General features: G+C 31.8%; 47 protein-coding genes and 1 tRNA gene (1 of these 48 only partly in view). 21 read left to right on the forward strand and 27 right to left on the reverse strand.

Annotation, left to right across the window (positions count from 1 at the left end; genetic code table 11):
• The 12 genes from murQ to Ollyesu_RS10140 all read right to left on the reverse strand — a co-directional run.
• Positions 1 to 220 carry the beginning of an N-acetylmuramic acid 6-phosphate etherase gene (murQ, locus tag Ollyesu_RS10085; protein WP_279301093.1) on the reverse strand. 599 nt of this gene lie to the left of the window's left edge, so only the first 220 of its 819 coding nucleotides appear in the window; the start codon lies at positions 218 to 220; the stop codon falls past the left edge of the window.
• Between the two features lie 109 nt (positions 221 to 329).
• Positions 330 to 1,166, reverse strand: coding sequence for a DUF4249 family protein (locus tag Ollyesu_RS10090; protein WP_279301094.1), 837 nt, complete (start codon positions 1,164 to 1,166; stop codon positions 330 to 332).
• Positions 1,167 to 1,170: 4 nt separating this feature from the next.
• A complete protein-coding gene (locus Ollyesu_RS10095) occupies positions 1,171 to 3,546 on the reverse strand; it encodes a TonB-dependent receptor (protein ID WP_279301095.1) in 2,376 nt (791 codons plus the stop codon).
• 76 nt (positions 3,547 to 3,622) lie between these two features.
• Positions 3,623 to 5,848, reverse strand: coding sequence for an NADP-dependent isocitrate dehydrogenase (locus tag Ollyesu_RS10100; RefSeq protein ID WP_279301096.1), 2,226 nt, complete (start codon positions 5,846 to 5,848; stop codon positions 3,623 to 3,625).
• Positions 5,849 to 6,783: 935 nt separating this feature from the next.
• Positions 6,784 to 7,137 (reverse strand): 50S ribosomal protein L19, encoded by a 354-nt coding sequence (gene rplS, locus Ollyesu_RS10105; protein WP_279301097.1) that lies wholly within the window; start codon positions 7,135 to 7,137, stop codon positions 6,784 to 6,786.
• Positions 7,138 to 7,262: 125 nt separating this feature from the next.
• Positions 7,263 to 7,940, reverse strand: coding sequence for a tRNA (guanosine(37)-N1)-methyltransferase TrmD (trmD, locus tag Ollyesu_RS10110; RefSeq protein WP_279301098.1), 678 nt, complete (start codon positions 7,938 to 7,940; stop codon positions 7,263 to 7,265).
• A 208-nt stretch (positions 7,941 to 8,148) separates the two neighbouring features.
• A complete protein-coding gene (locus tag Ollyesu_RS10115; protein ID WP_279301099.1) occupies positions 8,149 to 9,399 on the reverse strand; it encodes a PIN domain-containing protein in 1,251 nt (416 codons plus the stop codon).
• 142 nt (positions 9,400 to 9,541) lie between these two features.
• Complete coding sequence (locus Ollyesu_RS10120) at positions 9,542 to 10,072, reverse strand: hypothetical protein (RefSeq protein WP_279301100.1); 531 nt, start codon at positions 10,070 to 10,072, stop codon at positions 9,542 to 9,544.
• A gap of 25 nt (positions 10,073 to 10,097) precedes the next feature.
• Positions 10,098 to 11,105, reverse strand: coding sequence for a hypothetical protein (locus tag Ollyesu_RS10125; protein ID WP_279301101.1), 1,008 nt, complete (start codon positions 11,103 to 11,105; stop codon positions 10,098 to 10,100).
• Between the two features lie 113 nt (positions 11,106 to 11,218).
• A complete protein-coding gene (locus Ollyesu_RS10130; protein WP_279301102.1) occupies positions 11,219 to 11,629 on the reverse strand; it encodes a DUF4174 domain-containing protein in 411 nt (136 codons plus the stop codon).
• 48 nt (positions 11,630 to 11,677) lie between these two features.
• A complete protein-coding gene (locus tag Ollyesu_RS10135) occupies positions 11,678 to 12,604 on the reverse strand; it encodes a DUF4421 family protein (protein WP_279301103.1) in 927 nt (308 codons plus the stop codon).
• A gap of 2 nt (positions 12,605 to 12,606) precedes the next feature.
• Complete coding sequence (locus Ollyesu_RS10140) at positions 12,607 to 13,278, reverse strand: NAD-dependent deacylase (RefSeq protein WP_279301104.1); 672 nt, start codon at positions 13,276 to 13,278, stop codon at positions 12,607 to 12,609.
• 103 nt (positions 13,279 to 13,381) lie between these two features.
• Here Ollyesu_RS10140 and Ollyesu_RS10145 point away from each other — a divergent pair, with 103 nt between their 5' ends.
• The 3 genes from Ollyesu_RS10145 to Ollyesu_RS10155 all read left to right on the forward strand — a co-directional run bounded on the left by Ollyesu_RS10145 (position 13,382) and on the right by Ollyesu_RS10155 (position 15,332).
• Complete coding sequence (locus tag Ollyesu_RS10145) at positions 13,382 to 14,203, forward strand: hypothetical protein (RefSeq protein ID WP_279301105.1); 822 nt, start codon at positions 13,382 to 13,384, stop codon at positions 14,201 to 14,203.
• A gap of 70 nt (positions 14,204 to 14,273) precedes the next feature.
• Complete coding sequence (locus Ollyesu_RS10150; RefSeq protein WP_279301106.1) at positions 14,274 to 14,933, forward strand: RNA methyltransferase; 660 nt, start codon at positions 14,274 to 14,276, stop codon at positions 14,931 to 14,933.
• A 21-nt stretch (positions 14,934 to 14,954) separates the two neighbouring features.
• Entirely contained in the window at positions 14,955 to 15,332 is a 378-nt protein-coding gene (locus Ollyesu_RS10155; protein ID WP_279301107.1) for a VOC family protein, read from the forward strand.
• Between the two features lie 3 nt (positions 15,333 to 15,335).
• Here the strand turns inward: Ollyesu_RS10155 and Ollyesu_RS10160 are convergent, their stop codons facing one another.
• The 4 genes from Ollyesu_RS10160 to Ollyesu_RS10175 all read right to left on the reverse strand — a co-directional run bounded on the left by Ollyesu_RS10160 (position 15,336) and on the right by Ollyesu_RS10175 (position 19,661).
• Entirely contained in the window at positions 15,336 to 16,181 is an 846-nt protein-coding gene (locus Ollyesu_RS10160) for a carboxypeptidase-like regulatory domain-containing protein (protein ID WP_279301108.1), read from the reverse strand.
• Positions 16,182 to 16,289: 108 nt separating this feature from the next.
• A complete protein-coding gene (locus Ollyesu_RS10165; RefSeq protein WP_279301109.1) occupies positions 16,290 to 18,155 on the reverse strand; it encodes a DEAD/DEAH box helicase in 1,866 nt (621 codons plus the stop codon).
• Between the two features lie 398 nt (positions 18,156 to 18,553).
• Positions 18,554 to 18,955: a hypothetical protein gene (locus Ollyesu_RS10170; protein ID WP_279301110.1), complete on the reverse strand. Its 402-nt coding sequence runs from the start codon at positions 18,953 to 18,955 to the stop codon at positions 18,554 to 18,556.
• Positions 18,956 to 19,085: 130 nt separating this feature from the next.
• Positions 19,086 to 19,661 (reverse strand): non-canonical purine NTP diphosphatase, encoded by a 576-nt coding sequence (locus Ollyesu_RS10175; RefSeq protein WP_279301111.1) that lies wholly within the window; start codon positions 19,659 to 19,661, stop codon positions 19,086 to 19,088.
• Positions 19,662 to 19,797: 136 nt separating this feature from the next.
• Here Ollyesu_RS10175 and Ollyesu_RS10180 point away from each other — a divergent pair, with 136 nt between their 5' ends.
• Genes Ollyesu_RS10180 through Ollyesu_RS10190 form a run of 3 tightly spaced genes read left to right on the forward strand, consistent with a single transcriptional unit; the run spans position 19,798 to position 22,253 of the window.
• Positions 19,798 to 20,172, forward strand: coding sequence for a hypothetical protein (locus Ollyesu_RS10180; RefSeq protein WP_279301112.1), 375 nt, complete (start codon positions 19,798 to 19,800; stop codon positions 20,170 to 20,172).
• 1 nt (position 20,173) lies between these two features.
• Positions 20,174 to 21,517: a hypothetical protein gene (locus Ollyesu_RS10185; protein ID WP_279301113.1), complete on the forward strand. Its 1,344-nt coding sequence runs from the start codon at positions 20,174 to 20,176 to the stop codon at positions 21,515 to 21,517.
• A gap of 25 nt (positions 21,518 to 21,542) precedes the next feature.
• Positions 21,543 to 22,253: a T6SS effector amidase Tae4 family protein gene (locus tag Ollyesu_RS10190; protein ID WP_279301114.1), complete on the forward strand. Its 711-nt coding sequence runs from the start codon at positions 21,543 to 21,545 to the stop codon at positions 22,251 to 22,253.
• Positions 22,254 to 22,309: 56 nt separating this feature from the next.
• Here the strand turns inward: Ollyesu_RS10190 and rlmH are convergent, their stop codons facing one another.
• Positions 22,310 to 22,783: a 23S rRNA (pseudouridine(1915)-N(3))-methyltransferase RlmH gene (rlmH, locus tag Ollyesu_RS10195; RefSeq protein WP_279301115.1), complete on the reverse strand. Its 474-nt coding sequence runs from the start codon at positions 22,781 to 22,783 to the stop codon at positions 22,310 to 22,312.
• 1 nt (position 22,784) lies between these two features.
• Entirely contained in the window at positions 22,785 to 23,705 is a 921-nt protein-coding gene (locus Ollyesu_RS10200) for a hypothetical protein (protein WP_279301116.1), read from the reverse strand.
• A 96-nt stretch (positions 23,706 to 23,801) separates the two neighbouring features.
• Here Ollyesu_RS10200 and nadC point away from each other — a divergent pair, with 96 nt between their 5' ends.
• Genes nadC through priA form a run of 4 tightly spaced genes read left to right on the forward strand, consistent with a single transcriptional unit; the run spans position 23,802 to position 28,545 of the window.
• Positions 23,802 to 24,662 (forward strand): carboxylating nicotinate-nucleotide diphosphorylase, encoded by an 861-nt coding sequence (gene nadC, locus Ollyesu_RS10205; protein WP_279301117.1) that lies wholly within the window; start codon positions 23,802 to 23,804, stop codon positions 24,660 to 24,662.
• 42 nt (positions 24,663 to 24,704) lie between these two features.
• The gene (locus tag Ollyesu_RS10210; protein WP_279301118.1) at positions 24,705 to 25,634 is read left to right on the forward strand and encodes a YihY/virulence factor BrkB family protein; all 930 of its coding nucleotides are present in this window, start codon (positions 24,705 to 24,707) and stop codon (positions 25,632 to 25,634) included.
• 2 nt (positions 25,635 to 25,636) lie between these two features.
• Entirely contained in the window at positions 25,637 to 26,056 is a 420-nt protein-coding gene (locus Ollyesu_RS10215) for a DUF2147 domain-containing protein (RefSeq protein ID WP_279301119.1), read from the forward strand.
• A 32-nt stretch (positions 26,057 to 26,088) separates the two neighbouring features.
• A complete protein-coding gene (priA, locus tag Ollyesu_RS10220; protein ID WP_279301120.1) occupies positions 26,089 to 28,545 on the forward strand; it encodes a primosomal protein N' in 2,457 nt (818 codons plus the stop codon).
• Positions 28,546 to 28,628: 83 nt separating this feature from the next.
• Here the strand turns inward: priA and Ollyesu_RS10225 are convergent, their stop codons facing one another.
• The gene (locus tag Ollyesu_RS10225) at positions 28,629 to 29,324 is read right to left on the reverse strand and encodes a LytTR family DNA-binding domain-containing protein (RefSeq protein WP_111659154.1); all 696 of its coding nucleotides are present in this window, start codon (positions 29,322 to 29,324) and stop codon (positions 28,629 to 28,631) included.
• Positions 29,325 to 29,533: 209 nt separating this feature from the next.
• Here Ollyesu_RS10225 and rpsF point away from each other — a divergent pair, with 209 nt between their 5' ends.
• The 6 genes from rpsF to hisS all read left to right on the forward strand — a co-directional run bounded on the left by rpsF (position 29,534) and on the right by hisS (position 34,021).
• Positions 29,534 to 29,872, forward strand: a complete 339-nt coding sequence (gene rpsF, locus Ollyesu_RS10230; protein WP_279301121.1) for a 30S ribosomal protein S6 — start codon at positions 29,534 to 29,536, stop codon at positions 29,870 to 29,872.
• Positions 29,873 to 29,874: 2 nt separating this feature from the next.
• Positions 29,875 to 30,171: a 30S ribosomal protein S18 gene (gene rpsR / locus Ollyesu_RS10235; RefSeq protein WP_279301122.1), complete on the forward strand. Its 297-nt coding sequence runs from the start codon at positions 29,875 to 29,877 to the stop codon at positions 30,169 to 30,171.
• A 13-nt stretch (positions 30,172 to 30,184) separates the two neighbouring features.
• Positions 30,185 to 30,628 carry a 50S ribosomal protein L9 gene (gene rplI, locus Ollyesu_RS10240; RefSeq protein ID WP_279301123.1) on the forward strand — a complete coding sequence of 148 codons (444 nt, stop codon included), beginning with the start codon at positions 30,185 to 30,187 and terminating at the stop codon, positions 30,626 to 30,628.
• A 98-nt stretch (positions 30,629 to 30,726) separates the two neighbouring features.
• Positions 30,727 to 31,623, forward strand: a complete 897-nt coding sequence (locus tag Ollyesu_RS10245) for a glycerophosphodiester phosphodiesterase family protein (protein WP_279301124.1) — start codon at positions 30,727 to 30,729, stop codon at positions 31,621 to 31,623.
• Between the two features lie 63 nt (positions 31,624 to 31,686).
• Positions 31,687 to 32,154, forward strand: coding sequence for a DUF6495 family protein (locus Ollyesu_RS10250; protein ID WP_279301125.1), 468 nt, complete (start codon positions 31,687 to 31,689; stop codon positions 32,152 to 32,154).
• 187 nt (positions 32,155 to 32,341) lie between these two features.
• Positions 32,342 to 34,021, forward strand: coding sequence for a histidine--tRNA ligase (gene hisS / locus Ollyesu_RS10255; protein ID WP_279301126.1), 1,680 nt, complete (start codon positions 32,342 to 32,344; stop codon positions 34,019 to 34,021).
• A gap of 85 nt (positions 34,022 to 34,106) precedes the next feature.
• Here hisS and Ollyesu_RS10260 read toward each other — a convergent pair whose 3' ends face one another.
• From Ollyesu_RS10260 to Ollyesu_RS10285, 6 genes are all read right to left on the reverse strand, one after another.
• A complete protein-coding gene (locus Ollyesu_RS10260; protein ID WP_279301127.1) occupies positions 34,107 to 39,473 on the reverse strand; it encodes a LamG-like jellyroll fold domain-containing protein in 5,367 nt (1,788 codons plus the stop codon).
• Positions 39,474 to 39,713: 240 nt separating this feature from the next.
• Positions 39,714 to 44,999: a LamG-like jellyroll fold domain-containing protein gene (locus Ollyesu_RS10265; RefSeq protein WP_279301128.1), complete on the reverse strand. Its 5,286-nt coding sequence runs from the start codon at positions 44,997 to 44,999 to the stop codon at positions 39,714 to 39,716.
• A 179-nt stretch (positions 45,000 to 45,178) separates the two neighbouring features.
• The gene (locus tag Ollyesu_RS10270; RefSeq protein ID WP_279301129.1) at positions 45,179 to 48,553 is read right to left on the reverse strand and encodes a M14 family zinc carboxypeptidase; all 3,375 of its coding nucleotides are present in this window, start codon (positions 48,551 to 48,553) and stop codon (positions 45,179 to 45,181) included.
• A 277-nt stretch (positions 48,554 to 48,830) separates the two neighbouring features.
• A complete protein-coding gene (locus Ollyesu_RS10275) occupies positions 48,831 to 49,316 on the reverse strand; it encodes a hypothetical protein (protein ID WP_279301130.1) in 486 nt (161 codons plus the stop codon).
• 29 nt (positions 49,317 to 49,345) lie between these two features.
• The gene (locus Ollyesu_RS10280) at positions 49,346 to 51,127 is read right to left on the reverse strand and encodes a hypothetical protein (protein ID WP_279301131.1); all 1,782 of its coding nucleotides are present in this window, start codon (positions 51,125 to 51,127) and stop codon (positions 49,346 to 49,348) included.
• 71 nt (positions 51,128 to 51,198) lie between these two features.
• On the reverse strand, positions 51,199 to 51,390 hold the full coding sequence (locus Ollyesu_RS10285) for a hypothetical protein (protein ID WP_279301132.1): 192 nt from the start codon (positions 51,388 to 51,390) through the stop codon (positions 51,199 to 51,201).
• Between the two features lie 100 nt (positions 51,391 to 51,490).
• Here Ollyesu_RS10285 and Ollyesu_RS10290 point away from each other — a divergent pair, with 100 nt between their 5' ends.
• From Ollyesu_RS10290 to Ollyesu_RS10300, 3 genes are read left to right on the forward strand one after another with little or no spacing between them, the layout of a single operon-like run.
• Positions 51,491 to 52,015 (forward strand): sigma-70 family RNA polymerase sigma factor, encoded by a 525-nt coding sequence (locus Ollyesu_RS10290; RefSeq protein ID WP_279301133.1) that lies wholly within the window; start codon positions 51,491 to 51,493, stop codon positions 52,013 to 52,015.
• 46 nt (positions 52,016 to 52,061) lie between these two features.
• On the forward strand, positions 52,062 to 52,973 hold the full coding sequence (locus Ollyesu_RS10295) for a FecR family protein (RefSeq protein WP_279301134.1): 912 nt from the start codon (positions 52,062 to 52,064) through the stop codon (positions 52,971 to 52,973).
• Positions 52,957 to 55,470 (forward strand): TonB-dependent receptor plug domain-containing protein, encoded by a 2,514-nt coding sequence (locus Ollyesu_RS10300; RefSeq protein ID WP_279301135.1) that lies wholly within the window; start codon positions 52,957 to 52,959, stop codon positions 55,468 to 55,470. The genes Ollyesu_RS10295 and Ollyesu_RS10300 overlap by 17 nt, the downstream gene beginning before the upstream one ends.
• A gap of 61 nt (positions 55,471 to 55,531) precedes the next feature.
• On the opposite strand, the gene Ollyesu_RS10305 is transcribed toward Ollyesu_RS10300, so the two are convergent.
• Positions 55,532 to 55,605: transfer RNA gene (locus tag Ollyesu_RS10305), tRNA-Met, on the reverse strand.
• Between the two features lie 141 nt (positions 55,606 to 55,746).
• On the opposite strand from Ollyesu_RS10305, the gene Ollyesu_RS10310 reads away from it, so the two are divergent.
• Together Ollyesu_RS10310 and Ollyesu_RS10315 are read left to right on the forward strand one after the other, a co-directional pair.
• A complete protein-coding gene (locus tag Ollyesu_RS10310) occupies positions 55,747 to 56,133 on the forward strand; it encodes an START-like domain-containing protein (RefSeq protein WP_279301136.1) in 387 nt (128 codons plus the stop codon).
• A gap of 52 nt (positions 56,134 to 56,185) precedes the next feature.
• Positions 56,186 to 57,028, forward strand: coding sequence for an aminotransferase class IV (locus Ollyesu_RS10315; RefSeq protein ID WP_279301137.1), 843 nt, complete (start codon positions 56,186 to 56,188; stop codon positions 57,026 to 57,028).
• On the opposite strand, the gene Ollyesu_RS10320 is transcribed toward Ollyesu_RS10315, so the two are convergent.
• Entirely contained in the window at positions 57,025 to 57,585 is a 561-nt protein-coding gene (locus Ollyesu_RS10320) for a YqgE/AlgH family protein (RefSeq protein WP_279301138.1), read from the reverse strand. The genes Ollyesu_RS10315 and Ollyesu_RS10320 overlap by 4 nt on opposite strands.
• Positions 57,586 to 57,671 lie beyond the last annotated feature (86 nt).

Genomic DNA, 57,671 nt, shown 5'->3' on the forward strand with positions numbered 1-57,671 from the left:
ATCTACCACTTGTACCAGCTCCAATATAGAATAGTCTTCCACCATCTTTAAGTTTTAACACTATTTGATCTGTCAAGTTTTTTATTTGGGGAATTGCTTTTTCTACAGCATCAGGAACAGTCTTATCTTCTTTATTTATATTTTGTAGCAGTTCCAAAACAGACATATTTTCTAGATGATTGTAGTTTGAATCAGATTCTGTAGTTTTTATGAAATCCATAGTCTCTTTGTTAGTTCTGTTTTGCGTTAGCGATTGAACGGTTTGTCTGAGCTCCTCGCAGAGAGCGGAGTAGTGAAAGCGCGACCCTTGTGGTAACGTCCTAATTATTTTATTCTACAATATAAGTAAATTGATAAGCTTGTGAAACCCTAAAATACCCAAGTGGGAAATTGTCCGGATTTGTAATATTTACGCAATTACCTCTTACGGTTGCAGGTTGCGTCTCAAAAGGTCCACCTCCATCTTCTGCTGTTTGTTGTAAAAGTAGAAACATGAATTGATAGAACTGTTCTGAAACTCCATAATTATTTATAATTACTTGGTCACCTGCTTCTAGATCTTCTTCGGTGTAAAAAGCGAATATTTGGTTTCCGTCCGTAAACTCGTCATCATAGACTTCTAATACTGGATATTCTGGAATATCGCTTATAAACTCATAAAAATAATAATTTTCAATATTTTCTGGATCTGTATAATAGGCTTTAAGTTCTATATCCTCTCCAGAAAATCCACCTTCATTATTTTGTTCTATGTAGTCTATAGGTGTAACTGATTTTAGTATTTCTGTACCAATATAAGTTTCTCCGTTGTAGTTTATGTTTAGTGTGTATTCTTGGTCTAATACAGGAATAAAGTTTGTTGTTTTATATATACCTGTGTTTGCATCTTCAATAAAATTAAAAATATTTCCGTTAGTATCTTCTACAGTTACTATTGCGTTGTTTGCTGGTGGAACTTCTGAATCAAAAAATGGTGCTGATAAGGTTAATTTTATTTCTTGATTACTTCCATCTGTACCCTCAAACCAATTTAAAGATGCTTCAATGACTAGTTTTGGATCTGAAGTTGGTACTTTTAAATCGATGACATCTTCACAATTGAATACTATTAATATCAACAATACGTACAATGATCTATTTATTATGTTATGTCTTATGTCTTTCATTTTATTAAAATTTAAAATTATAAGAAACCGATGGTATTATACCAAAAATAGCTAATCTTGTAGCCTCATTGACTCCTGTGTTTCTGTTTTCTCCGAAGCTAATTGAAGCTGCATTGCGACGATTATAAATATTATATACACTAAATACCCAATAGCTTTGCCAACCATTAGTTTTTTCTGGATTAGGTGTATAATTAGCCGAAAAATCTAAGCGATGGTAACTAGGCAATCTATCTGCATTACGGTTGCTATAGCTTGGTATACTTACACCATTATATACGTATTGACCATTAGGATAGGTTGTTGGCTGTCCAGTTTGGAATAAAAAATTGGCATTAAATTTCCATTTTTTATTTAAGTCATAGCTTCCTGTAAATGATATATCATGGGTTTTATCAAATGCTGTATTATACCAATTACTATTGTTTATGCCTAACTCTGAAGGTGTACGTCCTGGTGTTTTCTGCTCGGATTTAGATAAGGTATATGCTAACCAACCTTTAAAGCGTCCTTCGTTTTTTCTTAACAATACTTCTAAACCGTAAGCTCTGGCTTCTCCATTTAGTATGATTTGCTCTATAGCATTATTCGCAATTAAATCTGCCCCATCTATGTAGTCTATTCTATTTTTAATTTTTTTATAAAAGCTTTCAACTTCTAAAGAATATCTATCGTCATTAATAGTTCTAAAATAACCTATAGCAACCTGGTCTAATAGTTGTGGTTTAACATATTTACCACTAGGTGTCCATATATCTAAAGGTGTTGGAGAGGATGTATTTGATAATAAATGCAAGTATTGTGTCATACGATTATAGCTTGCTTTTACAGATGATTGTTCATTTAACTGATAAGCTAAAGATAATCTAGGTTCTAGATTTGCAAAACTCTTAATGACATCGCTTCTATCAAATGTTTCTACACCAATTGGCGTTGCTTTTTCATATATCTGAAAATCGTCATTAAATACTACAGGTTGGTTATTTTCATATATATTTAATTCGTCTTGACCTAAACGTAAAAAGGAGCTAAGTCTTAATCCATAACTAAGAGATAATTTTTCATTAATATCATGTTCTGCATCAATATAAATAGCATTTTCAAATGCATATTTATCTATCAATTTAAACGAATTTATTCCTGAAGTTGGAGTAGAAGGTTCGATTTCACCTGGATTAAATTTGTAATAAATGCTATTTAGTCCGTATTGAAGTTTGAATCCATCTGACACATAGTGTTTAAAATCGTATTTAAAATTGAAGTTTTGAATGCCTGAATTCCAATCAAACTCTACAAAATTAAGTTTTAAACCATAGTAATAATCTGAGTAGATTAATGACATGTTTGAAAATAATTTATCTGAAAATAAATGGTTCCACCTAAAATTAACTACCGTATTACCATAAGTGTTGTCAAAGCTATCTGCAATTCTAAACACATCACGACCAAAATAACCTGATAGGTAAATACTATTATCATCATTTAAATTATAACTAAGCTTAGTATTTAAATCATAAAAATACGCCACATTATCTATATCAAAAAGTGGTAAAAATAAATGTGCATAACTACTACGTCCACCAAATAAAAAAGATCCTTTATCCTTTTTTAATGGTCCTTCTGCTAACAAACGACTAGAAACAATACCTATACCACCATTCATATGAAACTGTTTACTGTTTCCTTCTTTTTGATAAATGTCTAGTACAGATGACACACGTCCACCATAACGTGCTGGAATTCCGCCTTTATATAATTTTAAATCTTTGATAGCATCTGGATTGAAAACCGAAAAGAAACCAAATAAATGTGACGAATTAAATACAGTAGCTTCATCTAATAAGATTAAATTTTGATCGGCTGCTCCACCACGAACATTAAACCCTGAAGATCCTTCACCTGCATTGGTAACACCTGGTAATAGGGTTATAGCTTTGATAACATCTGCTTCGCCTAAAACTACAGGAATGTTTTTAATGGTTGACGATTTTAAAGCATTAACACTCATTTGAGGTTTTTTAATGTTGAGTTTTTCAATATTTTCTGTGATAATAACTTCATCTAGATTCTCAAATGATTCTTCAAGACTAAAGTTTTTAGTGATATCACTATCTAGTGTAATTGTTTCTGTAATTTCTGAAAACCCTAGGTAAGAAATAATGACTTTGTAAGTTCCTTTTGGTAATGTAATCGAGTAGAAACCATACTCGTTAGTAACTGCTCCTGTCGTTAATTCTGGAATAATTACGTTTACACTAATTAATGATTCGTTACTACTAGCTTCTGTTATTTTACCGCTTAAAGTAAATTTTTCTTGCGCTATGATTGCTGAAGAGTTTAATAAAATTATGAAGAGTATAAAGCTTGAGACGTGTTTCATTTTTTAATTTTGATAAGTAAAAGTATAAAAAAAGCTCCCTATAAGGGAGCTTTTAACATATTCTTAATGAATGCTATTAAATACTTTTAAGTATGTCGTTAAATAACTGTATTGGTCGCATTGCCTTTACTGTTGATGCTTCATTTGGAGCGTAATACCCTTGAATATCTACAGCTTTTCCTTGTATGTCATTTAAAGCATTTATTATGGTTTGCTCCTCTGCTTTAAATGCAAGTGCTACAGGTCCAAATTGGGCTTTTAAGTCTGCATCTTTATCTTGGTTTGCTAACGCTTCTGCCCAATACATTGCTAAATAAAAGTGGCTACCTCTATTATCAATTTCGCCTACTTTTCTAGAAGGTCCTTTTTTGTTTTCCAATAATTTTTCTGTTGCGTCATCTAAAGCATCACCTAAAATTTTAGCTTTAGGATTACTGTTTACTTCACTGAAATGTTCTAACGATACAGCTAAAGCTAAAAATTCTCCTAGACTATCCCAACGTAAGTGGTTTTCTTCAACAAACTGTTGTACATGTTTTGGAGCAGATCCACCAGCACCAGTTTCAAATAAACCACCACCATTCATTAATGGTACAATAGATAACATTTTTGCTGATGTCCCTAGTTCTAAAATTGGGAATAAATCTGTTAAGTAATCACGTAAGACATTTCCAGAAACAGAAATTGTGTCTTGTCCAGCTTTTACTCGTTTTAAAGTAAATTCTGTAGCTTTTATTGGAGATAAAATATGAAGTTCTAGACCTTCAGTATTATGATCTTTTAAATACGTATTTACTTTTTTAATTAATTCAGCATCATGAGCTCTGTTTTCGTCTAACCAGAACACAGCAGGAGTTTGAGATGCTCTAGCACGTGTAACAGCTAATTTTACCCAGTCTTGGATTGGTGCATCTTTAACTTGACACATTCTCCAAATATCACCAGTTTCTACGGTATGCTCGATTAACACGTTTCCGTTAGTATCAATTACTTGTACTTTTCCATCTGTAGCAATTTCAAAAGTCTTATCGTGTGAACCATATTCTTCAGCTTTTTGAGCCATCAGTCCAACGTTAGGAACTGTTCCCATGGTTGTAGGATCAAAAGCGCCATGTTCTTTACAAAAATTGATAGTTGCAGTATAGATTCCTGCATAACTACTATCTGGTATTACCGCTTTTGTGTCCTGAGATTTTCCATCTGCATTCCACATTTGACCTGAGTTTCTAATCATAGCTGGCATTGATGCATCTATAATAACATCACTTGGAACATGTAAATTAGTAATGCCTTTATCACTATCTACCATTGCTAAAGCAGGATTTGCTTTGTAAGCCAAATCAATGTCTGCTAAGATGGAGTTACGTTCTGTTTCTGATAACTCGTTTAAATTACTTAATAAGTTTCCAAAACCATTATTGACGTCCACTCCAATTTTATCAAATGTTTCACTATGTTTTGCAAATACATCTTTAAAAAACACACGTACTGCATGACCAAATATAATAGGGTCTGAGACCTTCATCATGGTCGCTTTCATGTGCAACGAAAATAACACACCTTTGTCTTTAGCATCTTTTACTTGTTCCTCTAAAAAGGTTAATAACGCTTTTTTACTAAGTACAGATGCATCAATAATTTCACCTTTTAAAAGTGCTAAATTGTCTTTTAAAATGGTTGTGTTTCCGTTGTTATCTGTGTGTTGAATTTTAACCGAATTTGCTTCACTTAGCGTCACCGACTTTTCATTGTGAGCAAAATCTCCAGCAGACATTGTTGCTACATGAGATTTTGAGTCTTTTGACCATTTACCCATTGAGTGTGGGTTTTTCTTAGCGTAGTTTTTTACTGCTTTAGGTGCGCGTCTGTCTGAGTTACCTTCACGTAGTACAGGATTTACTGCACTACCTTTTATTTTATCGTAACGCTGTTTAGCGTCTTTTTCTTTATCGTTTGTAACTTCTTCAGGATAATCAGGAATGGCATATCCTTGGTCTTGAAGTTCTTTTATAGCTGCTTTTAATTGCGGTATAGAAGCACTAATATTTGGTAATTTTATAATGTTTGCTTCTGGTGTTTTTGCAAGCTCTCCTAAAAACGCTAAGTCATCAGATACACGTTGGTCCTCAGTTAAATAATCAGGGAAAACTGCTAATATACGTGCAGCTAAAGATATGTCTCTAGTTTCTAATCCTATTCCAGAGGACGCTGTAAACGCTTGTACAATGGGTAAAAATGAGCGTGTTGCTAATGCAGGAGCTTCGTCTGTAATGGTATATATAATTTTTGGTGAATTTGACATAAATGTAAATTGTATGTTAGTTTATTTTAAAGCTTCGCGAAGATACAAAAAATAGGAGGTTTTTTAAAGCGAAAACGATTACTTAACGACTCTATTTATTGGTTAATAATTTGATCTTTAATTTTTTGCGGAATTAGCAAAAAACACTTATAATTTTAAGAAATATGAATATTATAGCAGTCCAACAACTCTTCAATTTGTGTTTTTGAGAATTTAGCTTCTTTAATCTTGTTGTGTTCTGGATGAATCGAGTAGTGGTAAGAGGTTGTAAAATCTACTTTGTCTTAAAAAAGCAATAAAAAACAAAAGCCATAACATAATAGACTTAACTATTTATTGTCATGGCTTTCTTGAATTAACACTGTGCTGTCTTATTTAACTTTCGTTAAATCGATCCAAAACTAACGTTTTACATCTTTTCAGAGCAAGCTCACGTTAAATCAATAGTACATTTGGGTGTGACTTTCAAAATGTATTGACCTGTCACTAAATGTACATAGTAATTGTTTTTCTTGATGTTTACATCTTTTAATTCTCGTTTTCACGGTAATTACTGTCAATAAACATTGCTTCTTTTAAATAAATTTGCTTTCACGCCTTTATTTGACTTAAAACTTTCAATTTTACTAGTTAAATCCTGCAAGCATGATTCACTTCTTAAAATCTCATGATTTTTAAATAAACACGACTACACATGTCATTTTCAAAACCTCAAAAAACAATACAATTAAATTTAAACAACTTTTTACATTGTAACCAATATTGCTATTGTTATTAATTGTTTTACTAAAATATATTTTATTTACAAGTCTGCAAAAAAATTAAGCTATTAGATATCAACTAGTTATAAACCATAGTTATTAACAAAAGTTAATAACCAAAAAAAGCCTAACTTAAGTAAGTTAGGCTTTTTAATATGTGTAATGGTGAAGAATTTATTTTCTTCTAGCTTCTTTAATTCTTGCTTTTTTACCAGTAAGACCTCTAAAGTAAAAGATTCTTGCTCTTCTAACTTTACCTCTTTTATTTACTTCAATTTTTTGTAATGCTGGTAAGTTAATTGGGAAGATACGCTCTACACCAATAGTTCCAGACATTTTTCTAATTGTAAAGGTTTCAGAAGATCCAGTACCTCTTCTTTGTAATACTACGCCTCTAAAAAACTGAGTACGTGTTTTAGCTCCTTCCTTAATTTCGTAATACACAGTAATTGTGTCTCCAGCTGAAAATTCTGGTAAGTCTTTTCTTGTTACAAATTCGTCTTGTACAAATTTTATTAAAGATTCCATCTTTATTTAATTTTAAATGATTGATTCAGAGCAACATTCGCGTATCTCGCCAGAGGTTAATCCGAAATTGGATGCAAATATAAGTAAAAAGTAAAAAGTAAAAAGTAAAAAGTGCGATTTTTTACTTAATCTTCCAATAAATCTGGTCGTCTATCTTTAGTACGTTGGTAAGCTTGCTCTTCTCTCCATTTTTCTATATTGGCTGCATGACCAGTTAATAATACGTCTGGTACTTTGTGTCCTTTATAATCTCTGGGTTTGGTATAAATTGGAGGTGCTAATAAATTATCCTGAAAACTGTCTGTTAGTGCAGAGGTCTCATTACCTAACACACCAGGAATTAATCTAATAACTGCATCACAAAGCACTGCTGCACCAAGTTCTCCGCCAGACAAGACGTAATCTCCTATAGAGATTTCTTTAGTAATAAATAAGTCGCGTACACGTTGATCCACACCTTTATAATGCCCACAAAGGATAATAATATTTTCTTTTAAGGATACTTGATTGGCAATACTTTGGTTTAGCGTCTCTCCATCTGGAGTCATGTAAATCACTTCGTTGTAATGACGTTCTGCTTTTAATTTGGTAATGCATTTGTCAATAGGCTCTATCATCATGACCATACCTGCACCACCACCAAACTGTGTGTCGTCAATAGATTTGTAGTTGTCAGTGGTATAGTCTCTTAAATTATGAAAATGAACCTCTACCAAACCAGCCTCAATAGCGCGTTTTAAAATAGAGGCTTCAAACGGACTTTTAAGTAATTCTGGTAAAACGGTTATAATATCAATGCGCATAGTGTTGCTTTATAATTGGCAAAGATAAATGAAATGTTTGGATGCGTATAGATTGAATTTTGGGATATGTCGTTTAACGAGTTTGTGTATGATTAGTGGCGTGTTTAATCACCTAATTTAGCAAATAAAAACCTAATAGAAAATCCGCGAGGATTTTCGTAAGTAAGCTCGAACTAGCCATTAATTATAGAAGGTGTTAGGAAACGTTTTATATAATTATACTAAATTCATCATACTTTTTCACAAACTCTTTACAAAGTGCTAAAAGTTTTATTTGTTCAGTTCTAGTGTCTCTCTTATGTCTATGTTCTTGATATATTATTTCGTTATTAAGAGATATAATATCGGGTAACCATTCAGAAAACAAAAAGAAATAATCAAAATAATAATTCCATTTATCAGTTCCAAAATATTCGTCTCGATAAGATTCTTTGAAAATTGAAAATTGAAATTCAATATTTTCTTCGATAAAAATAACCTCATTCGGGTCATCATTATTCATTATTAAAAAATCAGAAATCACTTTATTTAATTCTTTTAGAGAGTTTAATGTTGAGTTTTGTTCACTTTTAAGAGCATTTCCAAAAATCTTATCAAAATCTGAAAATATTTCAATTTCCAAACCTTGTGTCTCAAGGAAGTCTGTAAAAGTCATTGAAATGAAATGATTAGAGTCAGAACATCTATAAAACTCGTCAACTAATTCAAATTTTGTAGAAATAGATTTTTTATTTCCCTTTAGTAGCCAATCATTTTTTTCGTCATTTGAAATGAAAATTATATCAGATTTTTTTTCCTCACCTAATTCTAATATACTTTTCCAGATAACGAAGTCTCCAATAGCATTGTTCTCTTTAGATTTATCTTTATTTCCTGGAGGTATATCATTGTTTAGTCTTTCCTCGTATTCTTTTATTAAATCTTCTTCGGATAGTTTTGTTGTAAATATAATATCTTCTGTGAAGGTATTTTTATACATAGAAGTTACAGGGTCTGACCAATTCCAATTTGTAATTCCAGACTTTATACTAGTTAAAGAGTCTTTATATTTTTTTATGTTATCAATAATTAAATCTCTATTTTCTTTAAGTTCTTTGTAAGCGTCAAGTTCTCCTAAAATTGGATATTCAAATGGCTTGATACTCGGAATTGTCGAAAGCATATTATCTATATTAGTATAAAGATTGCTTATTTTTGATGACCTATTCCTAGCAAATTCTCGAAGAACGTGTTCAGGTATGTATAATCTTTTTTCTTCAATTAGTTTTTTATAAACTTTTCTAATTTCTTCAATATTTTCCTTTCCAGTATTAAAAGGGGCAAGAAGTGAATTTGTATCTAGAACGAAAATAGCGTCTTTAAATATTTCATCAATTTTCTTTTCCTTTCTATTTAATATTGATTTCGCATCAGGAAATATTTTTTTATATATAAAGTGATTCTTTTTTTCTTCTGACATATTTTTTTCTAATGTTTCCTAACTTATATGATATGAAAACGTTTTAATGTTTTATATCAGTCGTTAAACGAAGTTAGTTGATTTATTTAACAAAGTCAAGTATCATTATATAAGAGATGAGTTTATTAGTTATTTTAAATGACTATGTTTTATTTTCATTTAAAAACTTATACCTAATATAGCTTAATCTTCCAGTCAAAAACTCAGTTTCTTGTCTTGTTAATGGATCTATCATAATGCTTATATTTCTTTGTTTAGAAAACTTTAGTACTAAGTAAGAAAAGCTACTTCCAGGTCCATCGTTTGAGCTACTGACTTCATCTTTAGTGTAAATTCTTTCTAAATATTCTGTTTTTCGTATTCTAGATAGTGGACACCAATTATAACCTACTTTAATTTGATTTTTAGAGTATGTTATTATTGTATCAGAATGAAATATGATAATTAATAGTATTATAATGACTAAAAAAACACTGATTATAATTATACTTTTTGTTTCTGTTGCGCGATATAGTAAAAAACTAGGCACAAAAAGACAAAAACCAATAAGTAATAGTCTAAACAAAGTAGCTACATTCCAATGTAACCTATAGCCAGGTATTGAAATTTTATAAGCATCACGCATATTGGTGATTTGTATATCAGAGCCTTTTAAGATATTGGGATTTTGCATTACTTAGTAGTATTAAACTAATATATTAGTTTTTCTTATAGTTTTTAATAGAGAAGACTTCTTTTATTGTTAATGCGTTTAAAGGAAACTCTAAAAACACATGTAAAAAACTTAAAAAGAATAATGCGACTAGCCCAGTTTTGTAATCATATATATATAATGCAACAGACAACATCCAAATGGCAAGTATTAATATCCCTTTTTGTTTAGATATGGCTTTTTTCCAACCAATAACCGACGTTTTAGAAAACCAATTGAGATAATGATAGGTGTAAGCAAAGCCAATAAAAATCTGAATTTTTAAACCTACTTCAGAAAGTGCATAAAATTTTCCGTTTTGTATTTGATTTAAAAACTCGGCAATTTTAGAATTCACTCCCATCATATTACTTTCTATGTAGGTGTCTATAGCGCTTTGATTTAAGTTGTAACTAGTGGCATCTATAGGAATTAACCAAATAATAAAAGGAATACAAAGCATAACAAAGCCTAATAAATAGCCATAACTGCTTTTAGCTTTTAAGGCGCCAAAAACAATAAATAAAAATGTAAATAGATACACATGAATCAAGGTTGGTAAGAATAATCCAACTAGAAAAAGTGATTTAGGGATATAAAACGTTAAGGTTATAGCTGTGATTATGGCTAAAAATAACACTAAAAACAGATGCTTAGCTTTACTCACAAATATTAAGCCTACAGCTAAAAAAAAACCAATAAGTAATAACGCATTAGTGTTTCTGTTTACTAGTTTAAGTAAATCATCTAACGCATTTGTTAAACCTAAATCCAGAAACTTGTAAATTGGGTAAATAGCTAATATAAAAGGGAAAAGAATAAAAAAGTAAATCCACTTTTTATTGCTTTTAACAAAGTAATTGCGCTCTTTTAACCAGTTAATTTCGGTTAAGTAGTGTAATGGTCCCAAAATAGCATAAGAAAACAAAAACAATTCAAAAGGTAGTTTGATGGCTACCAATAGTGATATTAATATCAAAGCGATATTTAGAAGGTCTATCTTCTTAGTATTCATCAGGTTATGAAGGTTGATTAATAGCGATTAATTTAATAAATATATAATCCTTTTTTGTTTTTCGCTAATTTGAAACTTTAAAATCAAGTCTTAGAGTGATAATAAAACGCTATTTAATCTTTCAATTCAGATTTTCGCATTGGCATAACATCAATACTACTAAACAGTTTTTGAGTGGAAATAATTTGGTTCTGAGATAATTTAATACCACCATCTAAACCAATTAAAATGACAGTAAAAGCGGATTTTTTGTCGGTAAATTTATTAAAAAGTACAGAAGAGGTTATCCACTTATTATTGTCAATCTTGTATTTATTAGGTAATATGTAATACACTAAAAGCTTACGTTCTGCAAAAGCGTCATCGTTATTGTTTAATAATGTAATTTGTTTTTTGAATTCTTCTAAATTTTCAGTTTTAGAAATAACTAACAACACTCTGTTTTTCCATTGATGGGATTTTAAATCTTGTGCTTTTATACTTGTAGCACTAAAGTAGATAATGATTACCAATAAAAATCTCATAGGTTTTTATTTAAAGATACAAATAAAAAAAGAGCTTGAATTCTACAATTAAAGTCCAATTTTATTTTCAATAGTTTCAACAGTTTGCTTTAAAAATTTTGGAGGATTAAAACGGTATCCAAAATACAGACTTGCATAGCTTTTATCGTTAACCATACTTTGTGTATTCTTTTTATTTATGGCATTAGAATCAAAATTAAAACTAGCTCCAGCACTTATGGTTTCTGAGGTGTAACCAAACTGAAACGTGATATCTAAAGCACGAGTAACAAAGGTATTTTTATTTGTTGTATCGTTAGTTTTCTCGTTAGAAAAACGTAAACCTAAAGCTGGAGAAATAGAGGAGGAGATAAACCAATGGTCCTTAAAAGCCCAAGTGTAATAATAGGCTGGTGCTATGGATATATCAAAACTATTTTCTGCAATTTTTTGGTTGTTAATGGTGTTGCTTAACCTATTAAAACCATAGTTTAAACTTGGTACAAAACTACCTGCAGTTTCTCTTTGCCACTCTGTTAAGTGTAATAGATGTTTTAAAGAAAAGTTATTGTTTAGGATGTAAGACGTGGTTCCTGTCCAGCTAGTCGTTTTCAACTGCGGAAACTGAGCTAACGCATTTAAATTATTGTCTTGATAAAACCCTTGTACCTTTCGGTATTCAACACTTTGTATCCATTGGTCTAAAAATATGTTTAATTGATAGTTTAAAAATTTAGATTTAAAATCAGAGTCTTTACTACTTGGTGAAAACCCAACTTTTAATCCTAAAAATTTGTAATTAGCTGCAACTTCTAGTCTATAAGTGTTATTAGCATTAACTAAAACGGATTGGTCATTGTCTTGTATTGAAAACGATTCGTTTTGAGTATTTATATTTGATTTAACCAACAGTTTTTCTCTAAACGATATTATCGAGTTTTGGCTAAAACCAACGTGTATAACGCCTAAAGTGAGTAGTAACAATAATAATCTCATAATTATAAAACAGAAATAAAGGTATTGATTCCTTTAGTAGCAACCTCTGGAATTACAGTTAGGTTTTTAGTACTAGAAATGGATGGATGTGGATCTATATAATATTTTGGTATATGTTGTGGTACAAGATGCATTAAGCTAGCTGCTGGATACACTTGCAATGACGTGCCAATTATTAGTAATTTGTCTGCTGTTGCACAAATAGTAACTGCTTTTTCAATTAAAGGTACATCTTCTCCAAACCAAACAATGTGTGGCCTTAATTGGTGTCCATTGTGATCTGTATCACCTAAAACTAAATCTTTGGTCCACTCTAAAATAAGGTTTTCATCTTTCGTACTTCTAACTTTAAGCAATTCGCCATGCAGATGTATCACGTTAGTACTTCCTGCACGTTCATGTAGGTCGTCAATATTTTGAGTAATAATAGTTACTTTAAAATAGTTTTCAAGGTTCGCTAGTTCAAGATGTGCTTGGTTAGGTTTTACTTGTAACAATTGTCTTCTACGTTGGTTGTAAAACTCTAAAACCAGTTCTGGGTTTGAAGCAAAACCATTAGGTGATGCTACTTGCATAACATCGTGTCCTTCCCATAAGCCATCTTCGCCTCTAAAGGTTTTAATACCACTTTCGGCACTCATACCAGCTCCAGTCAATACCACTAAATGTTTCATTTTTTTTACTACATTTGAAATATGTTATAAACTTAAGATTAATTCCCTTTAATATCTTAATGCTTAGAAAAAAATAAGTCATTCATTTTTAAATAATTAATCCATGAAAACCCTCAGGTATTTTTTCCTTTTTACCGTTTTAGCAGTATTTACTAATTGTGCAGATGATGATACTCCAGAAGTAGTAACGCAAATTGATTCCAGATTATTTGATATTGCCAGTTTTAATAACTCCGGAATTTTCGGTTCTGCAAATTTTATCAAAAACTCAAATAATACAGTGACCATCCAAGTGAATTTAGTTGGGACTACAGATGGAGAATTGTATCCAGCGCATATCCACTTTAATACTGCTGCAGAATCTGGAGCAATTGCAGTAAGTTTAGAATCAGTAGACGGAACTACAGGACAAAGTGAAACTACGTTTAATACTTTAGATGACGGTACTCCAATATCCTACGAAGCATTATTAGACTATGATGGACATTTTGTAGTCCATCAAAGTGAAACCAATAATGCTATTGTGGCACAGTCTGATATTGGACAAAACGAATTAACTACTAACAGCATGACTTATCCACTTAATGAAGTTGATCTCACAGATGTTTCTGGTAGTATTACGTTTACAGAACGTATTAATGGAGAAGCTTTAGCAGTCATTAGTTTAAGCGGAAGTCCAGCAGGTGGTGTCCATCCAGCACATATTCACGTAGGAAGCGTCGCAACTGCACCAGGAGCTATTTTGTTTACTTTTGCTTCTGTAAATGGGACCACAGGAATAAGCAGAACTAATGTTGATGCACTAGATGATGGAACACCATTTGGATATAGTGATATCCTATCTGTAGATGGCTATGTCAATGTACATTTAAGCGCAACTAACTTAGGTTTTTTAATTGCCCAAGGAAATGTTGGTGTGAATTAAAGCACAAAAAATAACTAACCAAAATATTAAACCTGATGGAAAAACCGTCAGGTTTTTTTATTTTTAAAGCATGATAGATATTAAATTATTACAACATCTTGAAACCTATTTAACTGAACAAAGGTTAGCACGTTTTGAACAAGTCTTAAATCAGCGTACTAAACATTTTACTGTAGCTACTGAAGATGTGTACCAATTGCATAATACTAGTGCAGTTATACGTAGTTGCGATGTATTTGGTATACAAGAAGTTAATATTGTTGAAGAAACTAATACCAAACGTATTGACCGAGAAATAGCAATGGGAGCACAGAAGTGGGTAGATTTAAATCGGTTTCATTCTGTAAACGATTGTATTACTACTTTAAAACAAAAAGACTATCAAATAGTGGCTACTACACCACATGCAAAGGATTGCGAGTTATATGATTTTGATGTCACTAAAAAATCTTGCTTTTTCTTTGGAAGAGAAACCCAAGGATTGTCCGAAGAGGTTTTAAAACAAGCCGATTGTTTTTTAAAAATACCAATGGTTGGTTTTACTGAAAGTTTAAATATATCTGTTAGTGCAGCAATAATATTACAGCATGTGACTACTAAATTGAAAAAAACTGAGATAGATTGGCAATTAACCGAAACTGAAAAACTAGAAAAAAGATTAGATTGGTGTAAAAAAACTATTAAAAGCTATGATGAGATTGTCGAACGCTATTATTTAGACTCTAAATAATTTTTAAAACAAAATTATATTATGAAAAGCAATGTTGTAGGCTGGTTTGAAATTCCAGTTAAAGATTTAACTAGAGCAATTAGTTTTTATGAAACAGTTTTTAAACTAAAAATTAACGTACAAGATTTTGGAGATGTCAGGATGGGATGGTTTCCAAATGAAGATGATAAACCTGGAAGTTCTGGAGCTTTAATACAGTATAAAGATTATGTCCCTAGCAAAACTGATGGTGTCTTGATTTATTTTAATTCGGTAGAAATTAATAACAATCTTGAAATAATTAAAGATAATGGTGGCAAAATACTTCAGGAAAAAACACTAATCTCTCCAGAGATTGGATTTATGGCTTTGTTTATTGATTGTGAAGGTAATAGAGTAGCTCTGTTTCAAAGCCCATAACCTCTAGATACGTTTTTTACGACTACGATTTAAGACTTTGTATTCTTCATAACATTCGCTAATTGCGTCTAATATTTGAAGATCATTAGCAGTGGTCACAAACTCTTCAGAGTAGTTACATTGACTTACAATTTCATCTAAATCTATCTTATTTACACCAAGTAATGCTGTTAGCATTTCTCTGTCAAAACGAGCTGCCAAAGTGTTTCGGATGTTGTCATCTTCTTTCATCTTTTTAAGCTTACGCAACTCTTTTCCTTTTTTACTAAAGGTATTGTATAGGAAGTCTAAAGGATTAAAAATAGAACCCAATACTTTGGTGACTGCACTTGGCTGTCTTTTACCAGCTTCATAACCGTTTGACAATCCAGAGATGCTGTATCTGTAGTTAGTGTTGATGTTAACTTGTTTGACATCTACTTCTAAATATCCTGTTAGTTTTAGTCCTGTTACAACAACTTCCTCTAAAGCTAAAGCTAACTCTGTTAACGTAATGGTCGATTTTTCAATTTTATCAACCCAGTCATTAGTTACTTTTACTTTAATAGATTTAAACCCTAAATAGGAGAGGTGAAGCGTATCATTGGCTTTTGCACGTAATTCAAATTCACCTTTTGCATTTGTTGCAGTACCAATAACTTGGTTTAGGTTAACAATATTTACGTTTTCTAAAGGTTGTTTTGAAGTCGCATCAATAATAATACCTTTTACTGTAGATTCTGCTTTAACAGCAGTAGAATCAGTTACTTTTTTCACTGTTGTTTCAGCTGTTGTTTTTTCTGTTTTGTCTTGAGAAAATGCAAAAGTAGTGATGAAACTAAAAAGGAAAATAAATAGGTAGTGCTTCATTGATGTAAATTCAGATATAAAAATAATAAAGAAAACGCTAAAAATAGCGTCTTCTTTTATTTTTGACTAAATATTAACAGAAAGGTTTAATGTTATTTCATTTCAAAATTAATCCTTTCGTCTGTTTCTTGTAGGTCTAGAGTGTGTTGTTTTAAAAACAGATTTATCTCTATCTGCACGTCTTCCTCTATTTTCTTGACCACCTTCAGAGCTTCTACGTCTATCACTTCTGTTACCAGAATTATCGTCGCTTCGTCTAGAACGTCTGTCTCCTCTTGGCTTGTCATCTCTTCTTCTGCGATCTCCACCACCATCACGACGTCTTCCGCCACCTCTGTTTCTGTCACGTCCACCTCGTCCACCACGACCACCTCTGTCTTCGGTAACTTCTACATTGACAAAACGTCCATTGTCTTTATAATCGGTAAAAAAGGCTAAGACTTTCTCTTGATGTTCTTTTTCAGTATTAAAAAATGAAAATGTGTCTTTTACGTCAACTTTAAAGACATCGTCACGACCTAAATCTAAAACGTCTTTTAAAAAGTCTTTTAGTTTCATCCAATCGTAACCATCTTTTTCACCTACATTAATAAAGTACCGTGTGGCGTTACCAGAACTAGTGCGACCTTTATCACGACCAGAATCTCCTGCAACAACATTAAGGTTTTTAGCTTTTTGATAATAGTTATAAAAGCGTGTAAACTCTACAGAGAAGAATTTTTTAATCAATTCGTCTTTACTTGTGTCTTCAAACAAAGCATTGATATCTTCTAAGTACTTATCGATTTCGTGATTAATTTCGGTATTATGAATTTTATTGGCTAAAGACATTAACTGTACTTCGCAAATTTCCATTCCGTTAGGAATTTCTTTTAATTCAAACTTTTTATTAATTATTCGCTCGATACTTTTAAGCTTACGCACTTCACTTTTAGACACAATAACCATAGATACACCAGTTTTTCCAGCACGTCCTGTACGACCACTTCGGTGTGTGTAGGTTTCTATCTCGTCACTTAATTGGTAATTTATAACGTGTGTAACATCGTCCACATCAATACCACGTGCAGCAACATCCGTTGCGACAAGCATTTGAATTTGACGTGTTCTAAATTGTTTCATCACAATATCACGTTGGTTTTGGCTTAAGTCACCATGTAAGGCTCCTGCACTATAACCATCTTCAATTAATTGTTCTGCAACTTTTTGAGTATCACGTTTGGTACGACAAAAAATTACCGAAAATATATCTGGATTTGCATCTGCTAATCGTTTTAAGGCTTGGTACCTGTCACGCGCATTTACTAAATAGTATTCGTGTGATACGTTAGAGGTACTTTCGTTTTTATGACCAACAGTCACCTCTAAAGGGTCGTTCATAAACTTTTTGGCTATGGTTGCGACCTCTTTTGGCATGGTTGCACTAAATAACCACGTGCTTTTTTCTTCTGGAGTTCCTGATAGGATATCTGTAATATCTTCATAAAAACCCATGTTTAGCATCTCATCTGCTTCATCTAAAACAGCATATTGTATTTTGGTGATGTCTACTAAACGTCTTTTAATCATATCTTTCATACGACCAGGAGTAGCCACAATAATTTGCGCACCACGTTTGACCTCACGTGCCTGGTCTGTAATACTAGACCCACCATAAATAGCAGTCACGTTTAGTCCTTTGTTGTACTTACCGTATTGCTTCATTTCGTTTGCAATTTGCAAACATAATTCTCTAGTTGGCGATAGTATTAACCCTTGTGTGGTACGACTATCGACATCAATTTTTTGTAGCATAGGAAAACCAAATGCTGCTGTTTTACCAGTACCAGTTTGTGCTAAAGCAACTAAATCGCGTTCAGACTCTAATAATAATGGGATTGCTTTTTGTTGGACTTCGCTAGGTGTTTCAAAACCTAAGTCTGTAATGGCTTGTAGCAAATTTGCGTCAAGACCAAGTTCTTGGAATGTGCTCATTCTAAATTATAAGTATTCAATTGCTTTAAGTTGGTGTTACCTATAGAAGCGCATTGAACAACTTTAACCTATACTTCTAGTAACACATCCTCTCTCTGAGGAGTAATTTAACGCCTATGCGTTTTTTCAAGGTGCAAAGGTACACTTTTATTTAAGATATTTGATTACTGTGTTACTAATTGTTTAAACTAATGATTTTTAGCGTCTTAGAAAGAGGTTGTGGTGGAGTGTTAAAAGTAAAATTTTAAGGTTTCTGATGTTAAGAATCAGTTTTGTATTAGATTAGTTGCGGGTTTTAAGTTACTGTTTTTCGTTTAAGCACTGACGCTCGGAATTCCGAGTGGATTCGGACGTAGTCGAATCCGCCGTGATTGCGGTTATACATTGTTGGCATTTCGTTATTTTTTATTCAGTTGTATATATTCCATTAGGTTTTTTCCAAACAATAAGGTCAAACTTCCAATCCAGAAGTAAAATCCAATTTCGATTTTCACAGGTGATGTACTTGAACCCATATGCATTGGTAAATCAGTTACAAATACTGCTAAAATTCCGAGCAATACTGCGATTCCACTTAAAGTCAGTTTTGTATTCAGTTTTGATTTTCTGATAAATGTGATAAAGAATAGAATATTCGCTATCCATGCACCAAATGCAAATAAATTTCCAATTAAGATTGAAAGTCCGCCAAATATCAAAGCAAAAATTCCATAAACTCCGCCACTTCCACTAAATGATTCGGTAAAGAGTGAAATCAGGTAAAGTCCAATTATTATGTAATTCAGAGTTTTATTATTCACTTATTCAGTTCAATTAGTAGTGATTGGTTTTAATGAATGCCAACTATAGGTTGATAAGGAATCGTTTTAATATTCTTTATCAGCAGTTCCTATATATTCGAAGTTAATAGAATTTTTTGACAAAGTCAAATCAAATCTTATTCAAATAATCGACTAATAACCTAATGGCTTTTCCACGATGACCAATCTTATTTTTTTCGTCTAAAGAGATTTCTGCAAAAGTTTTAGTGTAACCGTTTGCTTTAAAAATTGGGTCGTAGCCAAACCCTTTGTCACCTTGTTTGGTCGTGGTAATGTCGCCTTTACAAATACCAGTAAACGTTTCCAATTCATTATTTAAGTGTAAAGCAATGACTGTTTTAAATTGTGCTTGTCTACTGTCTTTGCTTTTAAGTTTAGATAATAATAAATCCATATTGTCATTGGCGTCACGTTGTGTGCCTGCATAACGTGCGCTAAACACACCAGGTTCGCCATTAAGGGCTTCAACTTCTAATCCTGTGTCGTCTGCAAAACAGTCGTAACCATACTGCTGCTTGATGTATTCTGCTTTTTGTATAGCATTACCTTCAATAGTATTTTGTGTTTCTGGAACGTCTTCAAAACAGCCAATATCTTTTAAACTTAATAGTGTAATATGACTTGGTATCAAGCTTTGGACTTCTTTAAGTTTGTTGAGGTTATTTGTGGCGAATACGAGTTGCATGATTATAATTTTTACTGGTAATGACTTTAATTAAACCGTTGAGGTCGTAAAACTAACCAATAATCTATTTGCTATTACCTACAACTGATTAAAATTAGAGATTTGATGTAACTATTAATACTTAAAAAACAAAGTTATGCCAAAATCAGAAAATTTTTCATGTATCCCAAAAGAGCCTTTAATAAAACTGGATGAGAACGGAGTTGCACCAATTGTAAAATACTCTATGCCACATGATACTTCATATACAGCTAAAAGCTTTATGCCTTTAGATATTGAGGAAAAGTGTTTTAAAGATGAGCATAGAAAAGAAGGAAATATTGATAATTACAATCGTTTTTCTGGTAAAAGCGAAAAAGAAATAGCCAAAATATTGCATATAGAGTTTAGCAATTTTAAACGAAAAATTAATATGGCTAATATTAAAAACAATGTGTCTTCTGTCTCTTACGATAAAATGGAAGCAGAAATTGCACTAAACGTAAATGTAGAACCTTTAAAAATAAATTAAGATGCCAACTAATACCAATTATCAAAACTATATATCCATGCTAAATTCTGTAGCTTATAGGATAAAAAACGAACAAATGGTACCAGTATATTCTACCAATGCTTATGGATTACCAACAATAAAGTTAGTACCAAGGGTAGAGAAAATGAAACCAGAAATTTTCTTAATAGAAGAGTATGAAATTAAATCTGTTTTAGGCGATTATGGAGCAGGAAAAGTCATAAAAACCATGAACTTTGGACCTAATGAGGAACGAACAATTACGGTGTCCAGTTATAAAAAACGAGAGACGACTAAAAGTTTTTCTAAAAATGTATTGGACTCCTATAGTGAAGAAAGTGCAGAAGAGTTAGAATCGCTTGTAGAAAACGAAGGGACGTCTAACATATCTAACACAACATCGTTAATTAAAAGTGCAGAAGTTAGTGCCGAAATCACAGGAGGTATTAGCAAAAACAACAAGGCTTCGGCTAGTGGATCTGCATCTATTAGTAGTTCTGCAAATAGTGCACGAGAAGAAATGGCTAGACAATTATCTACAGCAATGGATAAGCATACAGCTAAGTCGTCTGCTAACAGAGAAATGGAAATTAATAGTACATCTACAGAAACCGTATCTGAAGGCTCTGAAGAAAGTATTGTTAGAGTCTTGAAAAATCCAAATTTTAAAACGCTAAATATGGTGATGCGTCAAATGGAGCAAGAGTACATTACTGCAATTATTTTAAAAGATGTAAAAATTGGGTTTTGTAATGGTACAAAAGAATCTATTAGATATGCTAAGCTGTATGAGTTAGATCAACTATTGGATGATGTGCTTGTAAAAGAAGAATGCAAAGCAAAAGTAAAATGTAGTGTAATTACCTCTTTAATGAAAGTTAGAGATATGGCAGGAACAGTGCATCCATTTATAGAAGAAGTTACGGAGAATAATTATAAGTGTACCACAGATAAAGATGGTAATACAGAACTGGAGGTTAGTAAAGACAAAACACGTTATTGGAGAAAACGAAAAGATTTAATTCAAACTTTGAGTGACGTTAATAAAGATTTTAAGGACAGAGATTTTATAACAACCAATGGACTTATAATGGATTTAAAAGTCCGTGTGTTAAGGACAGATGGTATAGTTGCTGATGCCTTTTTAGGACATGGTGAAACACTAGATTGTTTTAATCAAAAATTGCAAGATGAAGCCACTAAGACAGAGATTATTAAAAATCAAGAGTTAGAGTTAAAAAATCAAGAAATGAAACTAAAACTTAAGATTATTGAATCTATAACAGATCCAGATAAACAAGCTGATGCCTATCAGAAGATGTTTATGGAGAAGTGTGTTGAATAAGCTAATAACAATTAATTTACGTGATATGTCAAGTGTAGTTTACAATAGATGGAATAATAAGAGCTTAGTTTTATCAAAAAAAGTTTTAGGTATAGATAATGAATTAGATCCAATTGGGTTGCAATTAAATTTATTAGAAAAACCAACATGGAAAACCATGAAGGCCAGTTATCCAGGTAAAGAACTGCCTCCATTTGATTTATATAAAGAAATTGGCGGTAATATGCCAAATTATAAATCTGCTGAAGAACTTTCAAGGTCACCATATGCAAATTCTTGTGCATTCCGTATGAGTAGAGGATTAAATTTGAGTGGTGTAATTCTGCCAAAAAGATTTATACCTAATCAACTTGTAAGGAGAGGAAAGGATAAGAATTATTATTGGGGTAGAGTAAAAGAATTATATCCAATAATGAAAGAAAAACTAGGTGAGCCAGATTTGAATAATAAATTGAAAAGTGCTAATTATGGCGAGGTAAAACAAGGTTTGTCTGATTTGGAAATGACTGAGTATAAAAACAAGAAAGGAATAATAATGTTTGAAGTTAGTGGTTGGGGAGATGCTACTGGACACTTTACTTTATGGGATGGTAATAATTTGATCTACCCAGGAAACCCTGATCATGATAATCCTAATTCTGAACTTTATTATTTTAAAATGAAATATGATGTAAATGATAATGGAAAAAAGAAAGTTGTACAGACTAGTAGAATTTTACTTTGGGAGTTAAAATAATTCTTTTTCTATGGTTAATATTTAGCTGTCTAATTAAATATCAAAAAGAATAATAATTACCTATGATGATAAGGCTCATTTCGTAAAATAGTAAATCCTCTATACAGTTGCTCTATAACAAACAGTCGTACCATTTGATGCGAAAAAGTCATTTTTGATAAGGAGATTTTACCTTTTGCTTTTGTATAGACATCTGGACTAAAACCATAAGGTCCACCAATAACTAAAACTAGTTGTTTGATACCAGAATTCATGTGTTTTTGAAGATAGTTAGAAAATGCTACACTGTCAAATTGCTTTCCGTTTTCATCTAGTAAAATCAAAACGTCAGTAGGTTTTAGCTTATTTAAAATAAGCTCGCCTTCTTTTTGTTTTTGTTGGGCTTCACTTAAATTTTTAACCTTTTTTAAATCAGGGATTATTTCCAACTCAAAACCTATGTAAAAACCTAAACGTTTTTTATAATCATCAATCAACGTTTGAAGAGGCTTACTATCTGTTTTGCCTATGGCTATTAGTTTAATGGTCATATTAAAAATTTCTACCTGTAAAACAACTAGGTTTTGGTTGTATTGTTCGTCCTCTTATAACGCGAGTATGATTTGAGTGTCTAATTTGACTTCTATCTAATCTTTTATTTGACGGTCTTTGGTTGCGAGATCTATTTAGTTCAATTTCTTTTCTTCTCTTATTTTTTTGAGATTCTTTCATTTCGACAATAAAATTAATATTATTAAATCTCAAGTCTAATTTTGCAGTTTCAATATCATTCTTAAATTTAGTCCAACTTTCATTTAAAAATTTGGTGACATAATCTTGAGATAAATATCTATAATAGAAAAAATTACCATCAGGCTTTAAAATTACAAATCCACCTTTTTTATGTTTGAAAAATTTTGAAATTAAGGCTTTAGATAATTTTTGTTTTTTATGGTTTTTTGATTTGTAAGTAAAATTATTCATGACTCCATAAGTATACAAGGCTATGAAATTTTCCTTTTTTGCATATTTAGAACATTTTTTTTGCTGTTTATCAAATTGGTCTCTTCTTGTGTTATAATCTTTTAATGTTGAATTACTTGAAAAATCGTACATTCTTCTAACAAAAGTATTATTAACTAATTCATTATAACCATATAAAGTGTCTATGTAAGAAATTATTATATTTTTTTTAAAGTCTAAATCACCAAACTGTTTTTTTAAGAGATATTGAGTTTGAGACAATTCAGTTGCAGATAATTCTCCAAATTCATATCTATATTCAAGTTTGTTAATGATAATACTATCATTAACTATATAATTTGCTTGATATAAATTTGAATTTGATTTTACATGAAACTCATTTTCAGTAATTGGGTTTAAATTAATATCTAAAAACGTTATTTTTTTTTCTTTTTCTTGAGAATATGCAAAAGACGAAAAAGTAATAAGTATAAATAATAGTTTTTTCATTTATATTAAGCTTTATGCTAATCTACAATCAAAATTCGTATTTCTAAAATCGTCATTCTAAAATCTATTGTTATTTTTACATCAAAATACAATACAATGATAAGCAAAGCCCAATTTGATAAAGAAATACAACTAATAATTACCAATGCTATTAGAGAAGATGTTGGTGATGGAGACCATAGCAGTTTGTCGTGTATTCCAGCATCTACCCAAGGTAAAGCAAAACTTTTAGTTAAAGATCAAGGCATTATTGCAGGTGTGGAATTTGCTAAGCAAGTATTTAATTATGTGGATAAGGACATGACTGTTGAAACGCTAATTGAAGATGGAAGTCCTGTAAAATATGGAGACATTGTATTTTATGTTTCTGGAGCCTCACAATCTATTTTAAAAGCAGAACGTTTAGTACTAAACGCCATGCAGCGCATGAGCGCTATTGCAACCAAAACCAGACAGTTTGTGGATTTGTTAGAAGGTACAGGAACTAAAGTGTTGGACACACGTAAAACCACTCCTGGTATTCGAGCTTTAGAAAAATGGGCAGTTAAAATTGGAGGAGGAGAAAACCACAGATTTGCGTTATATGATATGATTATGCTAAAAGATAACCATATTGATTTTGCTGGCGGAATCACTAAAGCAATAGATAAAACTAAACAATACCTTAAAGACACTAATCGTGACTTAAAGATTATTGTTGAGGCTAGAAATCTTGAAGAAATTAAAGAGATCCTACAGTCTGAAGGTGTGTACAGAATTTTGATCGATAATTTTAACTATGAAGACACAAAAACTGCTGTAAAACTTATTGGTGATAAGTGTTTAACAGAAAGTTCAGGTGGTATTAACGAGAAAACGATTAGAGACTATGCACTTTGTGGTGTAGATTATATCTCGTCTGGAGCATTGACACACTCGGTGTACAACATGGATTTAAGTTTAAAAGCAGTAGATTAATCACTTTATAACTTTAAATACTTAAAACTTTATAACTTAAATATGTCTCAAGCAATAGAAGATAAGCTAAGTAAAATTCCAATCATAAACGTGATTGTTAGGATACTTGGTAAAATAAAGTTGCCAGGACTAGAAGGATTATCTTTATACGATTTATTAGAATTATACATCACTGGAATAGCTAAAGGTGCTTTAACAGCCAGAGCTAGTGCTATTGCTTACAGCTTTTTTATGGCACTGTTTCCGTTTTTGTTATTTATAATTATTGTTATTCCGTATATTCCAATAGACGATTTTCAAACAGACTTTTTAGTGTTTTTAGAGTCTATATTACCACCAACGACTTCAGATTTTTTCTCGGATAATATTTTTAATAATATAGGAGGTAATCAAAATGGAGGATTACTGTCTTCTGTATTTTTGTTGTCTATTTTTTTAATGGCTAATGGTATCAATGCGTTGTTTTCTGGTTTTGAAAAATCGTACCACGATCAGCTGGCACGAAACATTTTTAAACAATATTTATACGCATTGGGAATTGCCTTAATATTAGCTTTTTTATTAATTATTACTGTCGCAGTTTTGGGATATTTTAATATCTATGTCATTGATAATTTAAAAGATTATGGCTATATAGAAAAACGTCAAGTTAGTATTTGGAGTACTTTAGCACAGTATGCTTTTTTTGTAGTTATGGTATATCTAGCAACAGCTGTGCTATATTACTTTGGTACAGCAGAAGGGAAATCGTCTAGATTCTTCTCTGTTGGAGCATTATTTACCACAATATTAATTCTATTAACTTCGTTTTTATTTGGTATTTATATAGAGAATTTTGCCAAGTATAATGAGCTGTATGGCTCTATAGGCGCAATATTAATATTGCTAGTTTACTTGTGGTTAAACGCCAATATTTTGCTGCTAGGTTTTGAGTTAAATATGGCATTAAAACAGCTAAGAAAAACATTTTAAATATGAAAAATATAACAGTTTTAATAATTATATTGATGGTTAGTTTTTCCGTGTCTGCTCAGGATATTTTAGGACAATGGAAAACAATTGATGATGAGACAGGAGAAGCAAAGTCTATAGTAGAAATTTACAAAAAAGACGGAAAGATCTATGGTAAAATCATCGAGATTTTTGATAAAACCAAGCGTAATTTACCATGTATAAAATGTAAAGGGGACGATTATAATAAACCCATTTTAGGTCTTGATATTATTAAAAACATGACAAAAGATGGTGACTATTATAAAAACGGAACTGTTGTAGACCCACAAAATGGGAAAGTCTATAAACTAAGACTTGGATTAACCGATGATGGAAAGCTTCAAGTTAGAGGTTATATTGGTTTCTTTTACTCCACACAGTATTGGGAAAGAGTTAAGTAGTACAATTAACACTTAAACAAATAAACTTTAGATTGAATTATTTTATAGATGTTATCCTTCCAATTCCTTTAGAAAAACGTTTTACATATAGTATCACGCAAGCTGAAAGCGAGTTTTTAAAAGAAGGCATGCGTGTATCTATACCTTTTGGAAAATCTAAAATTTATACAGGAATTGTTGCAGAGATTCACCAAATAGCACCAGTTATTTATGAGGCTAAAGAGATTCATCAAATTTTAGACGACTCGCCAATTGTTACCTCTTTGCAATTACAGTTATGGCAATGGATTGCTAATTACTACATGTGTACAGAAGGCGAAGTCATGCGTGCTGCATTACCTAATGCTTTTTTATTAGAAAGTGAAACCATTATTAGTAAAAATGACAAGCATCAGATTAAGGATACCGATTTAAAAGATGATGAGTTTCTAATTTATGAAGCTTTGCAACATCAATCGTCACTTAAAATTCAAGATATAGCAAACATTTTAGATAAAAAAAATGTTTTACCAGTTGTTAAGCGTTTGGTAGATAAAGAAGCTATTATTTTAAATGAAGAAATTTACGACAAGTATAAGCCTAAATATGTAAGATATGTCAAGCTAACTAGTCAGTTTGCTTCAGAAACTGCCCTAAATACTTTGTTAGACGAATTAAGTAGCAGAGCTAAAAAACAACGTGACGTTATTTTAACGCTATTTTCTTTGTCCGCAAAAACAAAAAAACCAGTAAAAGTAGCCGATTTGGTGGCAGAAAGTCAGACGTCTTCTGCAACTGTTAAGGCATTAATCGACAAAGGGATTTTAGAAGACTATCACATCCAAACCGATAGGGTTATTTATGATGGAGAAGAGAATGAAGATTCAAAAACACTAAACCAATATCAGACCGAAGCTTTAAAGCAAATCGAAACCAGTTTTGATACTCACAATGTGGTGTTACTGCATGGTATTACCTCTTCTGGAAAAACGGAAGTGTATGTCAAATTAATAGAAGAGGTTATAGCTAAAGGTGAGCAAGTTCTATACTTATTACCAGAAATAGCATTAACCACGCAATTGGTGACGCGATTACAAAATTATTTTGGAGAGCAAGTTGCAGTGTTTAATAGCAAGTACTCGGCACATGAGCGAGTTGAGGTATATAATCAAGTGCTAAATAATTCCGCTAAAGCGAAGATAATTTTAGGTGCACGTTCATCTATATTTTTACCCTTTAAAAACTTAGGATTAATCATTGTAGATGAAGAGCACGAATCCTCTTTTAAACAATTTGATCCTGCACCACGTTATCATGCGCGTGATGCAGCAATAGTATTAGCATCGCTTTTTAAAGCGAAAACACTTTTAGGTAGTGCCACACCAAGCTTAGAAAGCTATTATAATGCACAAGAAAAAAAGTATGGTCTAGTCGAAATTAATAGACGCTACAACAACGTCCAGCTTCCAGAAATTGAGCTTGTAGATATTAAAGATAAGCAGAAGCGCAAAAAAATGAAAGGTCATTTTACCGATCGATTAATCGAAGAAATGACTGAGGCTATTGCAGATGGACACCAAATTATATTATTTCAAAATAGAAGAGGTTATTCACCAATTGTCGAGTGTAATACTTGTGGTCACTCACCACAATGCCCTAACTGTGATGTTAGTTTAACCTACCATCAATACCGTAAACAGTTACGTTGTCATTATTGTGGATATAATAGTGCAATGTTACAAAAATGTATGGCTTGCGGTACTACAGATTTAGACACAAAAGGCTTTGGAACTGAACAAATAGAAAGCGAAGTCAAGCAACTGTTCCCAGATTTAAAAGTGGCTAGAATGGACTTAGATACGACTAGAGGAAAGTTTGGTTACGAAAAAATAATTACTGCTTTTGAGCAACAAGACATAGATGTATTAGTAGGTACACAAATGCTAACAAAAGGACTAGATTTTAGAAATGTTAAGGTCGTTGGTGTGATGAATGCAGATAACTTGTTAAATTTTCCAGATTTTAGAGCACATGAACGTAGTTTTCAACTCATGTTGCAAGTTTCAGGTAGAGCAGGACGTACAGAAAAACGAGGTAAAGTTTTAATACAAACCTATAATCCGTATCATAAAATATTACAGCAAGTATCTACTAACGATTATGTTAGTATGTTTAAAGAGCAATTAGAAGAGCGATACAATTACAACTATCCACCATACTTTAGATTAATTAAAATTACGTTGAAGCATCGTGATTATAATAAAGTAAATATTGCGTCAGATTGGTTGGCTAAAGCGCTAACTCAATTATTTAAACATTATGTTTTAGGACCAGAGTTTCCGCCAATTTCAAGAATTAGAAACCAGTATCATAAAAATATTTTGATTAAAATTCCACAAGGCCAATCTTTAAATAAAACTAAAGAGGCTATAAAAAAAGTAAACTCCAGTTTTAGTGCAATTGCAGATTTTAAGTCTGTAAGGGTAATTATTAACGTGGATAACTACTAAAATTAGTATTCAATAGTTTAAAGACAAAAAAAATCCCGCTTTTACAAGCAGGATTTTGTTTATAATGTAATTAGTGTTTCATTTTAAATGCTATTTAAAGCGTCAACCAATTGTGTTTTTTTGTTTCTACTTAACGGTATTTCGTAAGCTCCAACTTCAACATTTTTACTGTTAAATCTATCAACTTTGTCAAGATTTACAATGTAAGATTTGTGGATTCTTAAAAACTTACCTTCAGGTAATTCGTGTTCAAAAGCTTTCATCGTAGATAATACAACAAGACTAGTATCTTCAGTTACTAATTTTACATAGTCACCAAGTGCTTCAATCCATTTAATATCTCTAATGTAAACTTTACGCTTTTTAAGGTTGCTTTTTACAAAAATGTGTTCTCCTTCTTCTTGATTAAAATCAAGCTTCAATTTGTGTTGCTCAACAGCTTTTTCTACAGCCTGATTAAAACGCTCTCTAGTTATAGGTTTTTGTAAATAATCTGTTGCATCGTAGTTAAATGCTTTAAATGCGTATTCTGTCTTACCAGTTACAAAAATAATTTGGGGTTTGTTATTTAGGACATCTAGTAATTCAAAACCATTTAATACAGGCATTTCAATATCTAAAAAGATAAGATCTACCTTGTGTGTGTTTAATCCGTTTTTAGTTTCTAAAGCACTGCTGTATTCAGCAATTAAATTTAGATTGTTGTTGTTCTCAATTAGCTTTACAATAGATAGTCTTTGTATTGCCGAATCGTCAACTACTACACAATTTAATATCATAGTATTCTTCTTTATAGGTTAAGTTATCGACAATAGTACAAAAAATTCGGATTAAAACCAAAAAACATCGCTAAAATGTAAATTTTAACATTTCGGAAAGTTTCTACCGAATGCTTTTTTTTGAATAGAATTTAGGTGTAAAACTACTTGTGAGATTAAATAAAAAGAATTATTTTTGCACTCATTTTTAACACAATAAATTAGATTTTATGAATCATTATGAAACTGTTTTCATCTTAAATCCCGTTTTATCTGAAACTCAGATAAAGGAAACAGTACAGAAATACGAAGAATTTCTTACTAGTAGAGGAGCAAAGATGATATCAAAAGAAGATTGGGGACTTAAAAAGTTAGCGTACCCAATCCAAAACAAAAAAAGTGGGTTTTATCACTTATTTGAATTTCAAGTAGATGGAGAACACATTAATCCTTTAGAAGTAGAGTTTAGACGTGACGAGCGTTTTATGCGTTACTTAACTGTAGCTATGGACAAACATGCAGTGTCATGGGCGGAACGTAGAAGAGCTAAACTAAAACAAAAAGCGTAATCATGGCAAGTATAGATCAACAAGCAAAAGGTAAAAAAGAAGGAGAAATCAGATATCTTACTCCTTTAAATATTGAAACTAACAAGAATAAAAAGTATTGTCGTTTCAAAAAGTCTGGTATCAAGTATGTAGACTATAAAGATCCAGATTGGTTATTAGGATTTGTTAACGAGCAAGGTAAAATTTTACCAAGACGTTTAACAGGTACGTCATTAAAGTATCAAAGAAAAGTGTCTGTAGCTGTAAAAAGAGCACGTCACTTAGCTTTAATGCCATACGTAGCAGATTTATTAAAATAAAAATATCATAACAATGGAACTTATATTAAAACAAGACGTTGAGAACTTAGGATTTAAAGACGATGTTGTAACGGTTAAGAACGGTTATGGTAGAAACTTTTTAATTCCTTCTGGACATGCAGTTTTAGCAACAAAGTCTGCTAAAAAAGTATTAGAAGAAACGTTAAAACAACGTGCATACAAAGAAACTAAAGAAATTGAAGAAGCAAATAAAGTAGCAGAAGCTATCAAAGCTTTAGATATTAAAATAGCTGCTAAAGTTGGTGCTGGAGACAAATTATTTGGATCTGTAAACAATATTGATGTAGCAGATGCTTTAGCTAAAGAAGGTCAAGACATCGACAAAAAATACATCTCTGTAACTACAGTGAAGCGTTTAGGAAAATATAACGCAACTGTACGTTTACACAGAACTGTAAATGTAGACATGGAGTTTGAAGTAGTAGCACAAGCTTAATTTCAAACCTAACATTATAATTTAAACCGTTTAGACTTTCTAGACGGTTTTTTTAATTTTATCCACTTAAACTATTACGCTTTAGCGGAAATAAAGCCATGAAATATTTATACGTTGTCTTCTTGTTTATAGGTTTAGTGTCTTGCAAGAACAATACTACAGATACTTCCGTTTCAACCGAAACAGAAGTAGTCAAACAAAAGCAATCTGCATTAATTGAAGCTTTTAAATACAATCCTCAAGACGAACCAATCATTAGTGTGCATAGAGGCGGAAAAGGATTGAAAGACTATCCTGAAAACTGTTTAGAGACTTTACAATATATAAACGACAGTATTCCAGCTATTTTTGAAATAGATGTCGCACAAACTAGAGATAACGTGTTAGTACTTATGCACGATAATACTCTAGAGCGTACCACAACGGGAACAGACAGGCTAAATACATATACTTACCAAGAGTTACTAGCGTTTAATTTGGTGGACGATTTTGGTCATGAAACCACATATAAAATCCCGACATTAAAAGAGGTGCTACTTTGGGCAAAACAGAATCATGTTATTCTTACTTTAGATAAGAAACGAACTGTCTCTTTTGATGCACTAATAGCATTAGTGAAGCAGTTAGATGCAGAGGATGTGTCTATAATAATTACTTACGACTTAAAGCAAGCAATCGAAGCCTATCAATTAGCACCAGATTTGTTGTTGTCTGTCTCTGCAAGAAACCAAAAAGAATTAGATTGGTTATTACATTCTAAAATACCAACACAAAATATGTTAGCCTTTACAGGTACTAGATTGTCGCCAAACCAGTTTTATAAAACAGTACATTCCTATGGAATTAAAACCATTCTTGGAACTTTAGGAAACTTAGACAATCAAGCTAAAGCTAAAGGTGAGGTGCCTTATACCATTTGGAGAGATAAAGGAATAGATGTTTTTGCAACAGACAGACCTTTTGACGTTGCCAAAGCATTACATATTAAGAAGTGAAAACAGTTGTCCCCTTTAGCGCAGTCTAAAGGTTGTCAAACGTTAATAAAATAATTTTTTTTCATGAAATATTCAAGACTTACAAAAGAACAATTTGAAGAATTGCATAAAGAGTTTATAAATTTTTTAGCAACCCAATCCATTACAGCAGACGAGTGGGCAAAACTAAAAACTGAAAAACCAGAAGTTGCAGAGCAGGAGTTAGATGTGTTTAGTGATTTAGTATGGGAAGGCGTGTTAACTGCTGCAAAATATTTAGAACATATATCGCCTCAAAACATTCATTTGTTTGCTTTACATGAAGACCATATGCATTTAATTGGTATAAAAATTAATAATCCAATAGATGTCACAACAAAAGATGGGTTTAATTGGTTACGTAATAATTTAATGGATGACTCTGTTGAGTTTATGCAAGCTAAAAAAGACTATACAGACGATAAAAACTTAGATATATTTAAATTAATCCAGCAAGGAAGCGCAATTACAAAAGGTGAGTTGTATAATTATATGAATAAGTTGATTAATTAACTGATTCCTGTGTAGACAGGAATCCCATCAATTAACTTTCGTTATTTATAACTAAACTACTATTTTTGTCATTTCTGCGAAAGCAGAAATCCACTTTAAAACGTGATGTCACACTGAGCTTGTCGAAGTGTAATTACATTTAGTTACAGTAATAATAAAACAGATTCCTGCCTACGCAGGAAACATTATGGCACAAAAACCAAGCATACCAAAAGGAACCAGAGATTTTAATCCAGAGCAAGTTGCAAAGCGTAACTATATTTTTAATACGATAAAGTCAAAGTTTGAGCGTTTTGGGTTTCAACCCATAGAAACACCAAGTTTTGAAAACTCGGATACCTTAATGGGTAAGTATGGAGAAGAAGGAGATCGGTTGATTTTTAAGATATTGAATAGTGGTGATTATTTTAAGGATTTAAGACGAAATGTTATTGAATCAGGAGAATTTAGTGTTGATTTTTTCGAAATATTGCAAGCTATTAATACTATGATATTACTTGAAAATGAAGATTTAAGCCCATCGGAAATAATTAAAAATGTTATTGAAGTTACTTCAAATTTGAATGTTGAAGATAATCAACTATTAATGAATTTCTTTACTGAAAATGAGAATGAGATTTATGATTTTCTTAGAGAAAATAAAAATCCTAATATTATTGATGATTTTAAAAAATTGATAAATTTTAAAAGAGGTAAATTCAAAAAAGTTTATAAAGATTATATTAATAATTTAAATTCTTTAGATTCTAAAAATTCAAAATTAATATCTGAAAAAGCCCTTCGTTACGACTTAACAGTCCCTTTTGCAAGATACGTTGTACAGCACCAAAACGAGATAGACTTCCCGTTTAAACGTTACCAAATGCAACCCGTTTGGCGAGCAGATAGACCACAAAAAGGACGTTTTAGAGAGTTTTATCAATGTGATGCAGATGTTGTAGGAAGTGACAGTTTATGGCAAGAGGTGGAGTTTATACAATTGTACGATGAGGTATTTACTGCTTTAGGTTTAAATGGTACAACTATAAAAATTAATAACCGTAAAATCCTTTCAGGAATTGCAGAGGTTATTGGGGCAAGTGATAAATTAATAGATTTTACTGTTGCTTTAGATAAGTTGGATAAAATAGGAGAGGAGAAAGTAAAAGAAGAAATGCTATCTAAAGGGATTTCTGAAGAAGGGATAAAAAAACTACAACCATTATTTACTTTGAAAGGTGATTTTGGAACACAAATAAACAGTTTGAAATCTATTTTAAACACGTCTAAAGAAGGACAAAAAGGAATTGAAGAATTAGAGTTTATTAATAACGCAATTGCTACTTTAGGTTTAAAATCGGCTAAGTTGCAATTAGATGTAACGCTAGCTAGAGGCTTAAACTATTACACAGGAGCTATTTTTGAAGTGTCTGCACCAGAAGGTGTTGCAATGGGTTCTATTGGTGGTGGTGGACGTTATGACGACTTAACCGGAATCTTTGGATTGCCAAATGTAAGTGGTGTTGGGATTAGCTTTGGTTTAGACCGTATTTATTTAGTGCTTGAAGAATTAGGATTATTTCCTGAAACTATTACTAAAAGCACAGAAGTGCTATTTATTAACTTCGGAGACACCGAAGCATTATTCTGTTTAAAAGCTGTCAAAGCCTTACGTGAAGCAGGAGTTAATGCAGAATTATATCCAGATAAAATTACTAATGGTAAACACATGAAAAAACAAATGAATTACGCTAACAAGCGTAATATTCCATTTGTAGTTTTAGTTGGTGAGGAGGAATTGAAAAACAATCAGTTTACTTTAAAGAATATGGAGTCTGGAACACAGGACAAAGTTAATTTAGACACATTGATTTCTAAATTAAAATAAAATATTACAACTTAATAATATTTAAAAAGCCGAAACTTGCGTTTCGGCTTTTTTAGTGAAATGTGAATTTATTTGGGGCATTCACTTACTCAACTAAAACTTTCTTTGAGATTTCACCTTCATTAGTTAATAACGTAATGATATAACTTCCTGTACTTAATTTTCCTGTATTTAACTCAATGTAGTCTTGAGTGTCTACTTCAGAAAAATTAGTTATATGTTGACCTAAAATTGAGTATAGATTAACCGATTTTATGTTATTTAGTTTTGGGTTGTTCACCACAATACTTTGTAAGCTATTAGAGTAGTAGATGTTAATATCGGACTCTAAAACGTCATCTTCAATACTTAGAGCTTCTGGTGTATCAAATACGATTTCAAATCTATTTAGATGCTCGCCAGCTCCCAAATTAACAACATAGTCAGTTTGTCTTAGGTCGTGGTATGTACCATTTAAAATGTCATGTACATAGATATCTAGGTCTGCAGGAACATTTTCTAATGCATCAATAGTAATAGTGTTGTTTCCAGCTGTATCTGTTTTTAATCCAATAGGTAATACCGTATTAACATCAATGACATCTGTACCTTGGATAATATAGTTGTTATTATCAATAATCCAATACATGTCATCTATTTGAGACTCGGTTAATTCTCCATCATAGCCCCAATCATAACCTGATTTTGCGTTTTGATCTTGAGTAACTAATAACTGTCTGTGAATTCCGTTAACCGAATTAAGACCTAATCTGATTTTTAATCTATCATCAGAATTATAATTTTGAGCAGTAGTGTTTTCAGCAGATTGTCTCACAAAAACAGAAGCACTTCCTTCTTTTTCAAAGACACGTTGGCTATTGCTAAATTTAACTGTTCCTGTATTTTCACTTTTTACAAAGAATCCTTGAGCAACAGGAATATAACGACCTGGTAATTTAGATGGTGTTCCACCAGTTGCTACCATTGGGTCATTGGTACCGTAACTTGCAGCAGGAGTTGCTCCAGATAAATTATAAGTAGCATAACCACCTTGGTAATCTGCTAGGTTGTGAGAACCTCCTCCCCAATGTTCCCAGAAGTATAGTGTACCAGTTGTGCTACCTGCTCCTTCAATTGTTGGAGCATTATCCATAATAAATTGGTGAGCATCAATAGCTGACGCATAAGGATTACCTACTAAATACTCGTTTCCAGCGGTAATTGGTAAAGTAATTTCACCATTATTTGGTTTTCCTTCTAATACATAATTTTGTTCTAAAGTAACATTTCCATTAGTGTTTGCAACACCTTTCATGGTAAATCCTTCTCCAGCAGATAAAGACCCAGTACTACGTACATGTTGCCAGTCTGAGTATGCTCCAGATTGATTTGCATATTTCCAAATCCAGTAATCTGCAATCCCGATTGGTGTTCCAGATGTACCATCATAACCACTAGTTAAAAAGTTGATGTTAACTGGTGCAGCACTATTTGTTCCGTCTTTGTAAACTGATGGTAAAGTATAACTATTATTATTACTAGTCGTATTACTTACTCCAACAGGTGAAGACCAATAATTATAGGTATATAAATCTTGTGTTCCTTGTTGGTCACGCTCTAAAGTTCCAGCACTTGTAATATCCAATTCACTATCTTGAGTTTGAATTAATTGTGACTCGCCTTCAAGGTCTATTTTACCATCTAATTTTAAATAGTGGGTTATAGTTAATCCATTACCAGTATTAGATGCTGTATCACCATTTGCTGTTATTTGATTACTTTCTACAAATAATCCTAAAACAGTTCTATTTTGATTATTTACAGATGGTAAAGCAGAATTTTCTAAAGTGATATCATGGTTAGTTTTTACTATATTCCAATCTATTGTGGTATCAGAATCTACAATAGATGGCGAACCAGGTATGTATAATTCTGATCCATTTTCCCATGAGTTGTTATTATCCCAACTTCCGTTATTTGTCGAATTATATGGTAATGGAGACGATTGATACTCTAATGTAAATTTATCAGGATCTGTTAAGCTTCCTCTATTACCGTTACCAGAAACATCATTTAGGTGTGTTCCTATATATGAATTCATGTTGTAGTATGCTTTTAAATTGGTCCAGCCTACTGTATTAATTTCATTTTTGGTAATTGTATTTGGTACAATAGCACCATTAACTACAGCGCCAGCTTTTTCTAACTCTTGATTCATGACATAACGTAATTGAGGAAGTGTTAAAGCTTCGTCCCAAATTCTAATTTCGTCTATGTCCCCTTTAAAGTAATCTTGTACATTAAGTTTATCAATATATATGGCACCTATTGCAAATTCAGCTCCATTGGGTGTTGGGTTTACAATGGTTTTACTTGTATCTAGTACACCGTCTATATATAATCTAGCAACATTACTATGGTAGATTACTGCTACATGATGCCATACATTGTTAGGTAATGTAGTATTAGAATCAATTCTGTCAGTAGCTAAATTTCCTATAGAGAAACTTACAACATTGTTATCTGTTAAAAAGAACTTATATCCTTCAACACCATTGTTTTTAGCAACAATTATTTTATCTGAAGCTAAAGCGTTAGACCCGTCTGGTTTTACCCAAGCAGAAGCAGTAAAATCTCCTGCTAAATCTACCTTATCTCCAATAAGTGTAAAGTTATCTATCCCATCAAATCCTAAGTGTCTAGATCTTACTTCTTCGTGTGCAACTCCAAATGTAAAATATTTGGTTCCGTCAAAATCATAAGTTCCTTCTCTAGTGGCAAGTCCGTTAAATGTACTTGGGTCTAAAAATACAGTTTGAAGGTTTGTTGTAAATCCAGCATCATCAGCAACCAACATAACGTAGACGTCATTTCCTGTTAAAGGTGGTAATCCAGCTAAATCTGTTTCAAAAACTGAAACTTCAACTTTTCCTACATCATCTCCAGCAGTTTCAACAATTTTCCACTTTCTGTTCATAACATCTGTAACGGTTGTTATAGTAGCAGGACCTAAATTTACTGTAATTGATACTCCAGAAGTATTGGTGTTTTGCCCATCGTTACCCCAAACTAAAAATTCGTTACTAGTATTAAATGTACTAGAGTTTAGGTTATTTGTTAATTCAGTATTAGTTAAAGACATCGCTACAATACTAGAGTTATTAACACTTTTAGATTGTTTTTGAATTAAATCTGAATTGTCATCTCTACCAATTCCAGCGATATCATAGTTATATCCAGCGTTAGCTGATGTATCCCATATAACAGTGCCATCTGATGCAACGTAATCTTGAGAAATACCATTAACGCCTAATGTGATACCGTATTTTATAGCTAAGTAAGATTGAATTTTATTACGCTCGTCCGTAAGGTTTGCATCATTTTTACGAGACGAAAAAGAAATCACCTCAACAACTCTTGCATTCATAGATGCTTCATAGCCTTCACTTCGTCCAATCCAGTAACGCGAATTGTTTACGTTAGAGAAATCTGCAACGTCATTTTGTACAGTTTCAACATTATTAGCATTGTAAAATAATTCTTGTTGTGTTAAGCTAGTATTATTTCTAGCGTTTAAAATACCGACATTGTCGTAACTGGTTGTTGTGTTATTATCGGCAACACCGTATCCAGTGTAAGGTGCTGAGTTTGTAGTTGGTCCAACACAATAGGCGTAAACTTCATTGGTAAATCTAGCAGAATAGCGTCCATAACCGAAACCAGAAACATCTTCAGTGTCTGTTGTGATATCTTCATCTCCACAGAAGATATCCATATTTCCAAACGACGTATTAATATTTGTATCAGGTAAAATCACAGCAAACATATCTTGTGTGTAAAACCCAGAGCTACCTTGTAAAAAGTCTCCATTAGTATCGTCATAAGAAAAGTCTCCATCTACTGGAGCTAAATTGTAAGAACTATCAAAATCGATAACAGGATTAAAGTTTACATTGTAATTAGGATTATCTCTATACGTTGGTTCTTGTCCAGCCATATTTACTGTGGCATGATTAGTTTTTGCTTGATCATACCATGTAGTTAACGGTTGGTTATCACTTATTCCAGCACCATCGTTAGCCTTTAACCAAGTCTCTAGATTAGCTGTAACACCACCAGGACCTTCTGTTAAAGGAGTAATTCCGTAACCTTGGATGTAAAATGTATATGGGTTCTCATTAGAATCGTCATTAGCTATGGTTACAATAGCAGATCTTAATCCATTTGAAGAAGGGTCAAAAGTGATATTAAAAGTAGTATTATTTCCAGCTAAAATTGGAGTAGAAGGAGAGCTTGATAACGTAAAGTCTGATGCGTTAGCACCTGTAATAGTTACATAAGGTGAACTACCAGTTAAGTTTAAAGGTAGTGTGCCTGCATTATGAATAGTAAATGTATTAGTATTATTTCCTGAAGATACATTTATAGAGCCAAAATCGGTGTCATCGCTTACATTTGGTGTAGCGTCTCCACTGATTATTGTAGTGCCATTTCCTGTTATGTTGATTTCTGGTTGTGCAGTAGTAGCTGCAGTAAGAGAGATGTCATCAATAGCCATATCACTTCTGTAATAACCTCCAGTAGTACCTGAAAATCTTATATTTATGGTTTGACCTAAATAAGCGCTTAAGTCTAATGTCACTAATGACCATATACTACCATTATTAGTTTGTACTTGGCCAACTTGAGACCATAAATTAATTGGAAATGTCAAACCATTATTTGTACTTAAGTCTACATTTAAAGTTCCCATATCTGCACCATACATATGGTAATAAAATGAGAATACTGCAGAAGTCGCTCCAGTAAGATCAAAACAAGGACTTACTAAATTGGAAGTATTGTTGTAATTACTACTAGCTTCAGTAAATATATACCAGTTTCCACCATTTGCAGTAGATGGACCAGTGTTGTTAGATGGAGTACCATTAGAGTTTCTTGTCCAATCAAAATTGTCTGTAGTATCTTGTGTCCAAGCTCCAAGTCCAGATTCAAAACCTTCGTTGTATGGAAAACTACTAACTGTAGACGAGCAGGTTCCAGAACATCCACCAGAGACATTAAAGTATAATGTTACACCTGTTGAACTAGCACTGTTTCCAGAATTAGTTAAAACGGTACTTCCACTAGAAGTAATGGTAATATTTGATGCAGCACCATTCCAACCATCGTTGTAGGTGTCATACAATACAGCGTAATAATTATTACCATCTGGAATACAACTTAAATCTAATGTTGTTGCATAAGAGTTATTAGATGCTCCATTGTATCCATTATCAATGGTCGCTAATAATGTTCCGCTAGGGTTGTAAATTTCTACTCTATTTTCTGATGACCAATTTGGCCAATTAACAGAAACTTGAACCGCTGAGGTTTGAGCGATTGATATTGTAACGGTAAAAAACATTAAAATTACCAATGTTTTTTTGTGTAATAGATTTGCTATTAATGCTTTAAGGGTAAAAGTTTTCATAAGCAGGAATTTTTGTTTAGTTTGGGGACTAATATTAATTCTACTTTAAAACTATTCTTTTATTAGTTTAAATACAAATATTTTCGATGAAATACATCAAAGTTTATATTTTATTAATAAATAATCGTTGAAATACATTTTATATGGTTTAAAAGTGTTTTGCTTGTAATCACAAAAAAACCCGAAACAATTGTTTCGGGTTTTTTATCTAGTTAAGAATAAAGTAGATTTGGGGTCATTTTATTCAACTAAAACTTTTTTAGATAGTTTACCTTCTTCGGTCTTAATTTCTAAAATATAAGTACTTGTACTTAGTGGGTTTGTTTTTAATTCAATTAACTCCAAAGTTTCAAATTCATCAAAAGTTATAATCTCTTGTCCTAATAAATTATAAAGTGTCACTTTGGTTATATTTTCTAATTTAGGATTATTAATAACTATTGTATTATTATCATTAGAGTAATAAAAATTGATTGCTGTTTCAAATTCAAAGTCATCTGTAGATAATACTCCCGATTGACTAAATCTTAATTCAAAGCGATCTAAGTATTCTCCAGCATTCAAATTAATAGAAAAGTCACTTTGTCTAATATCATGATATGTATCTGTCACAGCATCATAGATATAAATTTCTAAATCGGTAGGTACATTTTCTAAAGCATCAATGGTGAAGGTGTTAATACCATTATTATCTACATGTAAACCTAACGGTAGAATAGTAGTTGCACTAATATCATTAGTTCCTTGTATAATGTATTTGTCATTGTCAACCATCCAATAGATATCATCCATTTGTGTTTCGTTATTAACACCATCATAACCCCAATCATATCCAGGAGTTGCGTTAGTATCTTCAGTGACTAATAGTTGTCTATGTAAACTGTTAACAGAATTAAATCCTAATCTGATTTTTAATCTGTTGTCAGCATTATAAGTGTTGTTTGAAGCTGCTTGTGCAGACGCTTTAACAAAAACAGAAGATGCACCTTCTTTTTCAAATACACGTTGTGTGTTATTAAATCTAATATTTCCAGTATTTTCACTTTTAACAAAGAAACCTTGAGATACAGGAATATAACGTCCAGGAAGTTTAACTGGTGTTCCGCCAGTTGCTACCAACGGATCATTAGTACCATAACTTGCTGCAGGAGTTGCTCCAGATAAGTTATATGTTGCATATCCACCTTGATAATCTCCTAAATTGTGAGAGCCTCCTCCCCAATGTTCCCAGAAGTAAAGTGTACCAGTCGTGCTACCAGGACCTTCGATTGTTGGTGCATTATCCATGATAAATTTATCTGCATCTATAGCTGACGCATAAGGATTACCAACTAAATATTCATTACCTGCAGTTATTGGAAGTGTAATCTCTCCGTTATTTGGTTTTCCTTCAAAAACATAGTTTTGTTCTAAGGTCACATTACCACTAGTATTAGTTACACCTTTCATTGTGTATCCTTCACCTGCTTGTAATGTTCCTGTGCTTCTTACATGTTGCCAGTCTGCATAATCTCCAGATTGGTTCGAATATTTCCATATCCAATAATCAGCAATACCTATAGGTGTTCCAGTAGTACCATTATAACCATTAGTTATAAAGTTGATGTTTACTGGATTATTTGGGTCTGTACCATCTTTAAAAACTTGAGGTAATGTATATGAATTATTATTTGTTGTTGTGTTACTAACTCCTACTGGTGATGACCAGTAATTATAAGTAAATACATCTCTTGTTCCTTGCTGGTCGCGCTCTAATGTTCCAGAACTTGTAGTATCAAAATCACTATCTTCTGTTTGAACTAATTGCGACTCACCTTGTAAATCTATTTTACCGTCTAATTTTAAGTAATGTGATACTGTTAGACCGTTTCCAGTATCTGTGCTGTTATCACCTGTTACAGATAATGTATTATTTTTTACGTCTAAGCTTAATACTGTTCTATTACCATTACTAGCTGTTGGCAAACTACCGTTATCCATAGTTATGTTGTGGCTTGTTTCAACAATATTCCAATTTACTGTTTTGGTATTATCTACTACAGAAGTTGCTCCAGGAATGTTTTGAACATTTCCATTAATCCATGAAGTATTAGTGTCCCAGTCTCCATTTGCATTACTCTTATATGGTAATGGAGCAGTTTGATAGTCTACTGTATTTAAATTTCTTAACGCACCTTGACGATTATTATCCGACTCATCATTAGTATTAGTGTAAGTATATATCGACATTGGATAATAGCCTTCTAAATTTGACCAAGGGATTGTTGCAGCATCATTTTTAGTGATTGTAGTCGGCATTACTTTACCATTAACAAAGTTTGCATTTTCCTCAAGTTCTTGATTCATTAAAAAGTGTAGTTGATTTTCTTCTAAAGCAGTACTCCAAATTCTAATCTCGTCAATATTTCCTTGAAAGAATGCTCCTGGAATTGTTTTTCCAGCTGCAGCTACAAAGAAAGATTGATCTGTATTACTTGGTGCTGTAACAGATGCATCATTATCAAAAACACCATCTATGTATATACTAGCTGTTCCGCCATCATATATTACTGCTACTTGGTGCCATTTTCCAACAGGAATAGTTGTATTAGATGTAACGGTTTCTGTTAGCACTCCGTTTTTAACAGAGAATTCTAATCTTCCTAACGCATTAATTTTAAAATCATATCCTTCGGTAAAAGTTACATCTCTTTTGGAAACTATAGAGCTATTGGCTGAAGAAGCGGTTCTGTTTATCCATGCTGATATTGTAAATGACCCAGTGTTTAAATCAAAAGTGTCATCCATATCTATATAATCTCCTGTACCATCAAAATATACTGAACGTTCAACTATAATTTGAGGAGCATAACCAAATGTGATATATTTAGTGCCATCAAAATCGTAAGTCGTTTCAAGGTTAGAACCATTTTGAGTCATTACTCGATAGTCTGCAGTTGGATCAAAAACTGGAGCGTCCGATATAAACATATAGTAACTTCCTGGAGGACTTATATTTCTAATAGCATTTTGAGGTATTGATATTTTTACTTCGTCAATATCACTACCGTTTTCAACAACTTTCCAGATACGTTGCATACCCAAAAAACTAACTGGAGTTGATAATCCAGAAATACCAGCACTCATATCTACAGCAATTGTATTAGGAGCAGCATCTAAGTTTGCATTGTTATTTCCCCACATTAAGTATGACTTATCGTCTAACGTGTTTGAGTTATTGGTTTTATTTAAATTATTTGTTGAGTAAATATCTGTTAATCCTATAGTTAAAATACCTTCAATTAAACCTGTTCCGTCAGTAGCATTGTTTATGCTACTAGATTGTTTCTGGTTTAAATTAGCAACATCATCACGTCCAATTCCAGCTATATCATAGTTGTAACCTGTATTTTCTGATTGATCCCAAATGATATTACCATCACTATCAACATAATCTTGAGATGTACCATTAGCACCTAATGTGATACCGTATTTAACAGCTAAGTAAGATTGCACTCTGTTTCTTTGGTCTGTTAAATCTGTATCATTTAAAGTATTTGAAAAGGTTACAATTTCAGCAATTCTTCCATTGAAACTTCCTCTATATGCTTGACTTCTTCCAATCCAAAATCTTGAATCGTTTACATTGGCAAATTGTGGTAATCCAGATTCACCATTACCAATATCCACACCATTATAGTATAGGTCTTGTGCTGTTGGTGCTGAAGTAGAGTTATTTCTAGCATTTATTATTCCAGCGTTAGAGTAGCTATCTGTTGTGCTAACATGAGCTTTACCATATCCTCTTAGAGATATATCAACAGGGTTAGGGTCTGGTGTTCCGCTTACAGCGAATGTAATAATTTCGTCATCTAGTCTATCTGTAAATCCTCCCCATCCAAGACCACTTACATCTTTATCTGTATCTAGTGTATTGTCAGCATCACCACAAAACATATCCATTGCTCCGTAAGAACTATTAACAGTTTCTTCTGGAATAGCTACAATAAAAATTTCTTGCGTATAAAATCCTGAAGCCCCTTCTAAATATTGTTGTGGTGTAACCGTAGGATCTGTTTCGTAAGGCGAATTTGGAGTATTATCAAATGCAACTACGGGATTAAAGTTTATATTTTGTGTTGTATTATCGTAAAAAGTAGGTTCTTGACCAGCTGTATTTACTGTTGCATTAGCACCTCTACCTTGGTCACTCCACATACTAATACTTTGACCATCTGTATAAGAAAGTCCATCAGTACCTTTTAGCCATACTTTTAAATTGGCTACAACACCACCTGGACCTTCCGTTAAAGGTGTAACTCCTGTACCTTGAATGGTAAAGTTATATGGGTTCTCATCAGCATCGTCATTAGCTATAGTTATAGTTGCAGTTCTAACACCAACTGCTAATGGTGAAAAGTCAATATTAAAAGTTGTGCTACTTCCAGCAGCAATAGCATTTGATGGTGCTGTAGATATTGAAAAATCCAAAGCGTTTACTCCGCTAATAGTTATATAAGGACTTAAAGGCGCTGTTAAATTTAAAGTTGCTCCTCCAGTATTTTCTATAGTATATGTTCTAGTAACAGTAGATCCTAAATCTACTAAACCAAAATCTGTATTGTTTGTAGTAGATGGTGTCGTACTACCATCAACTATATCTGTACCACTACTGTTAACATCCATCTCTCCACCACAAATACCACCAGATACATTAAAGAAAACTGTTGTACCAGACCATGTAGCACTATTTCCGTTTTGATTGACTACCGTTGCTCCTGATGAAGTTATAGTGATGTTATCAGTTCCATTCCAACCATCTCCATAAGAGTCATACATTATAAAATAATAGCTATTTAAGTCTTCTAAACAGCCTAAGCTTCTAGTTTCGGTATAACTACTTCCTGTTCCAACAATAGAGTCTATTAATGTACCATCTGGCGCATAAATAAATACAGAATTTTCATAAGCGTATAAAGGCCAATCAACAGATACTATGACGTTAGAAAATGTAGGTGGATATCCTTCAATTAAAACGTCGTCAAAATAATTATATTCAGAAGAACTACTTGCTTTTCCAAGAAATCTAAATTTAGCATTTGAAGCGAAAGTATAACTTCCTGAACTTAAGGTGAATGAAAAATTATTTGTCGTACCTGATCCTGTATTGGAAAATTCTGTTCCTCTTCTGTAAGTTTCAAGAGTAGTCCAAGAAGACCCATTGTAATATTGTAAATCAAATCCTTCACCATTATCAACACCATTGGACTTATGACAAAATGAAATATCTACAGAGCCATACGTTGAAATATCTAAACTTGGAGATTCTATATTACTACTACTTTGATCATCCTTAACAAATATACTTTTTGTATCAGAACATTTATAGTTAACATTATTGTTTAGGCCTCCATTAGATCCTCCTATCCAACCTTGTAAGCCAGAGGAGAAATTGTAGGATGCTACAGTTGTTTGAGAAATAGATTGAATTGTACTTGAAAAAAATAGGGCAAGCACAATTAATGTTAAAGAGTAAAAATTCTTCATAATCGGTTAAGTTATTAGTTGGGACTAATTATTTGGGTCAAATATAGTTCAATTTGTCTATTAAATGCAAATATATTCGATGAAATGCAATATATAAATATAACTTATTGATTATCAATTAAATAAAAAAACCATAACTATTGTGTTATGGCTTTTTATTATGCAGTTCGTCGATGTTTTTACTTAATTAGCTTTTTGATAATCGATTTATTGTTATTTAAATCAGTTATTTTTAATAAGTAAGTTCCATTAGATAAATCTCCTAAATTGGTAATGTTAATGGTATTGGTTGATACGTTTTTCTTCGTAGAGTTATAAATCACTCGACCACTAATATCAAATAATTCAATATTATAACTTGAAATTTGATTTGGTAATTTAATACTAATAGTTTCCTTAAATGGGTTAGGGTAGATGTTTAAGTTTTCTAACGTATTATCTTCAATACTTAAGGTCTGTTCTTTAATATTTACTGTGTAGTCTTCCACTTCTCCATAAGTAAACGTTTCACAACTTGTTGGAATAGCATTATACTTCATAGATACTCTCATTCTGGTTAAACCAGTTGGTGCACCTAATGGGATAGTAATATTTCCGCTTGCTACATTTTGGCTTGGATTACTTGATAAAACATCTTCACCTGTATCTTCAAAATCTCCATCTTGATTAAAGTCAATCCATACTGCAACACCTTCATTATATTGTGTTGTTGTCCAGATTTTAGTAACGGTAATTGTTGGTGTGGTATTTTTTGTTAAATCTACTACCATTGAAGTAAAGTCTGAGTAACCAGATGTCGTACTAGAGGTTGTATTATTGTCTAGGTCGTTTAACTGTACACGACCAATATATTCATCATTTATATTTGTTCCTTGAGACGCACAGTATGTCACTTGGCTAGTCATAAAATTAACTGTTGCACTGTATGCAGATGAAGACGAATCACATTTAGATCTAACTTGCACATCATAATTGGTTTGAGGCATTAAATTAGTTATCGTAAAACTTGCAGTTGTTAAATCTGGCGTCATAATCCAAGTACTTGTACCAGTTTCTCTATATCTTAAATCATAAGTTGCAGATGGAATAGCATCCCAAGTTACTGTAGCTTGAGAAGAACCAATAGATCCAACAGTTATATTATTTGGTACAGTAGCAACGCAAGGGATTTGTAAACTAATAATTTTAAAATCATCTATAAAAAATCCATCAGATGTTGTTGTGTAGTTTTCTGATACGTTACTAGCATCAGATCTAAAGTTGAATCTAAACTGTACATTAGTTGCGTCTGGCTGTAAAAATGTCGAGTTTATGCCTGCGTTGATAACAAACTCTTCCATAACCCAATTATCCATTCTATCTCCATCATAGATTTGACCAGAACTACCAGATTGAAAGGATGAACCACTGCTTTTATTGTCATGATTTGTAGTACTACTAGTCGCTTCTGGCTTAGTATACTTACCACATAAAGGTAACCATGTCGAACCGTCTTTAGAGGCTAACACTTCTACATAATCATAATTTCTTTCTAAATCCCATTTAGTATAAAATTGAATAATTACTTCGTCAGAATTTGTAAAGTCATAACTATTAGACGTCGTTAATGTTTTTGTCGAATTTGAAGCATATGGTACTGTGTTACCAGTTCTTAAGGCATTGGTCCCAGAATAAGCATCTACAGATGTATTGTTCCAACCACCAGATTGTGTCCAACCAGAAATACCATTAATATCTGGGTTATGATCAAACATTAGAGTAGGGTTGTAGTATTTTTCAAAATTTGCCTCATAAATTACTCCATTATCATTAGATAGCTTTACATTGTATTCAATCTTTTCGTTTGCTGGAATTCCACTAGCTAATTGCAATTGAGCAGTAACTGTTCTTTGCTCTAAAGCAGACATACCTGTTTCAGTTCCCGCTTGGGTAACTCCTGTAATATTAGATGATATTGGAGTTACAGTAACTGTAAAATCACTTCCTGTTTGTCCAATACGCTCAATACCAAAATCTAAATTTGCGGTAGATCCATTGATATTACTTTGTGTTAAGTCGTGTAGTTTAGCATATTTACCACCATAATAAGCAGTAGCTAAAGAGATACGCATTGAGTTTTCTGCATTTAAATATACATTAGCATTACTTGGCCAAAAACCAGCACTAGATACTCCGTGTTCTGGAGTTGTAGCTAAAATAGCCTGTCCAGATCCAGTTGATCCGTTATTATCAGGATTACCACCTAACATCCAATCGTCAGGTAATCCATTTGATTCATAAAAAATGGTTGCACCATATAAGTATCTATTATATCTTGACATTTCTTCATGCCATCTATGAAACTCGTCTTCTCTTCCAGAATTTAAAGTAGGTACACCACCATATGGATGTGGTATAGAATTAGCGTAAGAGTGATTCCAAACACCTGTTTTGAAATTTCGATTGGTAATAAAATCAACCATGATTTGTGTTTCAGGTTCTGAAGCTGGAGAAGGACCTCTATAGGTGTTATTTGATGGATTTCCATTAGATCCAATGTTATTATAATTCCAGAAATAATCAAAGTTTCTATTTAAATCCACTCCTCTTAACGCAGTACTATTAGAAGTACTTCCTGTATTAGGTCTTAAATTTTTACGTTGCATTCCGCCTCCACCAGGACTTAAATGTTGATTCCAACGTAATCCATCAGGATTTACAACAGGTACAAAATACAATTCGTTATTATCTACTAATTCTTTAATGGCATCGTTAGTATCATAATTTTCAATTAGATACCACATAAAGTATATGTTATTCATTAAAGCACTTACTTCTCTTGAGTGTATCATAGAAGTAAATAGTATTTGTGGCTTAGTATTTTCAGGTGATGTACTTTGATTACCTGTTATTCTAATATAATGAATTGTTTGAGGATCCCATCTTGAAGTACCTTGACCTGTATATGTTAATCCATTATTTGTTATAGTATTTGCTGGATTACCCCAAGTAGTTTGATTGGTTGAAGAGGCATCAGCTTTTTGAGAGACAATATCTAAACCATTAGTTTGAGAGTAGTTATACATTTCATCTAATTCCATTAGCATATCACTAACTGTTAAACAATTACCCATTGTACCTAAATGGAAATTAGTTGGTTGTACCCAATTAATTTCGTCACAACCTGTATATTGAATTATATTATCTTGAATTATACTAGAAACTGAAGCTCTAGCTTGGCTTTGTGTGTTGTTGACTTGACTAGATTGCTGCTTTGATGTTTTTACTTGACTATCTTTTCTAGCTCTTTCTGCATAAAATTTAGTTAAGTCATCAATAATAACCTCGTAAGATATATTATTGTTTCTTAAAACATCAATTTCTGTATCGGCTAATTCTAAAGTTAGATGGTCATGGTCATGTCCAGCTCCACAAGTTAAATCTATCCCTTCTTCTGCTAATGTACGCATTGTAGCATCATCAGGATTATTGATTTTAATTTTTGAAAACTTTTCTTGAGAGAAAGAAAAAGTGCATGTCAATGCAATAACAATTAATAAAGTAATTTTTTTCATGTTATTTAGATTTGAGGTATCTAAGTATTTAATTAGACTGCTAAACTATATAAAATAATTCAAAAAACATCTTTAAAAAGCAAAAAAATACGATAAAGTGTAATTATATTTTTTAAATAATTGAAAATCAATTAACTACGAAATACATTTTTTATCGATAAAGTGTATTTAAAATAAAATACTCTAACCTCATTGGTTAGAGTATTTTGCTATTAATCAAATTAGGGACAAATAATAATCCTTGTTAAGGGAAGGATTAATTTTTCTTTTTCATTTTTTAATTTTTTTCAAATAATAAAGTATCTGTTCCGCCATTACCACCACTAATATCAATTAAGCTAATAGTTGTATCTGTATGACTAACAATATCCCAATCATCGTTTAAATCTTCAAACACACTTGTGTCAGGTACAGAAAAGAAAATATTAAAATCAATATCGCTACTGCTGCCACTATCATCGTTACTATTGCTATCATCTGTAACAGACCAAGTTCCTGTAACAATATTTGAACTATTATCTGCAGTTAGTATTCCATCAGATCCAAAAGTAAATTGATAGCCACTAAAGTCATTGGTTTCATCTTGACCAGAATCTACATAGCTAGTAATTATCCAAAGACCACTAGTTGCTGTGCTTTGTATTTGTGCTATTTGTTGACTGTTGTCGTTTGGACTAGCATCGTCATCATCGTTAGAACACGTAGTAGACATCAAAGAGAAGCTTAGCATAACTAGCATTCCGAAATAAAATGATTTTTTCATAATTTTAAGTATTTGAATTAATTAATTAGTTATTGTTTTTGTAAAGTTAATGTGTCTGTTCCGCCATTTCCGCCACTTACATCTTGCACGATGACTTCTGTTTCAGATACAGAAAGGACATCCCAATCCTCATCATTTAGCTCGGTAAAAGGTAGGTTTGTACCAAAATCTAAGACTAAAACGTTTCCAGAGCTTTGAACAGCCCATGTCCCGTTATTAGGGTTGCTACCGTTAGTTGCTATAACAGTTCCGTTTGCATTAAAATCTAATTGATAACCGTTATAATCTATGGTTTGGTCATCAGTATCTTCAATATAAGAAGCTACAAACCACAATCCGTCTGTTAATATGTTTGTCAAGTTAGTACCACCTGTACTTGTTGGAGTTCTTTCAAAAGTCAAGTACTCAGAAGAGCCATCACCACTAATATCTTTTAGACTAATAATATCATTGGTTACTTGCAATACATCCCAATCATCAGCTAATTCGTCAAGTGGTATTGTTGTGCCAAAATTTAAGTTTAATTCTAATTCTGTTTCATCTCCTGAAGAAGTAAACCAACTTCCATTAGAACTACCACTTGTGTTAGTGGCTGTAGCTGTTCCATCTGAAGCAAAATTGAAAACATAATCACTATAATTTGAAGTTTCGTCTGTATCATCGAAATAATAAGTGACATACCAATCTCCTGTTGTTAATGAAGCAACTAAAGCAGTATCGTCAACTGTGTTTCCTCCAGAAGAACAATCACTTTCAAATTCCAATTCATCATCTCCTAATCTTAATTCTATTTTTGTTTCACCTGGTTCTTGTTCAATTTCATGAAGATTCCAAGTATCGTTAAAATCTGATAATCCAGGAATATCAATAGTTACCGTTATTGCATTACCTGTACCTGTTGCAGACCAAGTCCCAGAAAAGTTATCATTACCAGAAATAACACTAATGGTACCATCAGAAGTGAAATTAAATTGGTAACCAACATAATTATCTTCTAAATCATTATCATTACGCTCCAAATCATCAACTATCCAATTCTGGCAATCTGTTAGGATGCTAGTCAGTTGGGTATCTGTACAGCTATTACAATCATCATCGTTATAATCGTAATCATCATCTTCATCACAATCATCTTCAAAATTGTTAATTGTAGTTTCTAATTCGTTTAGATTATTGACAACTAAAGTTGTATCATCAGACAGTATAACAGTTATAGGAAATTGGATATTAATAATATCGTTTTCATCTATATTATCTATAAAATTATATAGTTGACTATCATCATTAATGGTTATTGTCTCTATTAATTCGTTATTAGAATTAAAGATTGAAGCTGTTATTGGGTATTGAAAATCGATACATTCAATATCATCATCGTATTCGTTTTCACCATTACAATCGTCAGAAAAAGTATCAAATTCTGAGCTACTACTAATTACAACTTCAGTGTAATCTGCCAAAATTATTGTAATAGGAAACTGGATAGAAATAGAGTCATCATCATCATCTAATTCGTCAAAGATGTCTTCAATGGTATCAAAATCTGATTCAGAATTGACTATAATTTCTAATCCATTGACAAAAACTGTAACAGGTAATTGAATATTAAAACAATTAGCATTGTCTATAATATTATCGTTTGAACCATCATTACTGGCTGCACGTTGCATAAGATTAGCAACTGCAGAGTTAGCCACTAGCGTGTCCTCTTCTGGTGGATTAATTATTTCCATGTCTTCTGTTCGACAGGAGTTTAGTAGTATTAATGCAAATAGACTTATTGCGGTAAATAGTTTGTGTGTTGATTTCATAACTTTATTTTTTAATATTTAATGGTCTTTATTATATAACAACTTTAGCTTTAAAATTCCTGAAAAATATTTTAAGAGGTTAATAAATAATTCAATCGTTCTAAAATACTTTTTAATCTTATTGTTGTTATTTTTTGATTTGGATGTTCTTTTAAGCTATTAGTTAAATTAATTACTTTTAATCTGCATTGATCAATCTCATATTCTTTAAGATTAAATACAAGTTGGTCTAATTGTGCTTTATTTAAATTAGTTGTATTCATTTTTTAAAGTGCTTTTATTAATACAACAACTTAACTTTTAAAACTCCTGAAAAATTTATTTAATTTTTTTATATAACTTTAATCAATAAAACATTGGGTTTTGGAAAAAGAGCTTAGCAACAATATTTGTGAAGAACTAGTCTTTAAAGGTATTTATAATAAATGCGCAAAGGACTTGCAAGACTTTATGTATTATAAATATGGCGAGCAATTTAACCCAAAAGACATAGCGCAAGATGCGTTTATCAAACTATGGAATAATTGTAAAAAAGTACCTTTAAGCAAAGCCAAGTCTTTTTTATTTACTATAGCAAATAATATGATGCTTAATGAGGTTAAACATCAAAAAGTAGTGCTAAAGCATCAACAATTAAATCACAAGCATTATACTAACGAGTCTCCAGAATTTATACTAGAAAAAGAACAATTTTTAGAACGTTATAATCAAGTACTTTCTAATTTAAAAGAAGAATATCGTGTTGCTTTTTTGTTAAATAAAGTAGAAGGTAAAAAACACAATGAGATTGCTGAGCTTTTAAGTGTTACCACTAAAGTTGTAGAGTATAGAATTTACAGTGCTTTTAAGATACTTAAAACAGAATTAGAAGGTTTTAAAATAAAATAGTCAGGAATTTTATAAACTAAGTTGTTATATAATAAAGAGGATATAAATGGATAAAGAATTACTTATAAAAAAATGGTTGAATAATGACTTGACAGAAGCTGAAGAAAAAGCTTTCAAGCAATTAGATGACTATGCCTTTAATAAAGAGATTATAGAAACAGCCAAGATGTTTAAAGCATCGACCTTTACCAATATAAATGATTTTGAAACTTTTAAAGCAAATTATCAGGCGCAAGACACACCTGTTAAAAGGTTACAATGGTTATCTCCAATGCTTAAAATAGCTAGTGTAATAGTGATTGCTTTAGGTGTATACTTTACTGTTTTCTCTTTTAATAATACAAAAATTAACACATTAGCCAGTCAAAAAACAACTATAGAACTACCTGATCAATCTGAAGTGGTTTTAAATGCATTGTCAACCATAGAATATAACAAAAAGGATTGGGATAATAATAGAACATTAAAACTTGATGGAGAAGCCTATTTTAAAGTTGCAAAGGGTAAAACATTTGATGTCATTACAACCCAAGGAAAAGTAACAGTAGTTGGGACACAGTTTAATGTAAAGCAACGCGACAATTACTTTGAAGTACAATGTTATGAAGGTGTTGTTAAAGTTAAGTCAGATACCATTATTAGACAGCTATTGGCTGGTGATACGTATCGATTATTAGGTGGAAAATTTACTGAAAATAAAACACTACAGACAATGTCTGAATGGACCAAAAATACAAGTGTTTTTAATGCCATACCAATTAAAGAAGTGTTTGCAGAACTAGAAAGGCAATACAATATAAAAGTTACAATAGTTAATACAAATAGCGATAGGTTATTTACAGGAGGTTTTACACACAATAATATCGAGAATGCTCTAATATCTATTACACAACCAATGAATTTGACTTTTGAGTTAACATCATCAAATCAAGTCATTATTAATGGGCAAAATAACTAGAAGTTTTGTTTTTATCAGTCTGTTTTTTTTATGTGTACCTAGCGTTGTTGCTCAGGACACAGAAAAAGAAGAGTCTTTAATTTCTATTATTGAAAACTTAAAAACGAAGCATAATGTACAATTTAATTATGCTGAAGATGTTATTAAATCTATTACTTTAAAACCACCTCCTACAAGCAATACATTAAAACAAGCTCTGGTGTATTTAGAAAAAAACACACCTTTAAAATTCACATTAAATAATTCTAGTTTTGTTTTAGTTAAGCCTAAAGGCGAATTTTTTCTTTGTGGTTATCTAAAAGATAAAGACAACCTTCAACCTTTAGTATCTGCAACCGTCCAAGGACTTAAAAAAGCTACAATAACTGATGAAAATGGATATTTTCAGATAAAAATCAGTCAGCCTTCAGAGTTGATTACCATTAGATATTTAGGCTACAAAACTATAAATAGAAGCTACAACCAGTTTTTAACCTCAGATTGTGGTTCAGTTTTTATGTTACCAGATTTCCAGTCATTATCAGAAATATTAATTTCAAATTATATAACTAAGGGAATTAACAAACTTAATAATGGTTCTTTTAAGGTAGATTTTAAAAATTTTGATATTCTTCCTGGATTGATAGAAAATGATGTATTACAAGTCGTACAGTCATTTCCTGGTATACAAAGTATAGATGAAACCGTTTCTAATTTAAATATTAGAGGTGGTACACATGACCAAAACTTAATTCTTTGGGATAATATTAAAATGTATCAATCAGGTCATTTTTTTGGTTTAATCTCTATGTTTAATCCTCAAATCACACAAGAAGTTTCGCTTATAAAAAATGGAAGTGATGTCAGTTATACAGATGGTGTTTCTGGGACAATTAATATGCAAACTAATAAAAATACTAATGCTCTATTTAAAGCAAATGTTGGAGTTAATTTAACAGATGTTAATGTGTTTATGGATGTGCCAACTGGTAAAAAGGGATCTGTTCAAATTGCCGGTAGAAGATCGGTTAGTGATTTGTTTAATACGCCCACTTATAATAATTATTTTGATAGAATTTCTCAGAATACCGAAGTGGACAATAATATAGAAAACACATTTAATTCTGATAAAACATTTGATTTTTATGATACATCTTTACGTTGGTTATATAAAATAAGTGACAAAGATGAAATTAGACTAAATTTTATAACAGTGTCTAACAAATTACAATTTGATGAAACTGCAGTGCTTAACAATGTTCAGCAATCTAGAAGAAGTCAATTAAATCAAAATAGTATAGCTGGAGGGTTTCATTATAAACGTATCTGGAACACTAAAGTTAAATCTACTTTTGAAGTTTACGAAACGGACTATAAGCTTAAATCTGTAAACGCAAATGTTTTAGAGTCTCAACGCTTTTTACAAGAAAATATAGTGTCTGAAACAAGCTTAAAACTGCTTACAGATTATAATTTAAATGAAAGTATTAGACTGTCTGGAGGATATCATTTTGTTGAAACTAAAATCACTAATCTAGATGATGTAGATACACCAGTATTTAGAATATTAATTTCTGAAGTGTTACGTACTCATGGTGCATTTGCTCAAATAAATTATACATCATTAAACAAGAATTCAAATCTTAATCTGGGTGTAAGGTATAACTATCTTGATAAGTTTAATAAGCAGATTTGGGAACCACGACTTAATTTTAGTCAACGTTTTTTAGACTATTTTACTGTAGAGGTTTTAGGTGAATTTAAGCATCAAAACACATCACAAATAATAAACTTTCAAAACGATTTTTTAGGTATTGAAAAACGTAGATGGCAATTATCTAACAACAACGATATTCCAATAATTACAAGTAAACAACTCTCATTAGGTATTAATTATAATACTCAGGGTTGGTTAGTTAGCTTAGATGGTTACTACAAAAATGTAGATGGAATCACATCACAAAGTCAAGGATTTCAAAATCAATATGAGTTTGTAAAGTCTCAAGGAAGTTATAATGTTAAAGGAGCTGATTTCCTTTTAAGGAAACAATTTAGGTATTTCAATACTTGGCTCAGTTACTCTTTTATGAATAATCAATATGAGTTTAAAGATTTAGAAGATGACACTTTTCCAAGTAATTTTGATATTACACATGCTATAAACTTAGGTTTATCTTATTCTAATAATAACTTCAAATCTTCAATAGGAGTAAATTGGCATACAGGAAAACCAATAACTAATCCAGAGGAGAATAATCCAATTGATGAACAAACTATAATTTTTGGCAAGACTAATGCTGAAAGGCTTAATGATTATGTAAGAGTAGATGCTTCTGTTCAGTATGATTTTATGATTTCTAATAAAATTAAAGCTAAAGCTGGTGTTTCTGTTTGGAATGTATTAGACAGAGAAAACCAAGTCAATACATTTTTTAGAATTGTTAATAATGAATTAAACCAATCTATTCAACGGTCGTTAGGATTAACACCAAATGCTACTTTTAAATTGTATTTCTAAAAGTTTTTTAAAATACCATATAAAAAAACGGTTTAGAACATTCTAAACCGTTTTTAGTTTGTAGCGAGAACGAGATTTGAACTCGTGACCTCCGGGTTATGAATCCGACGCTCTAACCAACTGAGCTACCTCGCCATAATTTTGAGAGTGCAAATATAAAAACATATTTATTGCATACAAACATAAAAGTGAATTTAAATTTTTATTTAAAAGTATTTCTAAACTTATTAATTAATGTATATATTGGACAACATAAAATTACAAGACTACAATTACATGGAAGATAAAATTAAGTACGAGATGGAGTTTGTTGTACATGCTTCACCATCATTACTATATCAATATATATCAACACCATCCGGACTATCAGAATGGTTTGCAGATAATGTAAACTCTAGAGGAGAGGTATTTAAATTTATTTGGGATGGATCAGAAGAGCAAGCCAAATTAATTACCAAAAAATCTGGAGAACGCGTAAAATTTAAGTGGTTAGTGGATGAAGATGAGCCATATTATTTCGAAATTAGAATTCAAGTAGACGAAATAACAAAAGACGTCTCTGTTATGATTACAGATTTTGCTGAAGAAGATGAGGTTGATGAAGCTAAAATGCTTTGGACCAACCAGATATCAGATTTAAAACAAGTCTTAGGTTCGGCTTAAAAATACACTCAATTAAAGTATATTTGTCCTATTGAAAAATAGGACTTTTTTTATGCTAAATTTTAACGGAATACTTCAAGAAGACAAACCAATACTGTCTAATCATAATCGTGGCTACACCTATGGTGATGCACTGTTTGAGACTATAAAAACTGTACATGGTAAGCTGTTATTTTTTGAAGACCACTATTTTAGATTGATGGCATCTATGCGTATTATGCGCATGGAAATACCAATGACGTTTACTATGGAGTATTTTGAAGAAGAAATTAAAAAAACTTTGGATGCTAATGGTTTGTTGTCTCAGTCAGCACGTGTAAAAATTCAAATAGATAGAGTAGCAGGTGGCTTATATTTACCAGAATCTAATGATGTCAATTTTATTATAAGTAGTAAAAAAATTGATTCTGATTTTTATCTTTTAAATGAAGAAAAATATGAAGTAGATTTATATAAAGATCATTATTTAGCCCCTAGTTTATTATCTACGCTTAAGACTAATAATAAAGCAATTAACGTAATTGGAAGTATTTATGCTAAAGAAAACAAGTTAGATAATGGTTTGTTATTAAATACTAATAAAAGTGTAGTAGAAGCGCTAAATGGTAACTTGTTTTTAGTAAAAGATCATGTCATTAAAACACCCCCTTTATCAGACGGTTGTTTAAAAGGTGTTTTAAGGAAACAATTAATAGACATAATTAATCTGCTACCAGATTATAGTATAGAGGAAGATTCTATATCTCCTTTTGAGCTCCAAAAGGCTGATGAACTATTTATTACTAATGTTATACAGGGCATTCAGCCTATAACTAAGTACAGAAAAAAAGAATTTAAAAATGACGTAGCTAAGATGTTACTACAAAAACTAAATGTAAAGGTAAGATTAGGCTAATTATAGCTAGGATTTTCTGGTGCGTTGGACCAAATAGAATAATCACCACCTAGTTCTACCATTTTTTCTTTCCAGAAGGATTCGTAGTTTTTTTCTATGATGTCCTTTTTGTAATTGTTTTTGGTCACTACCCAAGCATTGGATTTTAATTCGGTTTCTAATTGGTTGCTTTCCCAACCAGAGTAACCCAAAAAGAATTTAATATCGTTTGCTGTTAACTTCTGTTCAGCTATTAACTCTGCAACCACAGTAAAATCACCACCCCAAAATATTCCTAAAGAAATTTCAACACTATTTGGAATTAAATCCGGACGTTTATGTATAAAGTACAAATTATCCTGTTCTACAGGACCACCATTATAAACTTTAAAAGACGCGTCTAATTCTGGGATTAAATCACTAATAGTATAATTTAAAGGTTTATTTAAGATAAAACCAATTGCACCTTCTTTATTGTAATCTGTTAACAGTACAATAGATCTATTAAAAGACATATCTCCAATAATAGAAGGTTCTGCTATTAATAAATCACCTTTTTTTGGTTTTGTTGTAGTCATTTTAAAAGGATTTGTTATCTAAATGTAGCATATATTTATTGAATACACAATAATATAGGCTAATATATAACAAAAAAAAGCCTTCA

This window comes from Olleya sp. YS (assembly GCF_029760915.1).
Classification (GTDB): domain Bacteria; phylum Bacteroidota; class Bacteroidia; order Flavobacteriales; family Flavobacteriaceae; genus Olleya.

Bases quoted from the DNA above. Each gene is read 5' to 3' on its own strand.
- Ollyesu_RS10090 (WP_279301094.1), bottom strand. From the start codon at position 1,166: ATGAAAGACATAAGACATAACATAATAAATAGATCATTGTACGTATTG.
- Ollyesu_RS10095 (WP_279301095.1), bottom strand. From the start codon at position 3,546: ATGAAACACGTCTCAAGCTTTATACTCTTCATAATTTTATTAAACTCT.
- Ollyesu_RS10100 (WP_279301096.1), bottom strand. From the start codon at position 5,848: ATGTCAAATTCACCAAAAATTATATATACCATTACAGACGAAGCTCCT.
- rplS (WP_279301097.1), bottom strand. From the start codon at position 7,137: ATGGAATCTTTAATAAAATTTGTACAAGACGAATTTGTAACAAGAAAA.
- trmD (WP_279301098.1), bottom strand. From the start codon at position 7,940: ATGCGCATTGATATTATAACCGTTTTACCAGAATTACTTAAAAGTCCG.
- Ollyesu_RS10115 (WP_279301099.1), bottom strand. From the start codon at position 9,399: ATGTCAGAAGAAAAAAAGAATCACTTTATATATAAAAAAATATTTCCT.
- Ollyesu_RS10120 (WP_279301100.1), bottom strand. From the start codon at position 10,072: ATGCAAAATCCCAATATCTTAAAAGGCTCTGATATACAAATCACCAAT.
- Ollyesu_RS10125 (WP_279301101.1), bottom strand. From the start codon at position 11,105: ATGAATACTAAGAAGATAGACCTTCTAAATATCGCTTTGATATTAATA.
- Ollyesu_RS10130 (WP_279301102.1), bottom strand. From the start codon at position 11,629: ATGAGATTTTTATTGGTAATCATTATCTACTTTAGTGCTACAAGTATA.
- Ollyesu_RS10135 (WP_279301103.1), bottom strand. From the start codon at position 12,604: ATGAGATTATTATTGTTACTACTCACTTTAGGCGTTATACACGTTGGT.
- Ollyesu_RS10140 (WP_279301104.1), bottom strand. From the start codon at position 13,278: ATGAAACATTTAGTGGTATTGACTGGAGCTGGTATGAGTGCCGAAAGT.
- Ollyesu_RS10145 (WP_279301105.1), top strand. From the start codon at position 13,382: ATGAAAACCCTCAGGTATTTTTTCCTTTTTACCGTTTTAGCAGTATTT.
- Ollyesu_RS10150 (WP_279301106.1), top strand. From the start codon at position 14,274: ATGATAGATATTAAATTATTACAACATCTTGAAACCTATTTAACTGAA.
- Ollyesu_RS10155 (WP_279301107.1), top strand. From the start codon at position 14,955: ATGAAAAGCAATGTTGTAGGCTGGTTTGAAATTCCAGTTAAAGATTTA.
- Ollyesu_RS10160 (WP_279301108.1), bottom strand. From the start codon at position 16,181: ATGAAGCACTACCTATTTATTTTCCTTTTTAGTTTCATCACTACTTTT.
- Ollyesu_RS10165 (WP_279301109.1), bottom strand. From the start codon at position 18,155: ATGAGCACATTCCAAGAACTTGGTCTTGACGCAAATTTGCTACAAGCC.
- Ollyesu_RS10175 (WP_279301111.1), bottom strand. From the start codon at position 19,661: ATGCAACTCGTATTCGCCACAAATAACCTCAACAAACTTAAAGAAGTC.
- Ollyesu_RS10180 (WP_279301112.1), top strand. From the start codon at position 19,798: ATGCCAAAATCAGAAAATTTTTCATGTATCCCAAAAGAGCCTTTAATA.
- Ollyesu_RS10185 (WP_279301113.1), top strand. From the start codon at position 20,174: ATGCCAACTAATACCAATTATCAAAACTATATATCCATGCTAAATTCT.
- Ollyesu_RS10190 (WP_279301114.1), top strand. From the start codon at position 21,543: ATGTCAAGTGTAGTTTACAATAGATGGAATAATAAGAGCTTAGTTTTA.
- rlmH (WP_279301115.1), bottom strand. From the start codon at position 22,783: ATGACCATTAAACTAATAGCCATAGGCAAAACAGATAGTAAGCCTCTT.
- Ollyesu_RS10200 (WP_279301116.1), bottom strand. From the start codon at position 23,705: ATGAAAAAACTATTATTTATACTTATTACTTTTTCGTCTTTTGCATAT.
- nadC (WP_279301117.1), top strand. From the start codon at position 23,802: ATGATAAGCAAAGCCCAATTTGATAAAGAAATACAACTAATAATTACC.
- Ollyesu_RS10210 (WP_279301118.1), top strand. From the start codon at position 24,705: ATGTCTCAAGCAATAGAAGATAAGCTAAGTAAAATTCCAATCATAAAC.
- Ollyesu_RS10215 (WP_279301119.1), top strand. From the start codon at position 25,637: ATGAAAAATATAACAGTTTTAATAATTATATTGATGGTTAGTTTTTCC.
- Ollyesu_RS10225 (WP_111659154.1), bottom strand. From the start codon at position 29,324: ATGATATTAAATTGTGTAGTAGTTGACGATTCGGCAATACAAAGACTA.
- rpsF (WP_279301121.1), top strand. From the start codon at position 29,534: ATGAATCATTATGAAACTGTTTTCATCTTAAATCCCGTTTTATCTGAA.
- rpsR (WP_279301122.1), top strand. From the start codon at position 29,875: ATGGCAAGTATAGATCAACAAGCAAAAGGTAAAAAAGAAGGAGAAATC.
- rplI (WP_279301123.1), top strand. From the start codon at position 30,185: ATGGAACTTATATTAAAACAAGACGTTGAGAACTTAGGATTTAAAGAC.
- Ollyesu_RS10245 (WP_279301124.1), top strand. From the start codon at position 30,727: ATGAAATATTTATACGTTGTCTTCTTGTTTATAGGTTTAGTGTCTTGC.
- Ollyesu_RS10250 (WP_279301125.1), top strand. From the start codon at position 31,687: ATGAAATATTCAAGACTTACAAAAGAACAATTTGAAGAATTGCATAAA.
- hisS (WP_279301126.1), top strand. From the start codon at position 32,342: ATGGCACAAAAACCAAGCATACCAAAAGGAACCAGAGATTTTAATCCA.
- Ollyesu_RS10260 (WP_279301127.1), bottom strand. From the start codon at position 39,473: ATGAAAACTTTTACCCTTAAAGCATTAATAGCAAATCTATTACACAAA.
- Ollyesu_RS10265 (WP_279301128.1), bottom strand. From the start codon at position 44,999: ATGAAGAATTTTTACTCTTTAACATTAATTGTGCTTGCCCTATTTTTT.
- Ollyesu_RS10270 (WP_279301129.1), bottom strand. From the start codon at position 48,553: ATGAAAAAAATTACTTTATTAATTGTTATTGCATTGACATGCACTTTT.
- Ollyesu_RS10275 (WP_279301130.1), bottom strand. From the start codon at position 49,316: ATGAAAAAATCATTTTATTTCGGAATGCTAGTTATGCTAAGCTTCTCT.
- Ollyesu_RS10280 (WP_279301131.1), bottom strand. From the start codon at position 51,127: ATGAAATCAACACACAAACTATTTACCGCAATAAGTCTATTTGCATTA.
- Ollyesu_RS10285 (WP_279301132.1), bottom strand. From the start codon at position 51,390: ATGAATACAACTAATTTAAATAAAGCACAATTAGACCAACTTGTATTT.
- Ollyesu_RS10295 (WP_279301134.1), top strand. From the start codon at position 52,062: ATGGATAAAGAATTACTTATAAAAAAATGGTTGAATAATGACTTGACA.
- Ollyesu_RS10300 (WP_279301135.1), top strand. From the start codon at position 52,957: ATGGGCAAAATAACTAGAAGTTTTGTTTTTATCAGTCTGTTTTTTTTA.
- Ollyesu_RS10310 (WP_279301136.1), top strand. From the start codon at position 55,747: ATGGAAGATAAAATTAAGTACGAGATGGAGTTTGTTGTACATGCTTCA.
- Ollyesu_RS10315 (WP_279301137.1), top strand. From the start codon at position 56,186: ATGCTAAATTTTAACGGAATACTTCAAGAAGACAAACCAATACTGTCT.
- Ollyesu_RS10320 (WP_279301138.1), bottom strand. From the start codon at position 57,585: ATGACTACAACAAAACCAAAAAAAGGTGATTTATTAATAGCAGAACCT.